The 57,671-nt window shown below is 59.6% G+C and carries 38 protein-coding genes (1 of these 38 running past the window's edge); 15 read left to right on the forward strand and 23 right to left on the reverse strand.

What is annotated here, in order from left to right:
- Nucleotides 1–407 precede the first annotated feature (407 nt).
- The 4 genes from AEQ67_RS22830 to AEQ67_RS22845 all read right to left on the reverse strand — a co-directional run bounded on the left by AEQ67_RS22830 (nt 408) and on the right by AEQ67_RS22845 (nt 3,641).
- Entirely contained in the window at nt 408–905 is a 498-nt protein-coding gene (locus tag AEQ67_RS22830; protein WP_059406080.1) for a GNAT family N-acetyltransferase, read from the reverse strand.
- Between the two features lie 2 nt (nt 906–907).
- Nucleotides 908–1,546: a LysE family translocator gene (locus tag AEQ67_RS22835; RefSeq protein ID WP_059406081.1), complete on the reverse strand. Its 639-nt coding sequence runs from the start codon at nt 1,544–1,546 to the stop codon at nt 908–910.
- 22 nt (nt 1,547–1,568) lie between these two features.
- Entirely contained in the window at nt 1,569–2,003 is a 435-nt protein-coding gene (locus AEQ67_RS22840; RefSeq protein ID WP_059406082.1) for an NUDIX hydrolase, read from the reverse strand.
- A gap of 276 nt (nt 2,004–2,279) precedes the next feature.
- A complete protein-coding gene (locus tag AEQ67_RS22845) occupies nt 2,280–3,641 on the reverse strand; it encodes an HD domain-containing phosphohydrolase (protein WP_059406083.1) in 1,362 nt (453 codons plus the stop codon).
- Nucleotides 3,642–3,896: 255 nt separating this feature from the next.
- On the opposite strand from AEQ67_RS22845, the gene AEQ67_RS22850 reads away from it, so the two are divergent.
- The 5 genes from AEQ67_RS22850 to AEQ67_RS22870 are packed head-to-tail and all read left to right on the forward strand — an operon-like array spanning nt 3,897 to nt 12,289.
- Nucleotides 3,897–6,203, forward strand: a complete 2,307-nt coding sequence (locus tag AEQ67_RS22850; RefSeq protein ID WP_059406084.1) for an EAL domain-containing protein — start codon at nt 3,897–3,899, stop codon at nt 6,201–6,203.
- Nucleotides 6,200–8,074 carry a putative bifunctional diguanylate cyclase/phosphodiesterase gene (locus AEQ67_RS22855; RefSeq protein ID WP_059406085.1) on the forward strand — a complete coding sequence of 625 codons (1,875 nt, stop codon included), beginning with the start codon at nt 6,200–6,202 and terminating at the stop codon, nt 8,072–8,074. The genes AEQ67_RS22850 and AEQ67_RS22855 overlap by 4 nt, the downstream gene beginning before the upstream one ends.
- A gap of 44 nt (nt 8,075–8,118) precedes the next feature.
- Nucleotides 8,119–9,078: a cytochrome-c peroxidase gene (locus AEQ67_RS22860; RefSeq protein WP_059406086.1), complete on the forward strand. Its 960-nt coding sequence runs from the start codon at nt 8,119–8,121 to the stop codon at nt 9,076–9,078.
- Nucleotides 9,075–10,886: a DAHL domain-containing protein gene (locus tag AEQ67_RS22865; protein ID WP_059406087.1), complete on the forward strand. Its 1,812-nt coding sequence runs from the start codon at nt 9,075–9,077 to the stop codon at nt 10,884–10,886. The genes AEQ67_RS22860 and AEQ67_RS22865 overlap by 4 nt, the downstream gene beginning before the upstream one ends.
- Entirely contained in the window at nt 10,883–12,289 is a 1,407-nt protein-coding gene (locus tag AEQ67_RS22870) for an ATP-binding protein (protein WP_059406088.1), read from the forward strand. The genes AEQ67_RS22865 and AEQ67_RS22870 overlap by 4 nt, the downstream gene beginning before the upstream one ends.
- Before the next feature lie 123 nt (nt 12,290–12,412).
- Here AEQ67_RS22870 and AEQ67_RS22875 read toward each other — a convergent pair whose 3' ends face one another.
- Both AEQ67_RS22875 and AEQ67_RS22880 read right to left on the reverse strand, forming a co-directional pair.
- A complete protein-coding gene (locus AEQ67_RS22875) occupies nt 12,413–13,738 on the reverse strand; it encodes an APC family permease (RefSeq protein ID WP_059406089.1) in 1,326 nt (441 codons plus the stop codon).
- 194 nt (nt 13,739–13,932) lie between these two features.
- Nucleotides 13,933–14,754 (reverse strand): carbon-nitrogen hydrolase family protein, encoded by an 822-nt coding sequence (locus AEQ67_RS22880; protein ID WP_059406090.1) that lies wholly within the window; start codon nt 14,752–14,754, stop codon nt 13,933–13,935.
- A gap of 125 nt (nt 14,755–14,879) precedes the next feature.
- On the opposite strand from AEQ67_RS22880, the gene AEQ67_RS22885 reads away from it, so the two are divergent.
- Both AEQ67_RS22885 and AEQ67_RS22890 read left to right on the forward strand, forming a co-directional pair.
- On the forward strand, nt 14,880–15,680 hold the full coding sequence (locus AEQ67_RS22885) for a helix-turn-helix transcriptional regulator (protein WP_059406091.1): 801 nt from the start codon (nt 14,880–14,882) through the stop codon (nt 15,678–15,680).
- A 182-nt stretch (nt 15,681–15,862) separates the two neighbouring features.
- Nucleotides 15,863–17,482: an FMN-binding glutamate synthase family protein gene (locus tag AEQ67_RS22890; RefSeq protein ID WP_059406092.1), complete on the forward strand. Its 1,620-nt coding sequence runs from the start codon at nt 15,863–15,865 to the stop codon at nt 17,480–17,482.
- A 188-nt stretch (nt 17,483–17,670) separates the two neighbouring features.
- On the opposite strand, the gene AEQ67_RS22895 is transcribed toward AEQ67_RS22890, so the two are convergent.
- From AEQ67_RS22895 to AEQ67_RS22905, 3 genes are read right to left on the reverse strand one after another with little or no spacing between them, the layout of a single operon-like run.
- Nucleotides 17,671–19,179, reverse strand: a complete 1,509-nt coding sequence (locus tag AEQ67_RS22895) for a glucosyltransferase domain-containing protein (protein ID WP_059406093.1) — start codon at nt 19,177–19,179, stop codon at nt 17,671–17,673.
- Between the two features lies 1 nt (nt 19,180).
- Nucleotides 19,181–20,122 (reverse strand): glycosyltransferase family 2 protein, encoded by a 942-nt coding sequence (locus AEQ67_RS22900; RefSeq protein ID WP_059406094.1) that lies wholly within the window; start codon nt 20,120–20,122, stop codon nt 19,181–19,183.
- Nucleotides 20,119–20,493, reverse strand: coding sequence for a GtrA family protein (locus AEQ67_RS22905; RefSeq protein WP_059406095.1), 375 nt, complete (start codon nt 20,491–20,493; stop codon nt 20,119–20,121). Before AEQ67_RS22905 ends, AEQ67_RS22900 begins: the two co-directional genes overlap by 4 nt.
- A 255-nt stretch (nt 20,494–20,748) precedes the next feature.
- On the opposite strand from AEQ67_RS22905, the gene AEQ67_RS22910 reads away from it, so the two are divergent.
- A complete protein-coding gene (locus tag AEQ67_RS22910) occupies nt 20,749–21,924 on the forward strand; it encodes an OpgC family protein (protein WP_059406096.1) in 1,176 nt (391 codons plus the stop codon).
- A 90-nt stretch (nt 21,925–22,014) separates the two neighbouring features.
- Here the strand turns inward: AEQ67_RS22910 and AEQ67_RS22915 are convergent, their stop codons facing one another.
- Nucleotides 22,015–23,436: an amino acid permease gene (locus AEQ67_RS22915; RefSeq protein ID WP_059406097.1), complete on the reverse strand. Its 1,422-nt coding sequence runs from the start codon at nt 23,434–23,436 to the stop codon at nt 22,015–22,017.
- 1,303 nt (nt 23,437–24,739) lie between these two features.
- On the opposite strand from AEQ67_RS22915, the gene AEQ67_RS22920 reads away from it, so the two are divergent.
- The 3 genes from AEQ67_RS22920 to AEQ67_RS22930 all read left to right on the forward strand — a co-directional run bounded on the left by AEQ67_RS22920 (nt 24,740) and on the right by AEQ67_RS22930 (nt 37,645).
- Complete coding sequence (locus tag AEQ67_RS22920) at nt 24,740–27,871, forward strand: transglycosylase domain-containing protein (RefSeq protein WP_059406098.1); 3,132 nt, start codon at nt 24,740–24,742, stop codon at nt 27,869–27,871.
- Nucleotides 27,872–28,198: 327 nt separating this feature from the next.
- Nucleotides 28,199–32,866 (forward strand): dermonecrotic toxin domain-containing protein, encoded by a 4,668-nt coding sequence (locus AEQ67_RS22925; RefSeq protein WP_059406099.1) that lies wholly within the window; start codon nt 28,199–28,201, stop codon nt 32,864–32,866.
- Between the two features lie 144 nt (nt 32,867–33,010).
- Nucleotides 33,011–37,645 (forward strand): dermonecrotic toxin domain-containing protein, encoded by a 4,635-nt coding sequence (locus AEQ67_RS22930; RefSeq protein ID WP_059406100.1) that lies wholly within the window; start codon nt 33,011–33,013, stop codon nt 37,643–37,645.
- Nucleotides 37,646–37,698: 53 nt separating this feature from the next.
- Here AEQ67_RS22930 and AEQ67_RS22935 read toward each other — a convergent pair whose 3' ends face one another.
- The 11 genes from AEQ67_RS22935 to AEQ67_RS22985 all read right to left on the reverse strand — a co-directional run bounded on the left by AEQ67_RS22935 (nt 37,699) and on the right by AEQ67_RS22985 (nt 50,811).
- Complete coding sequence (locus tag AEQ67_RS22935) at nt 37,699–38,892, reverse strand: hypothetical protein (RefSeq protein WP_236710398.1); 1,194 nt, start codon at nt 38,890–38,892, stop codon at nt 37,699–37,701.
- Nucleotides 38,893–38,980: 88 nt separating this feature from the next.
- Entirely contained in the window at nt 38,981–39,475 is a 495-nt protein-coding gene (locus tag AEQ67_RS22940) for a CS1 type fimbrial major subunit (protein ID WP_059406101.1), read from the reverse strand.
- 63 nt (nt 39,476–39,538) lie between these two features.
- Complete coding sequence (locus AEQ67_RS22945) at nt 39,539–40,282, reverse strand: pilus assembly protein (protein WP_059406102.1); 744 nt, start codon at nt 40,280–40,282, stop codon at nt 39,539–39,541.
- A gap of 60 nt (nt 40,283–40,342) precedes the next feature.
- On the reverse strand, nt 40,343–41,596 hold the full coding sequence (locus AEQ67_RS22950) for a hypothetical protein (RefSeq protein WP_059406103.1): 1,254 nt from the start codon (nt 41,594–41,596) through the stop codon (nt 40,343–40,345).
- A complete protein-coding gene (locus AEQ67_RS22955; RefSeq protein ID WP_059406104.1) occupies nt 41,597–44,119 on the reverse strand; it encodes a CS1-pili formation C-terminal domain-containing protein in 2,523 nt (840 codons plus the stop codon).
- Between the two features lie 110 nt (nt 44,120–44,229).
- Nucleotides 44,230–44,706, reverse strand: coding sequence for a CS1 type fimbrial major subunit (locus AEQ67_RS22960; protein ID WP_059406105.1), 477 nt, complete (start codon nt 44,704–44,706; stop codon nt 44,230–44,232).
- Nucleotides 44,707–45,133: 427 nt separating this feature from the next.
- A complete protein-coding gene (locus AEQ67_RS22965; protein ID WP_059406106.1) occupies nt 45,134–45,622 on the reverse strand; it encodes a CS1 type fimbrial major subunit in 489 nt (162 codons plus the stop codon).
- A 7-nt stretch (nt 45,623–45,629) separates the two neighbouring features.
- Complete coding sequence (locus AEQ67_RS22970) at nt 45,630–46,370, reverse strand: pilus assembly protein (RefSeq protein ID WP_059406107.1); 741 nt, start codon at nt 46,368–46,370, stop codon at nt 45,630–45,632.
- Between the two features lie 54 nt (nt 46,371–46,424).
- Complete coding sequence (locus tag AEQ67_RS22975) at nt 46,425–47,675, reverse strand: hypothetical protein (RefSeq protein ID WP_059406108.1); 1,251 nt, start codon at nt 47,673–47,675, stop codon at nt 46,425–46,427.
- Between the two features lie 9 nt (nt 47,676–47,684).
- The gene (locus AEQ67_RS22980; RefSeq protein ID WP_059406109.1) at nt 47,685–50,207 is read right to left on the reverse strand and encodes a CS1-pili formation C-terminal domain-containing protein; all 2,523 of its coding nucleotides are present in this window, start codon (nt 50,205–50,207) and stop codon (nt 47,685–47,687) included.
- Nucleotides 50,208–50,319: 112 nt separating this feature from the next.
- Nucleotides 50,320–50,811: a hypothetical protein gene (locus tag AEQ67_RS22985; RefSeq protein WP_059406110.1), complete on the reverse strand. Its 492-nt coding sequence runs from the start codon at nt 50,809–50,811 to the stop codon at nt 50,320–50,322.
- Between the two features lie 495 nt (nt 50,812–51,306).
- Between AEQ67_RS22985 and AEQ67_RS22990 the strand changes: the two genes are divergently transcribed.
- Nucleotides 51,307–51,882 (forward strand): PadR family transcriptional regulator, encoded by a 576-nt coding sequence (locus tag AEQ67_RS22990; protein WP_059406111.1) that lies wholly within the window; start codon nt 51,307–51,309, stop codon nt 51,880–51,882.
- Nucleotides 51,879–52,649, forward strand: coding sequence for a siderophore-interacting protein (locus tag AEQ67_RS22995; protein WP_059406112.1), 771 nt, complete (start codon nt 51,879–51,881; stop codon nt 52,647–52,649). The genes AEQ67_RS22990 and AEQ67_RS22995 overlap by 4 nt, the downstream gene beginning before the upstream one ends.
- A gap of 83 nt (nt 52,650–52,732) precedes the next feature.
- Here AEQ67_RS22995 and AEQ67_RS23000 read toward each other — a convergent pair whose 3' ends face one another.
- Nucleotides 52,733–53,386 (reverse strand): Pr6Pr family membrane protein, encoded by a 654-nt coding sequence (locus tag AEQ67_RS23000; RefSeq protein WP_059406113.1) that lies wholly within the window; start codon nt 53,384–53,386, stop codon nt 52,733–52,735.
- Between the two features lie 2 nt (nt 53,387–53,388).
- Nucleotides 53,389–53,619 carry a VF530 family DNA-binding protein gene (locus tag AEQ67_RS23005; RefSeq protein WP_059406114.1) on the reverse strand — a complete coding sequence of 77 codons (231 nt, stop codon included), beginning with the start codon at nt 53,617–53,619 and terminating at the stop codon, nt 53,389–53,391.
- Nucleotides 53,620–53,987: 368 nt separating this feature from the next.
- Between AEQ67_RS23005 and AEQ67_RS23010 the strand changes: the two genes are divergently transcribed.
- Both AEQ67_RS23010 and AEQ67_RS23015 read left to right on the forward strand, forming a co-directional pair.
- Entirely contained in the window at nt 53,988–55,370 is a 1,383-nt protein-coding gene (locus tag AEQ67_RS23010; protein ID WP_059406115.1) for a carbohydrate porin, read from the forward strand.
- A 213-nt stretch (nt 55,371–55,583) separates the two neighbouring features.
- Nucleotides 55,584–57,671, forward strand: partial view of a glucose/quinate/shikimate family membrane-bound PQQ-dependent dehydrogenase gene (locus tag AEQ67_RS23015; protein ID WP_059406116.1) — the 5' portion only. The gene runs 321 nt beyond the window's last position; the window shows 2,088 of its 2,409 coding nt (coding positions 1–2,088); it begins with the start codon at nt 55,584–55,586; its stop codon lies off the right edge, out of view.

Consider the following 57,671-nt stretch of genomic DNA (forward strand, 5'->3'; position numbering starts at 1 on the left):
GTGGTTTCAGAGTTCGCTAGCACATCACAGACCTGTAGGAGCGAGGCTTGCCCGCGAAGGCGGCTGCACAGTCAACATCAACGTCGCCTGATACAGCGCTTTCGCCGGCCAGCCGGCTCCTACAGGGGGTTATGTGGTTTCAGAGTTCGCTAGCACATCACAGACCTGTAGGAGCGAGGCTTGCCCGCGAAGGCGGCTGCACAGTCAACATCAATGTCGCCTGATACAGCGCTTTCGCCGGCAAGCCGGCTCCTACAGGGGGTTATGGTGGTTTCAGAGTTCGCGAGCACACCACATACCTGTAGGAGCGAGGCTTGCCCGCGAAGGCGGCTGCACAGTCAACATCAATGTCGCCTGATACAGCGCTTTCGCCGGCGAGCCGGCTCCTACAGGGGTTTCGGTGATGCTTAGAGTTCGCGCCACATGTGGATTTTGTCGAAGTAGTCCTCGCCGACCCGCACCGCCAGCGGTTCGAGGCCGAACTGGATGAAGCCGCAGCGCTGGTAGAGGTTGAACGCCGCTTCGTTGCCGGCGGTGCCGGTCAGCTGGATCAGCCCCAAGCCTTGAGGGTTTTGCGCCTCAGCCAAAGCGGCCTGCCCCAGTTGATAACCAAGCCCGCGCTGGCGGACCTTGCCGGACACATACATGCCGAACAGTGTCGCCTTGTGCCGGGCTTTTTCCCGAGGCTCGAAGGCCAGGCCGACGATGCCCGCCAGTTCACCCTCCTCGAACGCCCCGAATACCACGTCCAGCTTGCTGGTCAGGCGCGACTCCCACCAACCCAGCGGCATCGCCGCGCGTTCGCGCACGCTGGAGGTAAACGCCTGGGGGTGCAGGTCGTAGGCTTCGAGCATCAGCGCCCGATAATCCAGGGCATGACTGGCATCCAGCCGTTCAATCCACATGGTCAAGCCGTCCGCCGTTGCTCAAGCATCAGCCGCACCGCCAACGCGGACAGTACGAACCCCATGAAATAGCGCTGCACCGCGAGCCAGCTCGGGTTGTTGACGAACCACGAGGCGATGCCTGCGGCGAACAGCGCGATCAGTAGATTGACGCAGAAACTGACGCTGATCTGAGTCAGCCCCAGCACGATACTTTGGGTAAACACCGAACCGTGCTCAGGCGTGATGAACTGCGGAAACACCGACAGATAAAACACCGCGATCTTCGGGTTCAGCGCACTGGTCAGAAAGCCCATGGTGATCAGTTTGCGCGAGGAATCCGGTGGCAACTGCTGGGCTTCGAACGGCGAACGCGCCCCCGGTTTGACCGCCTGCCAGGCCAGCCACACCAGGTACAGCGCGCCGGCCCACTTCAACACTTCATAGGCCATCGGCACCGCCAGAAACACCGCGGTCAACCCGGCCGCCGCCGCGAACAGGTGCACGAAAAAACCTGCGACCACACCGAGCAACGAGGTCACCCCGGCCTTGCGTCCCTGGCAGATCGAGCGGGAGATCAGGTAGATCATGTTCGGCCCTGGTGTCAGCACCATCAGCAGTGCGGCAGCGGCGAAGATCAGCAAGTCTTGAAGCGGGATCATGGCGGTTCCTTTGCGTAAATGATCAGGCAGTCGCGATTAACGACGCTCGATAAAACGGCAGGATCAGGTCCCGTGTCAATGGCGCCAGAGTGACATCGCCGTCGGTGGCCGGGTCGATCCAGCGCACCTCTTCGATCTCGGCGGCCGGGGTGACGTCTGAATCGATGGTCAGCTGAAAGAGTTCGGCCTGTACGACAAAACCCGGTTCATTGGCCGCCGGTGCCGAGAACTGCCCGAGGTAGATGGCATGCGCCGGATCGACGACCAGGCCCAACTCTTCTTCCAGTTCGCGGGCCAGGGCGTGGGCCGGTTGCTCATGGGCTTCGATCTTGCCGCCGGGTTGCATGAAGGCCTCGGTGCCGCGCTTGCGCACCAGCAGTGTGCGACCGTCCGGGCCGATCAACAGGGCGGCGGCGATGCGGATGAGTGGGAGTGACGTTGCGGATGAAAGGGTCATGGACACGAATTAGCCTTTGGAACAAAGGCGCAAGGATCACACGAAGGGAAATGACCGACAACTAATCCCTCTGTAGGAGCTGGCTTGCCAGCGAAGGGGTCCTTGAGTCTTGCATCGCCCGTGTGGCCGCCTTCGCTGGCAAGCCAGCTCCTACAATTGGGCGGTGGCCTTGAGCCTGCGCTGGCAAGCCCGATTCCTGTAGGAGCTGGCTTGCCAGCGAAGGGGTCTTTGAGTCTTGCGTCGCCCATGTGGCCGCCTTCGCTGGCAAGCCAGCTCCTACAGGACGGCGTTAGCCAGGAGTGCTGTTTCCTCGTCCGGGATTTTTACGAAGATGCTGTATTTCGCGCCCTCCATGGCTTCGAAGGCGATCAACTTTTCCACCAGCGGCCCGCTCAACACCTTGCCGGCATTGAGCAGCAGCATGCCGTTGTCGGCATTCAGATTGCGCGCCAGGATCATGCCCGCCGCCACTTCCCGCGTGGTCAGCACCTTGACCGACGGATCGGCCAGCGAAACATCACTCTGATACGCGGCGCAGACCTGAATGAAGTCCTCGACCATCTCAGGGTCGTAAAGCTTGCCGGCATAGTTGCGGATGTAGACCAGCGCTTCATCGCTGTTCATCTGCCGTTCAAGGATCAGCCCACGCTGTAATTCGATGAAATCCACGGCCAGTTTCAGCAACCGCGAACCGAACGGAATCGCCTCGCCCTTGAGCCGGTCGGGGAAGCCGCTGCCGTCCCAGCGCTCCTGATGGTGAAGGATCAGACGGGCGGCGTCCTTCATCGGGTCGAGGGTCATCAACAGCGATTCACTCTGCTTTGGATAACTGCGATAGCGCTCACGGTCATTGTGGTGCAGCAAGTCCGAAGGCGCGGTCATCATGCTGTCGGTCCAGCTCAACTTGCCGATGTTGTAGAGCGCGGCGGCCATGGCCAGGTCGCGGCTGGTGCCTTCGTCCAGCCTATGAAGTTTGCAGTACACCCGCACCAGTTCGATGATCTGGCGATTAGTCTGCTTGGCTGGCGGCAAGCGCAGGTTGGTCAGCAACGAGAACACCTCGGTGCCGGTGACATAGCTGTGCTTGAGCTCTTCGGAGGCGAGGTCGAGCATGTCGGCGGTCTGCTGGAGTTCGGCAGTGCGCGAGGCGACGTGTTTGTCCAGGGTGGTATTGAGCGATTTCAACTGGTCGTTCTGCTGCCGGATCAGCAATTCCAGGCGCTGGCGCTCGCGCTCGGAATGCTGATGAGCCAAGGCCTGGCGCAAGGTCAGGAGCATTTCCTCGTCGTTCCAGGGTTTGCTGATGTAGCGGTGAATCTGCCCTTCGTTGATGGCTTTGATGATCGTCGGCAGGTCGGCGTAACCGGTCAGCAGGATGCGGGTGGTGGTCGGGTAGAGCTTATGGATATGGCCCAGCAGCGTGGCGCCGTCCATGTTGGGCATGCGCGCGTCACTCATCACCAGGTCGATGGGCTGTTGCGCCATCATCTCCAGGGCCTGGGCACCGCTGGTGGCCAGCAGCACCTCGAAGGGCTGGCCGCGTAACAGGCGACGCAGGCTGTTGAGGATTGACTCCTCGTCATCGACCAGCAGCACCTTGGGTTTATCGGTCAAAGTCGTGGGGAGTTGCTCTTCCATGGCGTCACCTCAAGTGAAACAGCTACAGCTTCGTGTCAGGCGCCGGGCAAACATCCCCTATTGCTGGAGCCTGAACTACAGGCTAGATGATTTTCAGCCGGTCCCGGGAATTCATTCGCCTCATTCGGATGAGCGAAGTGCCAGTCAGAGGACTATGCTCTGATCACTCGGATCCATAATCTGTACGTTCGGCCAGGTGATCAGGGAAAGGATGCCCCCTATGCGCACACCGCACCAAACCGTTGGTCGCCGCGTATGTCGATAAATACGCTGCTGACGCGGACCAATCGTCGGATTCTCATCGTCGACGACACCGCCTCTATTCATGAGGATTTCTTCAAGATCCTCAGTCCGCCATCGATCGATGACGACCGCCTGACCAGTGCCGAAAATGCCCTGTTCGGCACCCCGGCGGCGATATCGCTGCAAAGTTTCGTACTCGATTCGGCGTTCCAGGGCCTCGAAGCCCTGGATAAGGTCGAGACCGCGTTGGCCAACGACCTGCCCTACGCAATGGCCTTCATCGACATGCGCATGCCACCGGGCTGGGACGGCCTGGAAACCATCGCGCGGCTATGGCAGGTCGATCCCAAGCTGCAAGTGGCGCTGTGCACCGCCTATTCCGACTATTCCTGGGAAGACATCGACGAGCGCCTCGAGCTGGGTGATCGCCTGCTGATTCTGAAAAAACCCTTCGATGCCATCGAAATTCGCCAAATGGCCAGTTCACTGACCGCCAAATGGCAGATGACCGAAGACGCGGCGCTGAAGATGTCGCTGCTCGAACAAGCGGTCGAGGAACGCACCCGGGAGCTGTCTGATGCCAACATCATTGTGCAAAACAGCCCGACCATTCTGTATCGACTGCGCGGCGAACCGTCGTTCCCGCTGATGTACATTTCCCACAACATCACCAAGTACGGGCACATCGCCGCCAACCTGGTGGCCTCGGCCAACTGGGCCCAGGAGCTGATCCATCCCGACGATCAATTGAAAGTCGACACCGCCATGGCCCGGGTGCTGGACCGCCATGCGGCCGGGGCGTCCATCGAGTTTCGCATGCGCACCGGCGCAGGTGCCTGGCGCTGGGTGGAAAACCGCTACATTCCGGTGCGCGACGATGAAGGCCGTTTGCTCGAAGTCGAAGGCATCATCATCGACATCACCGAGCGTAAGGTGGCCGAAGAGAAAATCGCCCTGCTGGCGCGCACCGACGGGCTCACCGGGCTGGCCAACCGCGCAACGCTGATCGAACGACTGCACCAGGCCTTCGCCGCCGCACGTCGGGGTGCAACACCGTTCGCGATCTTTTATCTGGACCTGGATCACTTCAAACGCATCAACGATACCCTTGGGCACCCGGTGGGCGATCTGTTGCTGCAAGAAGTCTCCCGACGGATGAAAGGCTGCGTGCGCGAGAACGATGTCGTGGCCCGACTCGGCGGTGACGAGTTCGCGATCCTGCAACTGGACGTCAGTGACCCTACCCACTCCGCCGCCTTGGCCACCAAGGTCCGCGATGCGCTGGTGCTGCCCTACTCCCTGGCCGGCAACGACGTGCGGGTGTCGGTCAGCATCGGCATCAGCAGTTACAGTGCGGCCTGCACCAGCGCCGACGGGCTGCTGACCCAGGCTGACATGGCGCTTTACCGTTCCAAGGAAAAGGGCCGCAATCAGTACCACTTCCACTCCGAGGAGATCAATCAGGAGGTGGTCGAGCGCATGGCCATCGCCAGCGATTTGCGCGAGGCGATCGAACACGACGAACTCGAACTGCACTACTGGCCGGAAGTCGACCTGAGCAGCGGCAAGATCCTCGGTATGGAAGCGCAGGTCACGTGGAACCACCCCGAGCGCGGTCTGCTGGAGGCCGCTGCGTTCCTGCCCGCCGCCGAAAAGACCGGCACCATCGTCGCCCTCGGTCACTGGGTGCTGGATCGCGCCTGCCAACAGATGCGCCAGTGGCGTGACGCAGGCATGGCGCCGCCGGTGATTGCGATCAAGCTGTCGCTGGCCCAACTCAAAAGTGGTCCCGAACTGATCTATGACGTGCTGCGTACCACCGCACGCTGGGAGCTCTGCCCGTGGGACCTGCGTTTCGACGTCACCGAGGCGACGCTGGCCCAGACCAAATGGACCCACAACGACGTGCTGCCGCGCCTGCGTGAGCTGGGCGTGAAGATCGCCATCGACGACTTCGGCACCGAATATTCCTCGTTCGACTACCTCAAAACCTACCAGGTCAATCACCTGAAGCTTGCCCAGGCCTTCATCGACACCGCCGCCCGCGACCCGGCCAGCGCCAACACGTTGCGCGCCATTATCAATTTTGCACGGGAGGTAGGGATCGGAATCATCGCCGAAGGTGTCGAAACCCAGGAACAGCGCAGTTCGCTGATGGCCACCGGCTCGCCGATGAACGCCCAGGGTTACTTCTTCAGCAAAGCCGTCAGCAGCCAGCAGGCCGCCGAGCTGTTGAAAGCCGGGAGCATCGTGCCCGCCCACCGCGACATCGGGCCGATTCTGGACAACCCGCCACGCTCCACGGAGGACAAGGAATGAAAACGCCTTTCGTGCGGACCAATCGGCGCATTCTGATCGTGGACGACACGCCCTCGATCCATCAGGACTTTCGCAAGATCCTCGGCCCCGAAACCGAGGGTGAGCAAAGCCTGGCCGGCGCTGAAGAAGCCTTGTTCGGCACCCTGCAGCTTGACCGGCTGACGTTCCAGCTCGACTCGGCCTATCAGGGCCAGGAAGCCCTCGAACTGGTCACGAAGGCGCTGGCCGAAGGTCGCCCCTACGCCCTGGTGTTCACCGACATGCGCATGCCACCGGGCTGGGACGGCCTGGAAACCATCGAACAACTGTGGAAGGCCGACCCGCACCTGCAAATCGCGCTGTGCACGGCCTATTCCGATTACACCTGGGAAGCCATGGCCGAACGGCTGGAATTCGGCGATCAGTTGCTGGTGCTGAAAAAGCCCTTCGACAGCCTGGAAATCCGCCAGATGGCCAGTGCCCTGACCTGGAAATGGCAGATGGCCCAGGACGCGGCGATGAAGGTGCTCAGCCTGGAGCAAACCATCGAGGCGCGGGTCCACGAACTGCTCAAGGTCTCGCATCTGTTGCAGTACGACGTGTTGACCGAACTGCCCAACAGCACGTTGCTGGGTGACCGGTTGAACCAGTCCCTGGCCTTGTCTCGACGCCATGACAAGCAACTGGCGGTGATGTTTCTCGGGCTCGATCGCTTCAAGCGCATCAACAATGCCCTGGGGCATCCGGCCGGTGACGAGATGCTCAAACAGGTCGGGCGCAATCTGGTGGCGACGGTGCGTGAGTCCGATTCGGTTTTTCGCTACGGCTCCGACGAATTCGTGGTGATTCTCGGCGATGTCCGCCACCCGCAGCAGACCAAGGGCATCGCCGAAAAACTCTTGAACGCCATCCGCGCGCCCCAGCACATCGCCGGCCATGACCTGAGCGTAACCGCCAGCCTGGGCATCAGCATTTACCCCGACGACGGCTTCGATGCCATCGCGCTGATCAAGAAAGCCGAAACCGCGATGCGCAACGTCAAGGAGAGTGGCCCGAACGATTACAGTTTTTTCATCGACGAGATGAACCAGCGCGCCCGGGATCAGCAAAGCATCGAGACCGGCATCCGCCTGGGGCTTGAGCGCAACGAGTTTGTCCTGCATTACCAGCCCAAACTGGACTTGGGCAGCGGCCAGGTGGTCGGTGCCGAGGCGTTGATTCGCTGGCAAAAACCGGGGCAAGGTCTGGTCTACCCGTCGGACTTCATCAGTGTCGCCGAAGACAGCGGCCTGATCGTGCCGCTGAGCAAATGGGTGCTGGCCGAAGCCTGCCGACAAGCCTGCGCCTGGCAAGCCGCCGGGCTGCCGAAGATTTGCATGTCGGTGAACATGTCGGCGATCGATTTCCGTCAGCGGGACTTTGTCGATGGCATCGAACAGACACTGGCAAAAACCGGCCTGGAACCGGCGTTGCTGGAACTGGAAATTACCGAAGGCGTGCTGATGCAGAACATCGACACCACCGTCAATGCCCTGACCCGCCTCAAGGAAATGGGGGTGCGCCTGGCCATCGATGACTTCGGCACCGGCTATTCCAGCCTGAGCTATCTGCGGCGTTTTCCCATCGATGTGCTGAAAATCGACCAGTCGTTCATTCGCGGCTTGAGCAGCGACAGCAATGACGCCGCGCTGGTCAGCGCCATCATCAGTCTGGGGCGCAGCCTCAACCTGACCATCATCGCCGAAGGGGTGGAAACCCTCGAACAACTGGATTTCCTCAAATCCCATCAATGTGAAGAGGGCCAAGGCTATTACTTCAGCAAAGCCGTGGAGCCAGACGCCTTCGTGCAGTACCTGAGGTCGGTAAAACCTCCTCCATCCGCAGTCATGTGAACGATGCGAAACGACACACCGGCCATCAGCCAAGGAATCATCAGATGTCGTCCTCCTTCCACCGCCTGCTCATGGCGCCGCTGCTCGGACTCTGTCTGAGCGCCAGCGGCGCACCACTGGATGAACCGCTCAAACCGCTACCGGCGGTGCCACAGCAAAACCCGCAGCGCGTCGAACTCGGCCGCCAGTTGTTCAACGAACCTCGCTTGTCGGTCAACGGCAGCCTGTCCTGCGCCAGTTGCCATCGCCTGGAAAACGGCGGCGCCGACGACAAGGACTTTTCCATTGGTTTCGCCGGCCTTCCGGTGGCGATCAATACCCCGAGCGTGTTCAACGCCAGCCTGAACTTCCGGCAATTCTGGAACGGCCGGGCCGACACCCTGGAAACCCAGATCCATGAAGTGGTGCAAAGCCCCAGCGAAATGGGCAGCAACTGGGAGCACGTAGTGCAGACGCTGACTGCCGATCCGGGCTACCAGACTTCGTTCGCCAACGCTTACCCGGACGGCGTAACCATGAAGAATGTGCAAAACGCCCTGGCCAGCTACGAGCGCACATTGATCAGCGCCAATTCGCGTTTCGACCAATACCTGCAAGGCAACACCGAGATTCTCAGCACCGACGAGAAATACGGCTACCAACGCTTCAAGGAATACGGCTGCATTGCCTGCCATCAAGGCGTGAATATCGGTGGCAACATGTTCCAGAAGTTCGGGGTCATGGGCGACTACTTCCAGGCCCGCGGCTCTCCCACCCAAACCGACCTGGGACGCTACCTGGTAACCCAGGATGAAGAGGATCGCAACGTGTTCAAGGTGCCAAGCCTGCGCAACGTCGCGGTGACCGCGCCGTATTTTCACGACGCCTCGGCGAAAACCCTGGAAGACGCGGTGGACGTAATGTTCAAGTTCCAGCTCGGGCGCATCCCTTCCGCCGAGGACAAGACTCTGATCATCGAATTCCTCAAGACCCTGACCGGTGAATGGGGAGGCAAACCCTTATGAAAATGTCCCGCCGCCGCAGCCTGGCATTGCTCGGTGTCGTCGCCCTGATGCTGGCCTCGACGCTGCTGTTCCTGTACCTCAAATCCAGCTCGAACCAGACGCCGGTCTATGCCGAATCCCGAGACCTGATCGGGCGGATCAAACAGCTGAACGCGCAATGGGAAACCGAGATCCTCAAGGCCAGGATCGCCATCAGTCACAACTACGATCCGCTGGTCACGCCGCTGACCGAGATGACGCAACTCTGGGAGCGATTCGACACAATGGAGTCGAACCACGGCCGCAACGACACGCCCATCTGGCGTGCCGGCCATGATGCGTACCTGAGCGCCATCCAGGAGAAGACCCGCCTGGTGGAACAGTTCAAGTCCCACAACGCGGTGCTGCGCAACTCGCTGGCGTTTCTGCCGACCGCCGAAGACGACATTCAGCAACCACTCTCCCAACTGATGGACGGCGACAAACTGCAACTGCAAAACATCGCCACCGACACCTATGACCTGGTACTCAGCACCATGGAATTTTCCATGGTCACCTCGGATGACAAGGCCGCTGAAATTCTGGTGGGTTTGAACAAACTGGGCGTGAACAAACTGCGCCTGCCAGAGCAGTTCCACAGCCCGCTCGATATTATGAGCAACCACATCGCACTGATTCTGCGTGAGCAACCGGTGGTCAACGGTTTGCTGGAAAACATCGAAGCCATTCCCGTGGCCGAGCGCCTGGACGATATCACCAGCCTGCTGAACACCGACCAGCAGCAAGCCGACGCCGTCGACCAGCGCTATCACTTCTACATGCTGGTGTTTTCGGTACTGCTGGTGCTGCTGCTGGTGTACCTGGCGATTCACCTGATGCGCAGCTTCACGGAAATCAGTCGCGTCAACAAAGCCCTGAAAACCGCCAATGACGACCTGGAACTGCGGGTTGAAGAGCGCACTCGCGAACTCCGGGATACCCAGAGCGAACTGCTCGATACCGCGCGCCAGGCGGGCATGGCGGAGATCGCCACCAATGTGCTGCACAACGTCGGCAACGTGCTCAACAGCGTGAACATCTCGGCCGACCTGGTCTCGCGTAAAGTGCGCGCCAGCAAGGCGCAGGGCCTGGGCAAGGCGATGCAACTGATCAACCAGCATCAGGGCGACCTCGGGACCTTCCTGACCCAGGATGAGAAAGGCAAGTTGCTGCCCGGCTACTTGAATCAGCTAGTGGAGGCCATAGCCCTTGAACAACAAGGCATGACCGACGAACTCGCGCAGTTGAGCAAAAGCGTCGACCACATCAAGGACATCGTCGCCACCCAGCAGTCCTACGCGGGCGCCAACAGCCTGATGGAACCGCTGCACATCAGCGAATTGCTGGAAGACGCCCTGCGCATGAACTCCGGCGCCCTGACCCGGCATCACGTCACGGTGGTCAAGGACTACAGCGACGTGCCGCAGGTGATGGGCGACAAGCACCGGTTGCTGCTGATCCTGATCAACCTGATCAGCAACGCCAAATACGCGATGTCCGAGCTCAGCGATCGCCCGCGGCAAATGACCCTCGGGGTAAAAATCATCGAGGACACGACCCTGCAAGTCAGCGTCAAGGATGACGGCGAAGGCATCGCCGAGGAAAACATGACGCGGATCTTTGCCCACGGCTTTACCACGCGCAAGGAGGGTCACGGCTTCGGCCTGCACAGCTGCGCCCTGGCCGCCATCGAGATGAACGGCCACCTCACCGCCCATAGCGACGGGCCGGGCAAAGGCGCGTTGTTCACCTTGCAGATCCCGCTGAAAACCGTCACGGAGGACGCATGAGCGCACCGTCCAACCGACGTATTCTGCTGATCGACGACACGCCGTCCATCCATGTGGATTTCCGTAAGATCCTCACGCCCACCCCCGTGCAGACTGTCGAACTGGACGAGATGGAGGCCGCACTGTTCGGCAGTGAGGTGAAATCCGCCAGCGTTCTGTTCGAACTGGATTCGGCTTACGGCGGGCAGGAAGGGTTGGGCAAACTGAAATGGGCCTTGCAGGAACATCGGCCCTACGCCCTGGCCTTCGTCGACATGCGCATGCCCGAGGGCTGGGACGGCGCGCAGACCATCGAACACTTGTGGCAGGCAGACCCACGCCTGCAAGTGGTGGTGTGCACCGCCTATTCCGACTATTCCTGGGATGAACTGCTGGACCGTTTGCAGGCCCACGACCGCCTGCTGATTCTGAAAAAGCCGTTCGACAACATTGAAGTCCAGCAGATGGCCAACACCCTGCTGACCAAATGGGACATGACCGAACGGGCCAGTGTGCAGATGGACGATTTGGGGCAGATGGTCGAGCGCCGAACCCGGCAGCTCACCGAAACCAGCGTTGAGTTGCAGCGGGAAATCGACGAGCGCAAACAGCTTGAATCGCAACTGGTGCAATCGGAAAAACTCGCCTCACTGGGGCAACTGGCAGCCGGCGTCGCCCATGAAATCAACAACCCCATCGGCTTTATTTCCTCCAACCTCGGCTCCCTCGATGGCTACTTCAAGCAGATTCAGGAAATGCTCGACGCGTATCGTGACGCGGAAGAAGCGATCGGTTCCCCTCAGCTGGTCGAGCGCTTGCAACAACTGCGCGAACGGATCGAACTGGAGTTCCTGCGCGAGGACATTCCGCTGCTGATCAAGGAGTCAAAGGAAGGCATCAGCCGCGTTGGGCAGATCGTCAAAGACCTGAAGGATTTCTCCCGCGTCGACTCCAGCCAGGAGTGGCAGTGGGCGAATGTGCAGCAAGGCATCGAGTCGACCCTGAACATCGTCGCCAACGAACTGAAGTACAAGGCCGATGTGGTGAGGGACTATCAGGCCCTGCCCGAGATTGAATGCCTGCCGTCGCAAATCAATCAGGTGATCATGAACCTGATCGTCAACGCGTCCCAGGCCATCGGCCCGGAGCGCGGCATTATCACCCTGCGCACCGGGCTTGAGGGTGAAACGGTGTGGATCGAAGTCGCCGACACCGGCGCCGGCATTACGCCGGAGCACCTGAAGAAAATTTTCGACCCGTTCTTCACCACCAAACCGGTGGGCCAGGGGACAGGGCTCGGGTTGTCCCTGTCCTATGGCATCGTGAAGAAACATCGGGGGGATATTTCGGTGCGCAGTGAACTGGGTGTGGGCACCACCTTTCGGGTGCAGTTGCCAATCCACCAAACGAAGCAGGCAGGCTGAACACCGATCCACTGTGGGAGCGGGCTTGCCCGCGATGACTGAGTCACATCCAACAGAGATGTTGGCTGACCCACCGCTATCGCGGGCAAGCCCGCTCCCACAGGTTTCTTACCAATCAGCTGATCAGGTGGCTTCCTGGAAATCCATTTCCGGTGGCTGGCGACGGAAGCCGCCGGTCAGCACCGCCAAGTACACCACGCCAATCGCCAGCCAGCTGAGACCCAGATAAATCGCCAGGTGATCGAGGCTGACCATCAGCCACAAGTCCGCCGCCAGGCCAATGAACGGGAACAGCAGAAACAATACGAACTCACGCAGACCTTTCTTCTCGCCGCCAATCCAGTAATGAAAGATCACCGACAAATTCACCAGGCTAAACGCGAGGAACGCGCCGAAGTTGATGAACGAGGTCGAGGTGGTCACGTCCAGTTTCAGTGCCAGCAAGGCCACCACGGCGCACAGCAGGATGCTGTTGACCGGCGTGCCAAAGCGTTCGTGCAAGGTGCCAAAGAAGGATTTTGGCAGTACACCGTCGCGCCCCATGGCGAACAGCAACCGCGAACCACTGGCCTGCGCCGACAGGCCCGAGGCGAACTGGCCGACGATCAGGCCGATCAGGAAGATCGTCACGAACAGATCACCACCGATGTTGCGGGCGATTTCATAAGCCGCCGAATCGACGCTGTCGAACTGAAACGACGGGTGCGCGATTTGCACGAAGTAGGACACGCTGACGAAGATCAGCCCGCCGATCAGGGTAATCAGCATGATCGCCCGCGGGATGGTGCGGCGTGGGTCGCGGGTTTCTTCAGTCAGGGTGCTGACCGCGTCGAAACCAAGGAACGAGTAACAGGCGATGGCCGCGCCGCTCATGATCAGCGGCATCTGCATGTCGCCGTTGAAGAACGGTTTGATCGACCACAGCGGCGTGCTCGCATCACCGCCGACGTAATGCACGCACAGCGCGACAAACGCGATCAGCACCAGGAACTGCACCAGCATCAGCAGGGCATTGATGCCGTTGGCCAGTTTCAAACCGATGATGTTGATCGCGCTGGTGATGCCGATGAACGCCAGCACCCAGATCCACTGCGGCACGGCCGGGAACGCGGAGTTGAGGTAGGCGGCGCCGATCAGCCAGATCGCCATGGGCAGGAACAGGTAATCGAGCAACACCGCCCAACCGGCGATGAAACCGAGTTTCGGGCTGATCGCCTTGCGCACATAGCTGTAGGCCGAGCCGGCCACTGGAAACGCCGAGGCCATTCGGCCATAGCTCATGGCGGTGAAGAACATCGCCACCAGTGCCGCGAGGTAAGCGGCCGGGACCATGCCGGCGGTGGATTGAGCGAGGATGCCAAAGGTGCCGAGCACAATGATCGGCGTCATGTAGGCGATGCCGAACAGCACCACCGAACCCAATGACAGGGTGCGTTGCAAACGAGCCATGAGCGACTACTCCGAATTTATTAGATTTATGGCAGAGCCGAGTTCGGCGCAAATTACCGGTGTTGCGTTGTTGTTCTTGGGTGAATGGGTAAAGAGGTGTGGTGGTTGGTCGGGCCTCTTCGCTGGCAAGCCAGCTCCTACAAGGGTCGCGCGTAACCTGTAGGAGCTGGCTTGCCAGCGAAGGCGTCAGCAGCTCAGCGCGAAGGAATCAGCAGCTCCCGAAGCCCATTGGCATGCTCAACCAATTCCCCCGGCAACTTCAGCCGCTGATCATCCAGGTAGCGATAATCCTGCCGCGCCGCCGTCAGCTGATTCAGGTCCAGTTCTACCGCGAACTGCCCTTCATCCCGCCCGGCCTCGAACAACAGCGTGCCCAGAGGATCTACCAGCGCACTGCCGCCGGCGAACAGCAACCCGCCATCGCCCTCTTCCACCCGGTTGACCATCAGCGCAAACGCCTGGTTTTCCTGGGCGCGGGCCATGATCGCGGTGCGGTGAGTCGGGCCGTAAGGGTCCATGTTGCCGTTGGTGACGATCAGCAGCTCCGCGCCGAGTTGCGCCAGGGCGCGGGCGGTTTCAGGGAATTCGATGTCGTAGCAAATCAGCAGGCCGACGCGCACCCCGTTCCACAGACAGGTGGCGTAGCGATCACCCGGCTCGTACACACCGCGATCGGACGCCCAGAGGTGGGTCTTGCGATAGCGCAGGGCAATGCCTTCGGGCGTGATCAGCAGCGTGGTGTTGAAGAAACGGCCGTTATCGTTCTCGGCTGTACCAACGACCACGGCAATCTTGCGTTCACGGGCGGCGGCGACAATCGCGCTGACGGTCGGGCCATCAAGCGGTTCCGCGATCGCCGCCACCGTTTCGGCCGAGGGGAAGCCCATCAAATGACTTTCCGGAAACATGATCAGCTGCGTATCGGCGGCGCAGGCAGCAATCGCGGCCAAGGCGCGTTCGAGGTTGTAAGCCGTGTCGTTGTCACGGCCCGCCAATTGGGCGAGTTCGACTTTCATCGGTGATCCTTGTTATAGGCGCCGGGCGGGGAAAGATTGCCCGGTCGTTGTCTGTGCGCCAGTATGCGCAGCAAGCAACCGGCCGGGGAATCACGCCGCTGGGGTAACCCGATAGGGGTAGATGCATGACACTCTCGTTAGACGACATCGCCTGGCACCGCTCGGTCGGGCAACTGATCGACGCCCTCGACAAGCCGAACTTCTGGACGCAGCTGGTCCGGCTGCTGGACCAGTACGTGACCTTCGACAGCTGGGTGGCGCTGCTTTTCAGCGCCGATCAGCACCCGCAGGTGTTCGCCGAATGTCCCGGTGAGGACGGCAGCCCCGATCAATTGTTCCAGGATTACCTGCGAGGCCTGTACCTGCTGGACCCGTTCTACATCGCCTGCCGCGAGCAATCGCGTACCGGGCTGTATCGCCTGTCGGAAGTCGCGCCGGAGCATTTCGAGCTGACCGAGTATTACCAACGCTACTTTCGTCTGAATGTGGTGGCCGACGAAATCCAGTTCAATTGCCAACTCGAAGGCGATCGCACGCTGTGCCTGTCACTGGGCAGCAAGCAACGCTTCAGCGGCCAACAGATTGCCTTGCTGTCGCTGATCCAGCCGTGGGTGCTCGGCTTGTTGCGCCAGCGCCTGCCTTACGAAATCAACGAGGTCGTGGCCCTCGCGCCGGCGCCGATCCAGGGTGACTGGCGAGTGCAGCTCGAAGCCTCGGTGCAACAACTCAAAGGCGCGCAACTGACCGCCCGGGAGCTGGACGTCGGAAGGTTGATGCTCAGCGGTTGCTCCAGCAAGGAAATCGCTCGTAAGCTTGAGATCTCAGTTGAAACCGTGAAAGTCCATAAGAAACACATGTACAGCAAGCTGGGGATCAAGTCCCAGTCCGAGCTGTTTTCGATATTTCTCCAGGCCCAAAACGCCTGACCGTTCCAGTGGATTGCTTTTCATTTTCACTGTGGGAGCGGGCTTGCCCGCGATAGCGTCCTTTCAGAAAAACATATGTTGTTTGACATGACGCAATCGCGGGCAAGCCCGCTCCCACAGTGATGTGAGTCCAGCCATTCCACGGTGTTGAACACAACCGAGTCCGAACCCAAGGAACCCGTATGAGCCTGTCACTCCTGAGCCGCTACGCCTTCTTTGCCGTCTGTGTGATATTCACCCTCGCCAGCCTGCCCTTCCTCGAACACGACTGGCTCTGGCCAATCACCGCCGTCACCGGCGTTCTCAGCCTGGTGGGCCTGTTCGATCTGCTGCAAAGCCCTCACGCCGTGCGGCGTAACTACCCGATCCTCGGCAACATCCGCTACCTGGTCGAAGGCATTCGCCCGGAAATCCGCCAGTACCTGCTCGAATCCGACAGCGACGCCCTGCCCTTCTCCCGCGCCCAACGTTCACTGGTCTATTCCCGTGCGAAGAACGAAAGCGCCGACAAACCTTTCGGCACGTTGATCGACGTGTATCAGTCAGGTTTCGAGTTCATCGGCCACTCCATGCGCCCGGCGCCCTTGAGCGACCCGAGCAGTTTCCGCGTGACGGTCGGCGGCCCGCAGTGCACGCAGCCGTACTCGGCGTCGGTGTTCAACATCTCGGCCATGAGTTTTGGCTCCCTCAGCGCCAACGCCATTCGCGCGTTGAACCAGGGCGCCAAACTCGGCAATTTCGCCCACGACACGGGTGAAGGCAGCATCAGCGCGTATCACCGGGAAAACGGCGGCGACCTGACCTGGGAACTCGGCAGCGGCTACTTCGGTTGCCGCACCGCTGACGGCCGTTTCGACCCGGAACGCTTCGCCGCACAAGCACAGACGCCGCAAGTGCGGATGATCGAAATCAAGATGAGCCAGGGCGCCAAGCCCGGCCACGGCGGCATCCTGCCCAAGCACAAGGTCACCAAGGAAATCGCCGAAACCCGCGGCATTTTGATGGGCGAAGACTGTATCTCGCCGTCGCGACACAGTGCGTTTTCCACGCCGATCGAACTGATGCATTTCATCCAGCAACTGCGTGAACTGTCCGGCGGCAAGCCGGTGGGCTTCAAGTTTTGCCTCGGTCACCCGTGGGAATTCATGGGCATCGCCAAGGCCATGCTGGAAACCGGGATTCTCCCGGACTTTATCGTAGTCGACGGCAAGGAAGGCGGCACCGGCGCTGCACCCGTGGAGTTCACCGACCACATTGGCGTGCCGATGCGCGAAGGGTTGCTGTTCGTGCACAACACCCTGGTCGGCCTGAACCTGCGGGACAAGATCAAGCTCGGTGCCAGCGGCAAGATCGTCAGCGCCTTCGACATCGCCAGCGTCCTGGCCATCGGCGCCGATTGGGCCAACTCGGCGCGCGGCTTCATGTTCGCCATCGGCTGCATCCAGTCGCAAAGCTGCCACACCAACAAATGCCCGACCGGCGTCGCCACCCAGGACACCCTGCGCCAACGCGCGTTGGTGGTCCCGGACAAGGCGCAGCGCGTGTTCAACTTCCACCGCAACACGCTCAAGGCCCTGGCCGAAATGCTCGCCGCTGCGGGCCTCGATCATCCGTCGCAGTTGTCGGCCAAGCACCTGGTGCGGCGCATGTCGGCCACCGAGATCAAACTGTTCTCGCAGCTGCACGTGTTTTTGAAACCGGGGGAATTGCTCACCGGTGAAGTGAACGGCGAGTTTTATTCGCGGATGTGGCAGATGGCGCGTTCGGATAGTTTTGAGCCCAACGAATTAGCCGCAGCCTGATTCCATCTGTAGGAGCCGGCTTGCTGGCGAACCAGACGATGCAGTGGGGCAGGTGAATCGCCTTCGCTGGCAAGCCAGCTCCTACAGGGCTGTGCATGGGGTTCCATCCGTAGGAGCCGGCTTGCTGGCGAACCGGGCGATGCGGTGGGTCAGGTGAATCGCCTTCGCTGGCAAGCCAGCGCCTACAATCACCAGCGCAGCGCCTTGATTGGGGCCGGTTCTTTCATGACGATAAAACCGTAATCGCCCAACAGGAAAATCCGGTAGTACGGATTTTCCAGCAGCGGCGGATAACCTAGATACCCGACCCGGGTCGCGTTACGTCGCTCCTTCTCCGCGACTACGTTGGTGATGCCCACTTTCGGCAGGTTTTCGGCCAGCATGAAAAAGTCGATATTCAGCAAGAAGTGCAACACCGGCATTTGCTTGAACGACCCCGCCGCCCCCACCAGCCAGTGATCGGAATAGGTCACCGACATGTAAATACGCTTGGCCTCGCGCAGCTCTCGGTGGGACGCAATGTCGTACTCAAGGCTCAGTAGCGCACTCGACGCGAAAGTTTTTTGCAGCGTCAGCACCCGACCATAGGCGTACGACAATGACAGCATCGCCAGCAATGGAATCACCAAGAGCAGCGGCAACCGTTCATGGATTCGCGCCAGCGCCAAATGACTCAAATAAAACATCAGCACCAGCAGGACCGCGAAACCCATCAGCGTCCTGGCGCCTTCATTGAAATCCCGGAAAAACAGCGCGACACCCGACACCAGCAATGTCACCACCGGCAAGGTCAGCAAACACAGCAGACCGATCAGGCATTTCTTCAGCCCGGTGTCCTGACGCTCCAGCACATTCATACCCAGCCGCACGGCGCCGGCAATGGCGCACAGCAACAGCGCGGCGAAGACCCAGGCAAATCCTCCGTGAAACAGCAGCACGACTTTTTCCAGGACCCTGGCGATGTTGACTTGGATTTGCAGCAACGGTGCCGCCGTCCAGTTCAACAACAACGTGCGATTGTGCTTCATGAACGGATACGCACTGGCGGCGTAGATCAGCCAGGCCAGTACAGTCTGGGCGATTTTCCAGCCGATCAAGTCGCGCCATTGCGGCCAGGCCAACCGTTCATTGGCCCCCCTTAGCAGCTCAAGGCAACACAAGCCCAGAAACACATTGAGGCTCACCTGATAGAGCCCCAGCGCCAGCGCAATCAGGAAGGAAGGCACCAGCCATTGAAGGATGCGTGAAGGATGGCGAAACGTGATCGCGTAGATCACCGCCACCACGCTGAAGGCCATCGGCGCGCCGTCGTACTGATAAGACAGGTTTTGCAGGAAGAACGGGTTGTACCAAAGCGGCAACAGCACCAGGCAACGGGAAATCGTCGGTTGCGGGTAGTAATGAAACGTCAGGCTGGTCAATGCCGAGGCCATGGCCAGCGTGGCGATCAACAGCGGTAGTGGAAAGATGTTTGGAGCGGCATTGCTGAAGGTGAACAGGTTGTAGAACAGCTCGGTGAACAACCGCCCCTGCTCCGCCCAGGCTGTACCCGCCGACAAGGAACGCCAGTTGTCATCGATGTAGGGATAATCCGCGAGGATCAGCGGGACGATGTACACCAGGGTCGCGATCAGAAAAAACAGCCAGACCTGCCGACGCCCGAGTTCTTTGCTGAGATAGTCGATCAACCTGCCCATGCTAAAGCCCGAGCCGGTCTTTGCCGCCGATGACGTCTTTCACCACATAGCGCGGTCGATGCTTGGCCTCGATGTAAATGCGGCCGACGTATTCGCCGAGGATGCCGATGCCGATCAACTGCACGCCACCGAGAAACAGAATCGCGGTCATCAACGAGGGGTAACCGGGCACGCTGTTGCCGAAGAAAATCTTGTCCAGCACCATGTACACCGCGTAGAGCACCGCGAAGATCGAAATCCCGCCACCGATGTACGTCCACAAACGCAACGGCACCGTGCTGAACGAGGTCACGCCTTCCAGCGCCAGGTTCCACAGCTTCCAACCGTTGAACTTGCTGGCTCCGGCCACCCGCCTGGCGCGTTCGTATTCCACCACTACAGTGTTGAACCCGGCCCACGACAGCACACCCTTCATGAACAACTGATGCTCGGGCAGTGCGCGAATCACGTCGACTACCTTGCGGTCCATCAGCCGGAAGTCGCCTACGTTTTCTTCGATGCGGGTGTATGAAATGCGATTCAACAGGTGGTAAAACAGCGCCGCACTGTGGCGTTTCAGATAACTGTCGGCGGTCCGGTCCCGGCGCTTGGCGAGCACCACATCGGCGCCTTTTTGCCATTCTTCGATCAACCGCGGGATGACGCTGATCGGATCCTGCAAGTCCACGTCCATGGGGATCACCGCATCGCCGGTGGCGTATTCCAGGCCGGCGAACAGCGCCGGTTCCTTGCCGAAGTTGCGCGAGAAGTTAATCAGCATGACCTGTTCATCGGCTTGCGCCAGAGCCTTGACCTGTTCAGCCGTGCGATCGGAACTGCCATCGTTGATGAACACGATCTCGACCTCAGCGTTTTCAAGCTTCAACTCACGCCGCACCGCCAGATAAAACAGGCTGATCGCCTGTTCTTCATTGAATACTGGAACGATCAACGAGACCTTCATGCGTCACGCTCGCGAAACACCACATACTTTGAAAACAGGAAGCCCAACACCAGGCTCAACGCCGAAAATATAGCCACTGTCAGCAGACCGTGTAGTCGCCATACGTCTCCTGCATGACCGACGCCGAGGCTCAACGCGCCCATGGCCCCGAGAAACAGCAGATAGCCGCCGACCGAGGCCTTGGCATCGAAGGTATACAGCGCGTTCATGTAGAAGGAAAACGAGGCGGCAACGCAGAAGGCCGCCAGATTGCTCAGCGCCTGACTGCAGCCAGCCGCCACGCTGAGCAGGAAAAAGATTTGCCAGTGAATCAGCGTGTTGGCGACCCCGATCACCGTGTAGCTGGAAAACCCTTTCCACAAGAGTCGCATGGTGACTCTCCTCTTGAGGCCGTGGCACAACCCGTCATAAAGCTTTGAACCTGTCTACTGTCAGAAATCACAGGTCTGATGGCCTTTCAGACCAGCGGTTAGGGTTTCAGCGCACTGTCAGGAGACATTCCGTAATACCCAGGCTTTGCAATTGCCGGCGAATCACGCCACCCTGCGCGCCGCCCGATGTACGGCGCGCACTCTTCGGCGCCTTCGGCGACCCCTTACTTCACACCCGTTCACGAGCCCGCCGTCATGACGTTTGAGCGCGATCACCGGATCGACTTTTTCCGGGGCCTGGCACTGATCTTCATCTTCTGGGATCACGTGCCTCACAACCCGTTGGGTCAAATCACCTTGCGTAACTTCGGCTTCAGCGACGCTGCCGAAATCTTCGTGTTCCTGGCCGGTTATGCGGCCGTCCTGGCCTACGGCAAAATCCTTGCGCGCGACGGTTTTCTGATCGCCTGCATCAAGATCCTGCGGCGCGCGTGGGTGCTCTACGTGGTGCATATTTTCCTGCTGGCGATGCTGATGGGCATTGTGTTCTTCGCCAACAGCCATGTGGAAACCCGCGACCTGGTGGAAGAAATGGGCATGCACCACTTCATCAGCGATCCGCAGCAGGCCTTGATCGATGAGCTGCTGTTGCGCTTCAAGCCGAACCTGATGGACCCATTGCCGCTGTACATTTTGCTACTGGCGGGACTGCCGCTGGTGTTGCCGCTGCTGGTGCGCAAGGCCTGGGTGGTGGTCGCGATGTCGCTGGCGGTGTACCTGATGGTGCCGCTGTTTGGCTGGAACCTGGCCGCCATCAAGGACGGTGTGTGGTACTTCAACCCCGTCGCCTGGCAACTGCTGTTTGTCCTCGGCGGCGCGGCGGCGATTCACGGGACCCGGCCACGCTTGCCCGACACCCGTTCGCTGGCGCGCCAGCCGTTGTTTGTGAGTGCGGCACTGTACGTGGTGGTCGCCGGGGTGATTACCGTGGCATGGCGCTGGCCGCCGATTCATGACGCCTTGATGCCCGCCAGCCTGAGCAACCTGTTATACCCGATCAGCAAGACCGACCTGTCGCCGGTGCGCCTGGTGCATTTCCTGGCACTGGCTTACGTCACCGCGAAACTGCTTCCAGACACCGGATGGACGCAGAACTGGCTGGCGCAGCAAAGCTGCCGCATGGGTCGTTTTTCCCTGGAGATCTTCTGCCTGGGCGTGTTGCTGGCGCCGCTGGCGGACATGCTCAACGCGCTGACCGACGATGCTTTTGCCATGCAGATTTTCACGGCGTTGGTGGGGGCCGGGTTGATGGCGTTGCTGGCAGCGTGGCTGGAGTTCAATAAGCGGTTGAACCAGACAATCAAAAGATCGCAGCCTGCGGCAGCGCCTACAGGAGATTGCGATCGACCGATTGAACGCATTCCCCTGTAGGCGCTGCCGCAGGCTGCGATCTTTTGATCTTCCACAACGAAAAAGCCCCGATCATCACGACCGGGGCTTTTTCATTTCAAATGTTACAACTTACGAAGCCGAACGCACTGCAGCTTGCGACACATTGGTCGGTTGCAGCTTGAACACGTAGAACAATACCGTCAGCAGCACCAGGAACGCCGGGCCGACATACAGCGCCACACGGGTGTCCGGGAAGTACGCCATCAGACCCACCCCCAACACCAGGAACGCCAGCGCCAGGTACGAACTGACCGGGTACAGCCACATTTTGTATTTCAGGCCGGCACGTTCACTGGCGCTCAGGCCTTGGCGGAACTTGAGTTGGGCCAGCAGGATCATCACCCAGGTCCAGATCGCGCCGAAGGTGGCAATCGCCGTCACCCAGACGAAGACTTTCTCAGGCACCAGGTAGTTGAGCAGCACGCCCAGCAGCAAGGCGCCGATCGACAACAGCAGTGCGCGACGCGGCACGCCGTTGCTGGAGGTCTTGGCGAAACCGGCCGGGGCCTGGCCGTTCTGCGCCAGGCTGTACAACATGCGCCCGGTGCTGAAGATGCCGCCGTTGCAGGACGACAGCGCGGCGGTAATCACCACGAAGTTGATGATGCCGGCGGCAGTCTTGATGCCCAGACGTTCGAACGTCATGACGAACGGACTGCCCTGGGTGCCGATTTCGTTCCACGGGTAGATCGACAGGATCACGAACAGCGCGCCGACGTAGAACAGCAGAATCCGCCAGAACACCGAACCGATGGCGTTAGGGATGGTTTTCTGCGGGTTCTTCGCTTCACCGGCGGTCAGGCCGATCATCTCGACGCCGAGGTAGGCGAACATGACCATTTGCAGCGACATCAACACGCCTTGTACGCCGTTGGGCATGAAGCCGCCGTGAGCCCACAGGTTGGAAATCCCCAGGGCCACACCGTCGTTGCCGAAACCGAAGGCGATCACACCGATACCGCCGATCACCATGGCGATGATGGTGACGATCTTGATCAGGGCAAACCAGAATTCGAATTCACCGAAGGCCTTCACGGCGATCAGGTTGATGGTGCCCATGCTGATCAAGGCCGACAAGGCCCAGATCCAGCGCGGTACGTCGGGGAACCAGACGCCCATGTACACCGCCACGGCGGTGATTTCCGCGACGCAGGTCACCAGCCACAGGAACCAGTAGTTCCAGCCGGTCAGGAAGCCGGCCAAGGGGCCGAGGTAGTCTTGGGCGTAACGGCTGAAGGAGCCGGCGACGGGGTTGTGCACGGCCATTTCGCCGAGGGCGCGCATGATCACCAGGATCGCCAGACCGCCGATGATGTAGGACAGCATGATGGCCGGGCCGGCCATTTCGATGGCTTTGGCTGAACCGAGGAACAGGCCGACGCCGATACAGGCACCGAGTGCCATCAAGCGAATATGCCGTTCGCCGAGTTCGCGTTTGAGCGGGCCGCCTTGAGCGGTTTCGCCTTGGGGCAGGTGGTTGCCAACTGGCATAGGGGTACAACCTCGTCTTGTTATTGGATATGACCACCGAGTCAATGAATCGCAGGCGGGGAAGCCGGCGCTTCCTGATACCGGGCGTGCCTTGTGGGCAAACCCGTCTTGTAGGACAAAACCTGCAAGATCAGCGGGGCATGCAGTATAAAAAGCTGGCGACAGAGATTTTCACTCTATAAACCACAAAATTCAGTCGTTAATCTCGGTAAAGCGGGGGTTTGCAGAGATAGATTGTCTGGGATTTGTAGGATTTTTCGCTGTTTGAAGCGGCGGGGAGTATTGCACGGCTTTGGTGCATCGTCATGATTCTGTGTGGGATCTGATTTTCTTGTGTAGGGCTCTGGTTCGGTTGTTTCAGGCTTTTTTTGGGGGGTACATATCCGTTTCTTCGGTGATGGCTGATATTGGTTCCGCCCTTACGGCGGGTCACTTTCGAAAAGCGCGAAAGTAACCAAAGCGCTTCTGCCCCTTTCGTTCGGTGCCTCGCTAAGGCTCGGCATGCCCTCGCTCCGGTCCTGCTCCGTGGGCCCGCCGCCATCGGCCATCCATGGCCGGGGGCGGCTAACCCGGCATCCATGCCGGGTTGCCCACTGCGCAGAACCTCCACTCGGCCTCTCGATGGGACGGTGCATCAAAATCAAAAGCACGGCGGCCTGCAGGCCGGCCTGATTGGGGAATACGCATTCCCCTGTAGGAGCGAGCTTGCTCGCGAAGAACGTTAACGATGACGCGTTTCAACAGGAGCACCCGGTGCCTGTGGGTCCATCGCGAGCAAGCTCGCTCCTACAGGGGATCGGTGCGATACAAATAGATGGGTACACACGGTCAATGTAGGAGCTGCCGAAGGCTGCGATCTTTTGATCTTGCCGTTGCTTTGCTTCGGCTTTTTAATCTTGATCTGCCGCCCCTTTCCCAGAGGCCGAACGCAGGCGTTGCGCAGGGGGCAACCCGGCATGGATGCCGGGTTAGCCGCCCCCGGCCATGGATGGCCGATGGCGGCGGGCCCCCGGAGCAATGCCGGAGTGAGGGCATGCCGAGCCACAGCGAGGCACCGAATGGAGGGGCAAGACCTTTTGGTTACTTTTGGGGCGTTTGCCAAAAGTGACCCGCTGTAAGAGCGGAACCGCCAGTCGCCGTTACCGAAGAAACGGATATGTACACGATCAAAAAACAACCATTACCGAAAAACGGATATGCATCCGAATCCCAACTTTGGATCCTCACAATTTTTTCACCATTGCCATCCACCGTCTAAGCTTCAGACAAGTCCGATCAATCTGCGTGAATGGATCAGTCGACTATGGGCGCGTTATGGCAAACCGATTCGAGTAAAACCGTGGTTCCGACTGAACGTGTGGATGAAGCGCCTATTCCTGAAAAAACCCCTGGCAGTCGTACCAAGCACGGGTGGAAGGCCTTTTGGTTGTTGCTGCTGATTATCCTGATTGTCCTGGGTCTGGCCGCCGCCAAAGAAATGCGCACCTCGAAATTTCAAGCCCGGGAAGTCAGCAAATATGCCGCGTCCCTGAGCTATGACGTACAACCCGGCCCCAGCGACGCGATTCGCTACCCCGGCGCCGGGCCGTTCGATTTGCGCCTGGGCTACAGCTCTCTGGATGAATTCCTGCCTCGGCTGCTCAAGCGTGACTACGTCATTTCGTCGCAAACCCGCTTTTCCCCGGCGCTGATGAACTACAGCGACAAGGGTTTGTTCGTGCCCTATGCCGAGAAAATCCAGGCCGGGTTGCTGATCACCGATTGCCGCGCAGCACCGCTGTACCAGTACAAATACCCACAACAACTCTATTCCAGCTTTGCGGCGATCCCGCCGGTGGTGGTCAATAGCTTGCTGTTCATCGAAAACCGCTTCCTGCTCGATCCTCGTCAGCCGCTGGCCAATCCGGCGGTGGATTGGCCTCGGTTCGGCATGGCCGCCTGGTCCCAGGTCGCCAAGCTGATGCACCTGCCGGGGCAGTCGGCGGGCGGCAGTACCCTGGCCACGCAACTTGAGAAATACCGGCATTCACCCGATGGCTTGACGGTGTCGGGCGGGGAAAAAATCCGCCAGATGATTTCCGCCAGCGTGCGGGCTTATCAGGCCGGGCCGGATACCCTTGAAGCTCGGCAGAACGTGGTTCGCGACTACCTCAACAGCGTGCCGCTGTCGGCCGTACCGGGCCACGGTGAAGTGCATGGCATGGCCGAAGGCTTGCGCGTCTGGTACGGCGCAGATTTCAACAAGGCCAACGAACGGCTGGCCAGCACCGCGACGGATCCAAAAAGCATGGCGGAAAAAGGCCTGGCCCTGCGCGAAATGCTCTCATTGATGATTGCCCAGCGCCGCCCTTCCCATTACCTGACCAAGGGTCACGACGAGTTGGCCGACCTCACCGACAGCCACATTCGCCTGCTGGCGCAGAACGGCGTGATCGATGCGCCCCTGGCGGCAGCGGCACTGGCCAGCCAGGTGACCTATCGCGACTGGCAAACCCAGCCGACCATCCAGCCGATCGAAACCAACAAGGGCATCAGCGTGGCACGCAGCCGTTTGGGCGGCCTGCTCAATCGTCCGTTGTACGACCTCGACCGCCTCGATCTCTCGGCCACCAGCACCCTGCAAGGCGAGTTGCAAACCCAGGCCACCGAATACCTCAAGCACCTGGCCGACCCGGCCTATGCAGCGCAAATCGGCCTGATCGGCGAACGCCTGCTCACCCCCACCAGTACCACGCAAGTGCGCTACAGCTTCACGCTGTTCGAGCTGACGCCGGACGGCTCGCGGGTACGGGTGCAAACCGACAGCACCGATCAGCCCTTCGATATCAACGAAGGCAGCAAACTGGAATTGGGCTCCACCGCCAAAATGCGCGTGCTGACCACCTATTTGCAGATCATCTCCGAGCTGCATGACAAATACGCCGGGATGACCATCCCGGAACTGAAGAAAGTCGACGTGCCGGACCAGGACCGGCTGAGTCGCTGGGCCGTCGATTACCTGATCCAGAACAAGGATCGCGACCTGCGCACGATGCTGGGGGCCGCCCTGGACCGCAAATACTCCGCCAGTCCCGGCGAAGCCTTTTTCACCGGTGGCGGGCTGCACGTATTCCACAACTTTCGCAACGAAGACAACGGCCGCCTGCCGACCCTGCGCGATGCCATTCGTGAGTCGATCAACCTGCCGTTCATTCGGCTGATGCGTGACCTGGTGCGCTACACCACCTATTCCGGTCCCAACAGCAGCGCCGAATTGCTCAAGGACGACCGCGACCCACGGCGTCAGGAATACCTGGCTTCGTTCGCCGATCGCGAAGGCACTTCGTTCCTGCTGAAGTTCTGGAAAAAATACAAAAACAAAGACACCCAGGCGCGGCTTGAGACCTTCCTCGACAGCATGCGCCCGACGCCGATTCGCATGGCCGCGGTGCACCGCTATCTGCTGCCACAGGCCAGCCAGGAAAGCTTCAACACCTTCGTACGCTCGCACCTCAAAGGCGCCAAGCTCACCGAAAAACTCACCGATGAGCGCCTGCAACGCCTCTATGAAAATTACAGCCCCGGTGCTTATGACCTGCCGGATCAGGGCTTCATCGCCAAGGTTCACCCGCTGGACCTGTGGCTGATGGGTTACTTGCTGAACAACCCGGATGCCAAGTGGAGCCAGATCGTCAAAGCCAGTCAGTTCGAACGCCAGGAAGTGTACAGCTGGTTGTTCAAGAGCAAACACAAGGGCGCCCGTGACAGCCGCATTCGCACCATGCTGGAGATCGAGGCATTCCTCGACATTCATCAGCGCTGGCAGAAAGTCGGCTACCCGTTCGATCATCTGGTGCCCTCGCTGGCCACCGCCATCGGCAGCTCCGGCGACCGTCCTGCGGCGCTGGCGGAATTGATCGGCACGATTCTCAACGACGGTGTGCGGATGCCGACGCTGCGCATCGACAGCCTGCACTTTGCGGCTAACACGCCGTATGAAACCCAACTGATCAATGACCCGGATGTCGGTAAACGGGTCATGCCATCCGAAGTGGCCTCGGCGATGCGCGAAGCCCTCTCCCAGGTGGTGGATGCCGGTACGGCCAAACGCGTGTCCGGCAGTTTCAAAACAGCCGACGGCACCCCGCTGGCCATGGGCGGCAAGACCGGAACCGGCGACAACCGTATCGAAGCCATCGGTTCCGGCGGGCGGATTCTCAGCTCCAAGTCGATCAACCGCACGGCCACCTTTGTGTTCTATATCGGCGATACCCACTTCGGCACCCTGACCGCGTTCGTGCCGGGGCGCTCGGCGGAGAACTTCAAGTTCACCTCGGCACTGCCGGTGCAAGTGCTCAAAGGCATGGCGCCGATATTGTCGCCGTATCTGCAACCGGGAACGCACACGATGTGCGAGCAGCCCGTCGTCGCAACCGTCACCACACATCCCCTGTAGCAGCTGGCGCAGCCTGCGTTCGGCTCTGTAGCAGCTGTCGAGCTTGCGAGGCTGCGTTCGGCTGCGCAGCAGTCGTAAAATCAGGCGATGCGGTGTTTCAGGAAGATCGCAAATTCAGGTATTACGACTGCTTCGCAGCCGAACGCAGGCTTCGCCAGCTGCTACATATCGCGTTCGCTTTGGCGGTAACTATGTATTTTTTACTCTTTGATTTTGCGCGGTTCCCACCGAAAACAGGCACCGTTACCAACAGGTTTTTGAGCTTTTTTTGCGGAGGTCGCTTACCTAGTCTGGTCGCTCCACTCTTGATCAATGGACGATCAAACGATGCACACAATACCCCAGACACTGGGTCGGTCAGATCAGGCGCCTGCCGCCGATCCCGAGAACAGTGTCCACTATGAATTGGTCAAAAAGGCCATCCCTGCCTGGTTGCTGAACACCTCGACTGCACGTGTCAAAGCCCTGAAAACCGTCAGACTGACGTTGCCCGACTGGTACAGGAATGCCTCGGCCGAAGCCCACCAGGATCTGAAAAGTGCAATGCAGCAAGCCTGGACTGCGCAGGACGACGTCGATAAGACGCTGAGCCATCTGCAAGACGTCTACGCCTTTGCCAAACCCTTGTTGCAACAGGCGTTGAAAGACCGCTTCGGTGTTGAAGATGACGTCGAGGACACCTGGCTGCGACTGTATGCCCCGGTAAACGCGTCATGGTGGGTGCATGACTTTGGCTCAGGCACTCGCAGCCGTACCCTCTCCTTGCTCGACGCCGCGCTGCATAACTTTTCCAGCGCCGAGACCTTCACCGACGATTCTGAATTCATTACCCGCCCCAATGTCGCGGGTCATTTCACAACCAAACACCTGAAGCACAAAATCAGCATCGGGCAGTTCAAGACCCTGTGTCGTGAATTGGACATCGGTGCCCGATACGAACAGCACCTGAACGAGTTTTTTCTGTCCGCAAACCCTGTGGCCAGCAGTTTCCTGCGCCACAAAGTCACCCTCAGCCAGAAGCACGCGCTCACCGTCGCGGCCCACATGGCCCTGATGATGAACGACATCGACCAGGATGCCTTTGACCTGGTGCGCGGGATGCTCGACGACCATGAAATTCAGCGATGGAACGGCCAGCGCATCGGCTACTACAACCTGGCGATGATGGACGCCGCCCTCACCGGCATTGTCGTGATCACCACCGAATCAACGGCCAGCGGCGAACCCGCGCCCCTGCTCGCGTATGTCCCTCACGACCCGGAACACCCGCTCAAGCAATACGCGTCGTCGCTGGACTTCATGGCTGAACTGACGCGGCAACTGCGCGATACCGCCGCCCCCGGAAACTATCAGCAGTTCTTCAGCCAATTCGTCGACCATCAGCAACGCGGACATTTTTTTGCCGGGTTGAATGACCGTCTCAGCAATGTGAAATGGCAGCCGGCCGCACCAGGATCGAACCTGCCCAGCTGGCGCGAAACAGCTGTGGATAACCCCAATCTGCAATTCAGCCTGACAACGATTCAGGATGATCGCGCGACCCGCTTTACCGGCGATCTGTGGGAATACTTCTACCAACAGAAGCTCAACAAGATTCTCAACGACGCGCGGGAAATCGCGATTTCCACCGAGTACGCCGACCGCATGGCCCGCTGGGCCTGGTGGGACAACCTGGAAAAAATGCTCTCGGACATTCTCAACGCTGCGTTGCTGGTGGCGACTCCGTTGGTGCCCGGCCTTGGCGAGCTGATGCTGGCCTACACCGCGTATCAACTGACCGATGAAGTGGTCGAGGGCATCGTCGACCTTGCCGAAGGCCGCGTAGCAGAGGCTGGCGAGCAGGCCATCGGCGTGCTCGAAAGTGTGGTCCAGCTGGGTGCGTTCGCTGCGGGCGGCGCGATTGGCAACGTCGCGCGGGCGAAACTCTCGCCGTTTTTCGAAGGCCTGAAACCGGTGCAATTGCCCGATGGCCAGTCGCGCTTATGGAACGCCGACCTCGGCCCTTATCAACAACCGGACCTGGCCCTGCCGACGCAAGTCCGGCCCGATGATTTGGGCATCCATCAACATCAAGGCCAGCGCATCGTGCGGCTGGACGAGCAACTCTTCGAAGTGGCAGAAGATCCCGACACCGGGCACTACCGCATCCAGCATCCAACGCGAGAGGATGCCTACGCACCGACCCTGCGACACAACGGCCAAGGTGCCTGGATCAGCGAAACCGAAAATCCACGCGAATGGCAAGGCTCGACATTGATGCGGCGCCTGGGTCACGCCACCGATGGCTTCAGTGACGGACAACTGGAACAGATTCGCCAGATCAGCGGCATCCCGGAAGCCGCGCTGCGTCGAGGGCACATGGACAACGCCCCGCCCCCGCCGTTGCTGATCGATAGCCTGCAACGGCTCGGATCGGCCGCACCTGCGGTTGCCCCACTACCCGCCGAGACGTCCTTGCTGTTCAGCGAGTTCCCGGAGCTGCCCGACACCGTAGCGCAAAGAATCCTGGCCAGCGCCAGCACCGAGGAGCGCTTGCAGATCGAGCAAAACGATCGCCTGCCGCTGCGCCTGCAAGCCCAGGCGCGAGAACTGCAATTCGAGACGCAATCGGTCCGCGCCACCCACGGCCTGTACGATGACGCCTTGATCAACATCGACACCGAACGCCTGGTGCTGGGCACCTTGCGCATGAATAGCGACACCTTCGGTGAACTGCGCATCGACATCCGTGAAGGATCATTCGACGGTGAGCTTCGGTGCAGCGCCGGGCCCGAAGACGCTGCGCGAGTCCGGGTACTGATTCGCGACGATGCGGGGAAGTATCAGGTGCGCGACGGCACGGATCAGCCAATTCGTGCGGCGGATGATTTCTTTGAATCCCTGCTTCATGCCACCGAACGTGATGGACAGTTTGCGCTGGGCTATAGGCCGGGCGACGCCGCCGATTTCAAGCAATGGGTCATGGCTAAAACGGCTGCGCCCAACGAACGACGGACGATTCTGGCCGCACCGCCGATTCGCGCCCTGCCCAGGCATGAGACTGTTTTACTGGTGCGCGGCGCGGGCAGCAGCAGAGCCGGTGAAACCCTGCACGAGCGCATTCTGGACCTGCACGAGGACTTCAGCGAGAACGAGGTCGATGCGTTCGCCAAAGCCTTGATTGCAGAAGGCCAGCCGTTACGCGCCATCGAGCAGCGAGAAAAAGAATACAAGGAAGTGCTCGACATCCTGATGCGCTGGAAGAAGCACCATGAAAAAAGCGCGACTCACGAATTTCGGGATACGGGTGGCGTACTGATCACAGTGGGTCTGATCGATGCCTTCGCGCGAAAAAGCAACGGCCTCGGTGGTCGAACCGACCCGAGCAGCTACTCGCTGAATCTCTCCAGAAAAGGAACGCCGTTGAATCTGGAAAGCTGGTGGTCGAAACGGCCACCGGGACTGGAAAAGTTCCTCGACAAAATCACCCACCTGAAACTCGACAACAGTCTGTTTTCCGCTGAGTCCAATGGCTTGCTCAAAGCCTTCCCGAACCTTCGCGAACTCAGTGTCAGAGGCTGCGAGCTCACGAGCCTGCCGAAAAGCATCAGTGCCTTGCCACGCCTGGAACGCCTGCAACTGAGTGGCAACAAAATCGTTCTGGATGCCCCTGCCGTTGAGCAACTTGGCCGCCTGACCCATCTGGAAATACTCAGGCTCGACGGCAACCCCTTGACGCTGCCGCCGAACATCGGCCGCATGCCGAGGCTGAAAGTCGTGTCGCTGAAAAATACCGGGCTGACCACTTGGCCCGACGGCACGCTGGCCAAACCCAGGCCCCGTGGCTTCCTGCTGGATATGCGGGGTAACCCGATCAGCGCGATGCCCGAGGTCGTTGCCGAATCACCGCAAGCCTGGGTCGTGGCGCGCACCCGCCTGGATGTCGGTCAGTTGTCGGAGTCGAACCAGCTGCACTACCAGGCAATGCGTCGCTCGCTGGCACTGCCCCCGGAACCCATCGAGACATCTGACAGACCGCCCTCCGAAGACATCCTCGTGACCCGCCCGGAGTTCTGGACCGACGTGCCTGGTTGGGGAGCCAAGCGTGCAATCTACTGGCCGGGACTGAGCGACGACCCTCTGTCGCAGCGGTTCCTGGAGGTGCTGAGCGAAACAAAAAAATCGGCTGATTACCGCGCCGGTGGCCCGGCCCGCGATCTGTTGATGCAACGCACCGTGCGCATGCTCGATGCCGTCTACCTCGATACCGAGTTGCGGGAAAAGCTGTTCACCATGGCGATTTCCCCGGTCAATTGCGCAGACGCCGGTGCGCAACTGTTCAACAACATGGGCATTCAGGTGCTCGCGTCTGAAGCGTATTCGTACTCCACCGATGCCGTGCAGCTGGAACAGCGCTTGGTCAGCCTGGCCAAAGGCGCGGCACGGCTGGAGCACGTCAACGAGATTGCCCACGCCGATGTCGCCAGCCACCGGGGCACCACTGACGATGTCGAAGTCTATCTGGCCTACCAGACCGGCCTGGCCCATCGCTTGAACTTGCCTTGGCAATCGGAAGGCATGTTGTACCGGCTGACCTCCGGCGTCAGCGACACCATGATCGATCAAGCCTACGACACGGTAATGGCCTTGGGCGAAGGCGACGGCCTGGTCGACAAAATGCTCGAACAGCAGTTTTGGCAGGACTATCTGGAAGCAACCTATTCGATCCAGACCCAGACCAACAAACAACTGTACGAGCGCAAATCCGACGCGCTGGACACCCAGCGCTCCACCCAGCGCGAATGGCTCCAATCCTCGTCGGAGCTACAACGCTCCGAACTGCGCAACCAACTCACCGAACTCATGGCCGATCTGCCCGTGACAGAGGCCGTGGTTTTTGCCGATCAACCGATCAGCGACGAGACGTACTACGGGATTTTCGTCGATCTGGCTAACGGCGAAAAAGACCTGTTCAGACACTTGACCCGCCAAGCGCTGAGAAAAGCCAAGCAGTAAAGGCTTCTGTAGGAGCGAGCTCGCTCGCGATGGACGTTAACGATAACGCGTGGCTACTGGATACACGCGCTGCCCTCAGGTCCATCGCGAGCAAGCTCGCTCCTACAACACCAGGAATCACACCTATCAACGGACGATCACGCAATGCCAAGCTCCCCTCCCGAAAGCGTTCATTACCAATTGATCAAAAAGGCGATCCCGCCATGGCTGGAAAATGCCTCCCTGCGCAGAATCAGCGCATTGAAAACAGCCAGGTTACAGATTCCCGTTTGGTACAAAACGTCTTCGCCTGCGACCCACCGCCGCCTGAAGAATGACCTCAAGCTCAGCTGGGCCGCGCAGAACAATGTCGATCAGGCACTGAGCAACCTGCAGGATGTTTACGCGTTCGCCAAACCTCTGCTGCAACACGCGCTGAACGAGCGCTTCGGTGTCGAAGATGACGTCGAGCACACCTGGCTGCGACTGTATGCGCCGGTTAACTCATCGTGGTGGGTGCATGACTTTGCGTCAGGCACTCGCAGCCGCACCATCTCCTTGCTTGATGCGGCGCTGCATAATTTTTCCAGCGGCGAGACCTTCACCCGCGACAGCGAATTCATCACCCGCCCCGATGCCCGTGGGCATTTCGCAGTCAAGCACCTGAAGCAAAAAATCAGCATCGAGCAATTCACATCCCTGTGTCGCGAACTGGACATCGGCGCCCGATACGAACAGCACCTTAATGAATGTCTACTGCAAGCGAACACCGTGGCGAACAACGTCTTGCGCCATAAAGTCATCCTCAGTCAGAAAAGTGCGCTGAATGTCGCGGCGCGCATGGCGCTGATGAAAAATGACATCGACCAGGACGCGTACGACGTCGTGCAGGGCATGCTCGATGACCGCCGGAACCTGCAATGGCGCGGGCAAACCGTCAGCTATTACAACCTGTCGATGATGGATGCGTCCCTGACTGGCGTGGTCCTGATCGCGCCCGACGTGTTCACCGCCAAGGCCACCGTCCCGGTGATTGCGTACATTCCTCACGACCCTGAGCACCCGCTCAAGCAGTACCCATCGTCGCTCGAATTCATGGCCGAACTGACACGGCAACTGCGTGACACGACCTCCCCCGAGAACTATCAGAAATTCTTCAGCCAGTTCGTCGATCAGCAACAGCGCGGGCATTTTTTTGCCGGGCTGAATGAGCGCCTGAGCAAAGTCAAATGGCAACCGCTCGCACCGGGATCGAACCTGCCGAGTTGGCGCGACACGCCTGTGGATAACCCCAATCTGCACTTCAGTCTGTCGAAGATCCAGGACGATCGCCAGACCCGCTTCAACGGCGATCTGTGGGGCTATTTCTACCGGCAGAAGTTGAACAAGATCCTCAACGACGCCCGGGAAATCGCGGTTTCCACCGAATACGCCGACCGCATGGCCCGTTGGGCCTGGTGGGACAACCTGGAAAAAATCCTCTCGGACATGCTCAATGTCGCGTTGCTGGTGGCGACGCCCTTGGTGCCAGGATTGGGTCAACTGATGCTGGCCTACACCGCGTATCAACTCACCGACGAAGTGGTCGAGGGCCTCGTCGATCTGGCTGAAGGCCGCGCCGCCGAGGCTGGCGAGCAAGCCATTGGCGTGCTGGAAAGTGTTGTGCAACTCGGTGCGTTCGCCGCCGGAGCCGCGATTGGCAACGTTGCGCGGGCGCAACTCTCGCCGTTTTTCGAAAGCTTGAAACCGGTGCAGTTGGCGAACGGCCAGACGCGTTTGTGGAACCCTGATCTGTCGTCCTATGAGATGACTGAACTGAGCTTGCCCACCGATGCAAGACCGAACGAGCAAGGTATTTACCTGCATCAGGACCAGCGTATTGTGCGGTTAGGCGATCAGCACTATGAAGTGCAACAAGACTCGACCACCGGGCAGCACCGCATCCAGCATCCACAACGCGCTGACGCGTATTCACCAACGCTGCGGCACAACGGCCAAGGCGCGTGGGTCAGCGAAACGGAAAACCCGCGTGAGTGGCAAGGCTCGACATTGATGCGGCGAATCGGTCATACCACCGAGTCCTTCAGCGATGAACAACTGGAACAGATTCGGCAGATCAGCGGCACCCATGAAGCGGCGCTGCGGCAGATGCACATGGACAACGCCGCACCGCCGCCGTTGCTGACCGACACCCTGCAACGCCTGGGGTCAACCGGGCCTGCTGCCACCCCGCTGCCCGCCGACGCCGTTGCGCTGTTCAGCGAGTTCCCCGACCTGCCTGACACGGTGGCGCAAGGCATTCTCGCCAACGCCAGCGCCGCCGAGCGCCAACAGATCGAACAGAAAAAGCGCCTGCCGCTGCGCCTGAAAAGTCAGGCGCGGGAACTGCAATTCGAGACGCAATCGGTGCGCGCCGCCCACGGTCTGTACGGTGACACGTTGATCAACATCGACACGGAACGCCTGGTGCTCGGCACCTTGCGCATCAACAGCGACACCTTCGGTGAGCTGCGCGTCGAGATCAGGGAAGGCACATTCGACGGTGAACTGCGCAGTAACGCCGGGCCCGAGAACGCAGCGCGGGTCCGGGTGTTGATTCATGATGGCGCAGGAAAATATGAGGTGCGTGACGGGTCGAATCAGCCGATCCATGCAGCGGATGGTTTTTTCGAAGCCTTGCTGCAGGCGACCGAGCGCAATGGGCAAAACGCGCTGGGCTTCAAACCGGGGGACGCCGAACGCTTCAGGCAGTGGATCATGGTCAAGATCGAGCCTCCCGGCGAACGTCGAACGCTACTCGCCACGCCACCCATCCGCGCCGTGCCCGAGCATCAGACACTGCTGCTGGTGCGAGGCCCATTCACCAGCCGGGCCGGCGAAACCCTGCACGAGCGCATCCTGGACCTGCACAAGGATTTCAGTGACAGCGAAGTCGACGCCTTCGCCAATGCCTTGATCGCCAAAGGTGAGCCGATGCAAGCCATCGAGCAACGGGAAAACGATCTGGATGAACTGCGCGTGATCCTCAATCGTTGGGAATACCTGCAAGAAAGCGGCTGGGGGCCGGGCAGCACTGCTTTTCGTGATGGTGGCGGCCAACATATCGCCGAGAGCCTGCTCAACAGCTTCAAGCGAAAGTACAGCGATATCGGGCGCCGTGCCGATCCGGACAGCTACTCGCTGGACCTCTCCACCGAGATGCTGCCCCTGAACCTGGAAACCTGGTGGTCAAAACGCCCCCCGGAGCTGAAAAAATTCCTCGACAAAATCACTGTTCTGAAACTCGGCAATACGCGGTTTTCCAGCGAAGCGAACGGCGTGCTCAAAGCCTTCCCGAGTCTTCGCGAACTCAGCGCCAGACGTTGCGACCTGACGAGCCTGCCCGAAAGCATCGCCTCCCTGCACCGACTGGAACGGCTGCAATTGAGCGATAACGCGATCGTGCTGGACGCGCGCGCCGTCGAGCAACTCAAGCACCTGACCTACCTGGAAATCCTCCGGCTTGACGGTAATCCGCTGGCGTTACCGCCAGACATCAGCCGCATGCCTAGGCTGAAAGTCGTGGCGCTGAAAAAAACAGGGCTGACCACATGGCCCGAGGGCACGCTGGCGAAAACCAGACCGCGTGGCTTCTTGCTGGACCTGCGGGAAAACCCCGTCGACCTGATTCCCGAAGTCGTCCCAGGCTCGGCACAAGCCTGGGTGATCGCGCGTACCCGGCTAGACGTCGGCAATCTGTCGGAGCTGAACCAACTGCGATACCAGGAAATCCGTCGCTCACTGAATTTACCCCCGGAGCCGCTCGCGGCTTCCACCACGCCGATAAACGTGGTCATCAACGCCACCAACCCGGACAACTGGACCGATGTGCCCGGCTGGGGAATAGACCGGACGACACACTGGCTTGAACTGACCGACGACCCGCAATCCCATCGGTTCCTGACCGTGGTGCACGAAACGAAAAACTCCGCCGACTATCGTCTCGGTGGCGAACCCCGCAGGCAACTGCTGCAGCGCGTGGTGCGCATGCTCGATGCCGTCTACATCGATACCGCTCTGCGAGAAAAGCTCTACACCATGGCCATCGCCCCAGTCGATTGCGCCGATGCCGGGACGCAGCTGTTCAACAACATGGGTATCCAGGTGCTTGCTTCCGAGGCTTACTCCTACTCCACGGACCCCGCGGAGCTGGAGCGCAAACTGGTGACCCTGGCCCAAGGCGCCGCGCGACTGGAGCACGTCAACGAGATTGCCCGCGCCGATGTCGCCAGTCGTGGTGGCGACCCGGACGATGTCGAGGTCTATCTGGCCTATCAGACCGGTCTGGCTGATCGCTTGCAGTTGCCGTGGCAATCCGAAGGCATGTTATTCAGGCCGGTGTCCGGTGTCACCGACGCCATGATCGATCAGGCCTACGACACAGTTCTGGCGCTGGGCGAAGGTGATGGGCTGCTTAACAAAATGCTCGAACAGGAATTTTGGCAGGGCTATCTGCAAGAAAAATACCCGGTTCAGATCGAGGCGAACAAACGCGAGTATCAGCACAAATACGAGCTGCTTGAGACCCTGCGCTCCACTCAACGGGAATGGGCCGAAGCCACGTCGGACCTTCGTCGAGCCGAATTGCGCAACAGTCTCAATGACCTCATGAACGATCTACCGGTGCCCGCGACGGTCGTCTTCGCCGATGAACCGATCAGCGAGGCGATCTTCGACAGGTTGCTCGTCGATTTGGGTGACGAGGAGAAAGAGTTGTCGAGACGACTGACCCGTGAGGCGTTGAGGCGAGCCGGTCAATAAACCCGGCTAATGCAGCTTGACGGCACAAATGCGGTCAAGCTGCATCAGCCCGCTCACACTTCAGAATCCCAGACCACATAGACGCTGCCGGAATAGGTGCCTCCAACACCCGGTCGCATCATGACTTCCATCTGATGGGGCGCGACCTCGAAATGCAAAATTCCCGGTGCGCGGTCCACATAGAAACCGGGCTGAAATTGTTGCGCGTTTTCTGGGCCCGGCATTAATCGACGGTGCCTGACCGGCTGTCCGGAGAGGTCGGTCAAGCCGTTCGGCAGGCTGACGCTGACGTACAACTGGACTCGACGGTTCGCGTCACGATTCTCAAGCGCGCAATCGGGAATGAGGCCGATTCCGCAAATCAACTGCATCTTGAAACGCGTTGAGGCCGAGATATTAAAGATCTGGTCACGGAACAATCGCACCGGCCGGCGCCCCGCCTGCAACCAACTCTGCCAGCCGCCTGCGGGAACCAGTTGAACCTTGTTGCCACCCGGCGGAATATCGACCTTGAGCGTGTGTTGGACGTCGAGGTTGAAGTTCAGGGTCAGGCTTGAACTGCTCGGCAACATGACGTCGCCAAAATCGAAGTCGCCGTTCGGGCCGACGGTGTAAGTCAGCGCGCCGCGGTAATGCCCTGAAGACATGCCCAAGGGATTCGGGGTTTCCAGTTCATAAGCAAAATCGAGGTAGTCCAGGCGCAGCCAGGGGATATCGAACTTGGCCTGTTTTGCGCACACCTCTTGTGCCGGGGTCTTCCAGAAAAAACTGTAGGCGGTCGGGATAAACCAGCCGACCCCGCTGTAAACGCAGGGAGCAGGGCTATACACCCAACTCAATCCCCACAACAAATTGTGTGCGACCCGGTGATCTTCGGCACCACCGACCAATTGCATGACGTCCTCAGTCACATACTGGGAACCGATGCCGACGATCCTCACCCGCACCGTTTCCGGCTCGCCGGTACTTTCGTGATAGACCGTCAGTTCTCGCCATTGCGCCGGGACTTTCAGCATCGCCCCTTGACGAGGTGAATCATGGTTAGCCCGAATCGGCGCACGCGAATCGAATTGAATCGGCACCTGCAAACTGAATGTCTGATTCTCTTCGCACTGCCCAGGGTAATTGGCGCAGTAACCACTGGGCGGCGTCGTGTTCAGGAACTTGTTCATTTGCGGGCGCGCCGAGTCCGGTTTGAACAAGGCGGTGATATCTACCTGCTCGGCCTGCACCGGCGCCGCGATCATCCCCAGCACCCATGTGCTCAACAACCAATGAGTAATCTTCAACTTTCCCTGACTCCAGTCATCCTGTTCGTTTTTGACCTGCCCGACTTCAAGGCGCTGCCGCACTGAAGACCAGATTCACGCTGCCGTAGTAGCGACCCGGCTTGTACCCGCCTGCGGGCACTTTCGGCTGGATATGCAGGGCAAAGCGCCCGCCCGCGACAGCCTGGGCACGCGACAGCACTTCCCGGGGTTGCGCGTCGTGGCTCAAAGCCTTGCCGTTGAAACTGACGAGCAAGTAGATGTTCTGATCGTCGCGGCCGTTGGACAGGTAGGGCTCGCTCTCCAGCCGCGCGTGGATGGCGCTGCTGTCATGCTTGACGTCGAAGTTCTTGCGCAGCCCTTCCAGCGTTGAGGTGTGGATGTTCCACGGCAAGGTCTGCTCGAGATGAATCCAGTTCGATTCGGCCGGTATCACGTAGAAACCCAACGTCGGAATATCCACCGACACGTCGAATCTGTGCTCTTCGCGGGCGGCGAATGCCAGGGAACTCATCAATGCCGTGACGCCTGTCCACAGAGCGATGGCCGATAACTTGATCATTTCAGATACCTGTTACGTCAAAAAAAGCGGCGGGCAACGACGGTCGCTCGCGTGTGCCGGTGGTTACTGGCTGGCAATGTGCAGGGCCTTCTTCGAAGCGCCCTCGACCAGGTTGAAGCGGTATTCACGACCGGGCTGTTTGTCGAACGCGAACTCTTTTCCAGCACGGATGTGGTGCTTGGTGGTGGGCTCGCATTGGTTTTCCTGCTTGATCGAACAGTTGCGAAACTCATCGACGACCACCGACGTATTGCCGTTGTTGCGAATGCGGTAGGTGCTCGCACCATTCTCGATCTGGCTGTCGTAACGGCTGTTGTTCGGCCTGACGAAGAACACCGTGCCGAAGCCGGTCATGACGTTGACGCCGGCCGACAGGTTCTTTTTGTAGTCCTCGCGCTCATCGCTGGACACCGCGAATTCGTCTTCCTTTTCCGGCACGACCGGGATGAAGCGCACGCGGAAATAGCGCTCGATGTCGCGCCCGCCCATGAACAACAGGCGCGTGCCCTGCATGCCGTTGGCCGGAATGATCAGACGCGCCGGACTGGCCATCAGCCCGTCGCGCGATGTCGCACCAGGGTCGCTGGTGACCGGCACTTCAGTGGCGTTGCCGTCGGCGTCGTAGACGATTTCCAGAATGTTGACCTTGACGAAGGCCGTGCTGTCGCCGCTGTTGAACACGCGCTTGAGGTAGGTGCTTTTGTCGCCATCCAGATAGTCGTACACCGTTCCGACGTTGATTTGCGGCCCGGCCTGAAGCCCCAGGGAAAAGCCGCTCAAACCCATCATTAGCAACAGACGTTTCATAACCTTAAAACCCCACGACATTGAACACAGTGCTGGCTCGAGTTTTCGATGCGCAGCCCGTCAGATTTCTGAATCCCAGATCACATAAACCGAGCCGGCATAGGTGCCGGCCACGCCGGGTCGCACCATGAATTCCACCTGATGTGCCGCGACCTCGAAGTGCAAGGTTCCCGGTGCCCGGTCGACATAGAAACCGGGTTGAAACTGTTGCGCATTCACTGCACCAGGCCTCAATCGCAGGCGTCTGACCGGCTGCCCACTGACGTCGGTCAAGCCGTTCGGCAGGCTGACGCTGACCAGCAGCTCGACCCGACGGTTCTCCTCACGATTTTCCAGCGCGCATTCGTTATTCAGGCCGATGCCGCAAGTCAGCTGCATCTTGAAACGTGATGAGGCGGAGATATTGAAAGTCTGGTCGCGGGACAACTTCACCGGGCGACGCCCTGCCGCCAGCCAGCTTTGCCAGCCACCTGCCGGCAGCAATTGGACTTTCTCACCGCCGGGAGGAATGTCGACCCTGAGCGTGTGCTGAACATCCAGGACGAAACTCAGCGTCAGATCGGAATCGTCGGGCACCATCACATCGCCCATATCGAAATCACCATTGGGACCCATGCGGTAACTCAGGCTCCCCGTATAAAGCCCCGACGACATGCCAAGCGGGTTCGGCGTCCTTAGCTCGTAGGCAAAATCCAGATACTCGTAGGACATTGCCGGAATCTCGAATTCGGCCAACTTGACGCAGGCCGCTTCGACCGGGGTTTTCCAGAAAAATCGATATTGGGTGTCCGAATAAGCGCCCACGCCGCTGTACTGACACGGAGGTGGTGCATTTACCCAACTGCCAAGCGACCCTCCGGACCACAGACGCCGGTGGCCTTCCAGTGCCGTCGGTGCGCCCGTGAGATTGGCGGCGGTATCACTCAGCAAATATTGAGATCCGAAGCCGGCGATACGCACCTCGACTTTCTCGCTTTCTCCCGTATCGGCGTTGGTCACCGTCAATACACGCCACTGCGCGGGCGTCCTGAACATCGCGTTTCGGCGTGGCGCGGCATTGGGCAGCAACGCACTGGTCGACTGGAAACGCATGGGCAGGCGGATGCTGAAGGTCTCGTTATCCCGACACTCACTGGGATAATCCGCGCAGTAACCACTGACCGGGGTCTTGTTGATGAAGGTGTTTCGTTGCGGATTCGCCGAATCCGGGGTGAACAACGCTCTGATTTCCTGCTGCGCGGCATCGGCCGAAGGCGCCACCAACAACGCCAGCAAGCACAGCCACTGCGGCAGGTTCGTCTTGAGGTTCACCATTCAACTGGCCTCCTGGCGAGTGAATGACGCATCCGCCAGGGTATCCGGCGAGCAGCGCAGATCGCCGATCATCAACACGTTGTTTTCACTGCGGTGCTTGTCGGTATCGAGTCGGAACTGGCACAACAGCTGATCGGCATACCGCACTTCCAGCGTCGGTGAACCGGCATGCATTTCCATCGAGAAGAAGCCGTCGACTTCACTGACCCCACGGCTGGCGTGGTTGATCACGTGATGGCCCTTCAGCGGCCGACCTTGCGGGTCGACCAGACGGCCGAGCACGGTCAGGGTTTTCATCACGTAGACCTTGCGATACTCCACGCCGCCCTTGTTCAGGTGATAGCGGGTGCGGGCCGGTTCGATGCTGGCCGCCGGGGCGTGATTGCCTTCGAAGTCGAAGCTCACCGAACTGTTTTTGTAGGCCGTCAGCGGAATGAAATTGCGCCCTGGCCGTAACGCCGCGCTGCCACCGCTGAGGTCGTCTGCGCGCAACGCGACGCCCTCGATGTCGGATTCGACATCGATGATCATCCCGGCCCCGCGTCCTTGATGCTGACTGGTCAGGGCCAGGCGTTGGCCACCGACGACCACGGTGCTGTCCAGGTTCAAGCCGCCGGTGAAGTTGTCGTTGAACGACGAGCGCTGAATGAACCCGTCGCCGTTGACCGCATCGGTGCGAAAGTTCGCCAGGCTCGACAGGCCGATGCCGTAAGTGTCGGTCAGCGCGGTCACCGAGACGCTCTGCAACACATGGTCTTGCAGGTCTTTGCGATAGCCGAGCGAGGCGTTGGTGTCGCGGCTGCCATCGCGGGCAGTACGGCTGCCGATGCTCCCGGAAACCTGCTGCCCCGGACCGCCCAGCGCCATGTTGATGCTCAGATCAACGCCACGATTGCGCGCATCGCCGCTGCTGAAACTGCCCGGACGATCGAACAGCGACAGCCGCCAGTTGGCATCGCTGCCGAGCACCATCGTGCGTTGCGTCCAGCCCAGGTCGACGCCGACGCCTTCAACGTTGCCGTCACTGTGAGAGACCCGTGCGTTGAACGAGCTTTTGCGACTGATCCGGTGGTTGAGCGCCAGCGATGAATTGCTGGTCTCGCCGGTGAACACATTTCGTTGGCGCACACGGGTGCCATCGGGCAGTGTGTCGTAAGTGTTACTGGTGTCGAGCCAGCTGCGGTTGTGACTCACCACCAGGCTGCCCGCGCCATAGTTGTACAGCGCTTGCAGATCGGCGCCGGTGCCATGGTCTTCGGTCTGATACAGGTTGGCGTACAGGTTGACGCTGTTGGCCAGGCTCCAGTCGATGGAACTGCCGTACTGCAGTGTGTCGCGAACCTGACGTGCCGAGAGCCCGAGAATCACCCTTGGATGCAACAAATAGTTGATCGCGGCGCCCGCCGTCGCATCGCCACTTTCCTGTTGGTCCCAGTTGCTGAGCAGTTTGCTTTCCTGCCCGGCGAACAGGTTGTAGCGCCAGCGCTCGTCGTGGTTGCGCCAGTTGTTCGGCTTGTAGATCAGTTCCTGGGTGGTCGAAGTGGTCTGGCCGTCTTCGATCAGGCGCACTTCCACTTCGTAAATACCACCGGGCAATGGCCGGGTATCAAGGGTTTGCAAACCTGCCGGCACCGACTGGGTGTTGATCAGCAAACCATCGCGATAGATCTCCACCGAGGCCTGGCGATTGGCGGTGACGTAAACCGGATAGACGCTGGGTTTCGGACTGTCGATCGCCAGGCTGTCGGAGCTGCCATACATCACGCCCACGGCGGTGTCGGGGCTGGTGCCGAACGAGCGCGGCTGACGGGGCAGGCCCTCGGGATTGGGGGTGAAATAACCCAGGCGAAAAAAACTGCCTTGCAGTTCGCGCTGGGTGAAGAGCTCATGTACCGCGTGATAGGTCTTGGTGTCCGGCCCGCCAAGACGCGCCAGTTGCATGTTGAACGTCTGGCTCCAGTTGCCCAGGCTGCCGCTGGCCTCCAGGCCAAAACGCCCGCCCAGGTCCTGATCCTGGCCGCCATTGAGATTGAGCTGGTTGCGCACCATCAGGCCGCTGCTGCCGCCTTCGGGCTGATCGTAGAATCGCTTGGCTTCAGTGTCGCGCTCGGCATTTTCGCTGACGATCGACAGCAACGAGTTTTCCAGGTTGTAGTGCACCGCCAGCATCTGTTCCGGGCATTGGCCGGTGCAAGTGCCCAGCGCCACGCCGGGTTTTAGAATGTCGGACCAGGTGTCGCGTTCGCTGGCGCTGAAGCGACTGTCACTGGTGTCGGTGAATTCAAGCAACGTGACCCGGTCATCGCGGGACAACACAATCATCGCCTCGCCGAGGGGTTGTTGATCGAGCTCGACCCGCACCGCCAATGGCACATCGAAGAAATGCTCTTCGAACTCCGCCGGCAGCCCCTTGGCCTGGGCCAGCAAACTTCTAGGCGTATTATCAACAGAAGTAGGCGCCGCAAATGCACTGCTACATAACAGCAACGCAAGCGCTGCCGCGATGGGCGTCATCGGGAACATGAACAAATACTCTGATTACAAGGAAGTCAAAGCCCGGCCGACAAACCGAACAGTTTGCCGACCGGTTACGTTACTTGAACAAGTAAACGTTTTACCGTCGCGGGTGTTGCTTAGACGGAAGGTTCAACCACCAACATGACGACGCCGGTATAGTCGCCAGCATCAAACTTGGCGCCTTTGGCGCTGATCTTGAACGGCGCGCGGTAACGAACGTTGGACTCTGTGTCACCGACCACTTCCTGGGACGCGGTAGTGAGTTCCTTGCCGTTGAGCTCGACTTTCAAATCGATGGTCTTGTTGCCGGCGATCAGCTTCGGTACGCCTTCCAGACGGGCGTGAACCTTGCCGGCGGTGTGCAGCACGTCAAAGTGCCCGTCGACAGTACGCATGGCACCGGTAGACGGGTTGTAGCTCATGTCCTGGTCTTTATTGACCAGGTCCGAATCGACCGGCACCGCGTAGAAGTCATCAGTCGGAACATGGGCAACAATGCTGATGGAGTGCTTGGCTTCGGTGGCGGCAAACGCCATCGAGGAGCTCAGTGCCAGAACAGCCAGAGGAGCAGCAAACGCGATTTTCTTGAACATTAGTCAGTACCTGTCGTTTTAAAATAATTGAATCGTTGAAAGTTCTTAATGAGCAAGAACTGTCACGAGCAGCCATTTATCCAGCTGAACTTTCAACGCCGACAGATGATCGATCAATCGATCTGGAAAGTAAGCAGGCAAGTTCCGACAAACGCGTAGCCGGAACGCCATTACTGTGGAGGGAAAAAAGTTGAGAATACAGTAAAGTTGATGCCTGACTGTAAGACTTGTACTACAAACAGCGCGTATTCAAACTATTAACAGCGAGCGGCATACAATAACGTCCGTCAGACAGATACTACATAAGCCGTAAATAAAGGGCGAAATCGGAACATTAGAGAGTTAACACTAATTTCACCTTTCTACCTGCACTAAAAACCACTGTTTTTTCGATATTGAGGGGTTCGAAATGGCCATGCTCCCCCCGTCAAGGCGCAATGGCCTCGAAAATCATGTGCACGTTGCCGTGGTAATCACCGGGCTTGTAGCCGCTGTCCGGTTTGACGGCGGCGATTTCCAGCTCGACCCGCTTGCCGGTTTTGCCATCCAGTTTCGATATGACTTCGGTGTTATCCACCGTGAGCCGAGTCCGGTTGAATCGCACCGCCAAGGCGATGTTGTCGCCGTCCCTGCCATTGCTCAGGTAAGGCTCCATGCTCAAACGCGCAGCGATCGCGCCGTTACTGTTGCGGACATCGAAATGTTTGCGCAGAGGACTTAATTCCTCAGCAGTCAGATTCCAGTGCAACGTCTGTTCACGACCGATCCAGCCGGGGTCCACGGGTAGCACATAAAACTCCGCAGTCGGCACGGTGACCGACACAGCAAAGGTCTGGCGCTCGACAATGGCTGGCGCGCTGACACTGGTCAGCGCCCCAAGCGCCATGCCAGTGAGGGTTAACAATCGTTTGATCATGTTGACCTTAGCCTTTGACGGTCAGGCTTTGAGTTTTCGCGCCTTCAGTCATCGTGAAACGATAGTGACGACCCGCCTGCTTTTCGAACTGGAACGTCCGACCGCCGAGGATGTGATGCTTGGTGGTTGGCTGGCATTCCTGCTCGTTGCTCACCGAGCAGTCCTTGAACTCGTCGATCACCACCACGCTGTTGCCGTTGTTTTTAATCCGGTAATGGCTGGTTTCGTTGTCGATCACGCTGTCGAAGCGCGTCTCTTTCGGACGGACGAAAAACACCGTGCCGTAACCGGCGAGCACGTTGACTCCGGCGGACAGACTTTTTTTATAGGTTTCCCGCTCCTCGACGGACACCGCGAACTCGTCCTCTTTTTCCGGCACCACCGGCACATAACGCACACGGAAATAACGTTCGCTTTCGCGCGCGCCCATGAACAGCAAACGCGAGCCCTGCATGCCGTTGGCCGGTACGATCAACCGCGCGGGGCTGGCGATCAGACCGTCGCGGGATGTGCCATCGGACGAGGTCGCCAGTGGCACTTCACGAGCCTTGCCATCGGCGTCGTAGAGGATTTCGAGAATGTTGATCTTGACGAACGCGGTGCTCTCGCCGCCGTTGAATACCCGTTTCAAATAAGAACTTTTGTCGCCATCCAGATAGTCATAAACCACCCCGACATTGATTTGCGGTCCGGCCAGGACGGCGTGAGAAAACAGCGAAAAAGCAAAAACTGTCGACAGACGTTTCATGAAGCACTACCTCGATAATCAAACTCAGACGAATTGGAACAACGAGAACCGGACCTAGACCTCCGAATCCCAGATCACCGTGACATCGCCCGACCAGGTGTTGGAGACGCCGTCGCGCAGCATCGTTTCGACGTGTTCCCGGGCAATTTCAAAGTGCAGGGCTGCCGGTTTTCGATCGAGATAAAATCCGGGCTGAAACAGCTCGGTGCCGCTGCCATCGAGGTGCAAGGGTCGACGATGGACCGCTTGGCCCGCCGCATCGGTCAGGCCATTAGGCAGCGTTACGCTGGTGTTCAACGGGACAAGATCAGGCGAATCGGCGGCGCGCAATGCACAGGTATTGCCAACGGCGTACTGGCATTCGAGCTGCATCTTGAAGCGGCTTGAGGAGGAGACATGAAAGGTCTGATCGCGGAACAGGCGCACCGGTTTACGTCCCTGATTCAGCCAGGCTTGCCAGCCACCCTGGGGGATCAGTTCGATGCGATTCCCGCCCGGCGGGACCTCGACCTTGAGCGAATGCATGACATCCAGAGTGAAATTGAGGGTGATTGCGCTGTCGTTCGGGAGCAGGACGTCGCCCATGTCGAAATCGCCACCCGGACCTGCGGTGTAAGTCAGCGAGCCTTTGTATTCCCCTGATGACATGCCTAGAGGATTGGGCGTCCTGAGTTCATAGACGTATTCGACCGAGGTGTTGAACCAGGGGATATCGACAGAGGGAATCCTGCCACACGCCCCAGCGCCTTCGGGAACCAGCCAGAAGAAGGGCGAAAAATTGACCCCGGCAACCCCGACGTTTACACCTGTACAAGGGGCTGGCGCAGCACGCCATTGACTAAACCAACCAACCCCGGGCCGCGCCCATGCACTGACCCCCGGCGGCCTCGCGATATTCCACGTACCACCAATTCCCGCGACACGCATGTGAACAGTCTCCCGTTCACCCGTTCGAGTATGCACGACCTCCAGCTCGCGCCAACTTGACGGCACACTGAAGGTCGCGCCCGATCTTGGATCGGAGTGGTTGGCAGGAATAGGCTGTGACGAACTGAATCGCAGACCGGGTACTCGCAGACTGAAGATGCCCAGACGCTTGCATTGAGCGGGCATCCAATTGGGGCACACGCCGCTTTGCGGAGTCGTGTTGACAAACTTGTTATCCAACGGATTCGCCGGATCAGGCACGAATTTGGCGCGTATTTCCTGCACCACTGCTTCGGCCGAAGGTGCATGGAGCCCGGCCAGCAAGCCGCCCATCAGGCTGAAGATCGCCACTGTTCTTAACGATAAAGAAAAATTCATAGTCTGCTGTCATCCCGCCTTGTCGGCTTTAGAAGTCGCATCCGCCAACGTCTCCGGCGAACAGCGCAAATCCCCGATCATCAGCACATCGTTTTCACGACGTGCGCTGTCCGGATCGAGACGGAACTGACAAAGCACCTGATTGCCGGAACGCACTAGCAGCGTCGGCGAGCCGGCGTTCATTTCCATCGAGAAAAACCCGTCGACTTCGCTCACGCCACGACTGGCGTGGTTGATGATGTGATGGCCCTTGAGCGGCTTGCCTTGGGGGTCGACGAGGCGCCCAAGCACGGTCACGGTTTTGCTGATGGTGACTTTGCGGTACTCCACGCCGCCCTTGTTCAGGTGATAGCTGGAGCGGGCCGGCTGGATACTGGCGGCGGGCACATGATTGCCCTCGAAATCGAAACTCACCGAACTGCTTTTATAAGCCGTGAGCGGCACGAAATTGCGCCCTGGTCGCAGGACAGCACTGCCGCCGCTCAAATCGTCGGCGCGCAGGGCAAGGCCGTCGATGTCCGATTCCACGTCGATGATCATCCCCGCACCGTCGCGGTGGAATTGGCTGGTCATGATCATTTTTTGCGCGCCGACGGCCACGGTGCTGTCGAGGTTGAGCCCACCGGTCAGATCATTGTTGTAGGAGGAGCGCTGGATAAAGCCGTCACCACTGACCCGATCCGATTGCATTGTCGCCATGGCCGACAAACCGACGCCGTAGGTATCGGTGGTGGCTGTCGCCGAGACACTTTGCAGCAGGTGATCCTGAAGATCCTTGCGATAACTCAGCGAGGCATTGTGGTCGCGGCCGCCCTCGCGGGCGGTGCGCGAACCGAGACTGCCGGACCACTGTTCCCCCGCCCCGCCCAATGCGATGTTGATGCTCAGGTCGACCCCGCGATTGCGCTTGTCACCCGAGCTGAAACTGCCCGGCCGATCGAACAGCGACAACCGCCAGTTGGCATCGCTGCCCAATAGTTGCGTGCGCTGATTCCAGCCCAGGTCCATACCGACGCCTCGGGTATTGCCGTCACTGTGGGACAGCCGGGCGCTGGCCGAGCTTTTGCTGTTGAGTCGATGATTCAACGACAGCGACGAGTGGCTGGTCTGCCCGACGAACACAGCGCGCTGACGCACCCGCGTGCCATCGGGCAGGGTGTCGTAGAGTCGGGTCGTGTCGAGCCAGCTACGGTTGTGGCTGGCGACAATGCTGCCCCCGGCGTAGGAATACAGCCCCTGCAGATCAAGGCCCGTGCCGTGGTCTTCGGTCTGATAGACGTTGGCATAAACGCTGGTGTTGTTGACCACTGCCCAATCGATGGACGCGCCGTATTGCAGGCTGTCGCGCACCTGTCGACCGGTCATGCCGAGGATCACGCGCGGGTGCAGCAAGAAGTTGAACGCCGCGCCGGCAGTCATATCGCCTTCGGCCTGCTCATCCCAATTGCTCAGCAAGCGGGTCTCACGGCCGGCGAACAGGTTGTAGCGCCACGGCTGGTCGTGGTTACGCCAGTTGTTCGGCTTGTACACCAGTTCATGGGTGCTGGAGGTGATCCGGCCGTCCTCGATCAAGCGCACTTCCACTTCATAGATGCCGCCGGGCAGCGGTCGGGTATCGAGGGTCTGCAACCCGGCAGGCACGGCTTGCGTGTTGATCAGCAGACCGTCACGGTAAAACTCCACCGAGCCCTGGCGATTGGCGGTGACGTAGATCGGATAAACCGCCGGTTTCGGATTATTGATCGCCAGGCTGTCAGAGTTGCCATACATGACACCCAACGCCGTATCGGGACTGGCGCCAAATGTTCGCGGCTGCCGGGTCAACCCTTCGGAAGTCGGAGTGAAGTAGCCGAGGCGCAGGAATTGGCCCTGCAATTCACGCTGGGTATGAAGCTCGTGCAACGCGTGGTAGAGCTGGTCGTCCATGCCGCCGTATCGGGACAGTTGCAGGTGGGCGGTTTGGCTCCAGTTGCCCAGGCTGCTGCTGGCTTCCAGGCCATATCGCCCACCGGGCTGCTGATTCCGGCCGCCATTGAGGTTGAGCTGGTTGCGGATGATCAGTCCGCTGCTGCCTGCTTCGGGCAGGTGGTAGTAACGCTGCTCCTGATCGCTGCGCTCGGCACCTTGGGTAAGAATGGAACCCAGGGAGTTTTCAAGGCTGTAATGCACCGCCAGCATTTGGCCGGGGCATTGGCCCTCGCAGCCACCGAGCCTTACACCCTGATTCAAATATTTTGCCCACACTTCGCGTTCGCCGGGCTTGATCCTGCTATCGCTGACATCGGTGAAATCAACGAGGGTGAGGCTATCGTCGCGAGCCAATACAACCATGGCCTCGCCGAGAAATTGTTGGTCAAGTTCCACGCGCACAGCCAACGGCACATCAAAGAAATGTTCTTCGAATTCAGTCGGCAAGCCTTTGGCCTGCGCAAGCAAACTTCGAGGTGTGTGACCGCCGCCCGTTGGCGCGGCCCAGGCATTCACACACAAAAAAAGTGCAAGCGCCGCCGCGATGGGAGTCATCGGGAACATGAACTGATTACTCTGAATATAAATAAAATGAAGCGCCGATCGACGGGCATAAAAGTTACCCGCCGACCGATAACAGTTATCAACCAGGCATAAGCCTTAGTTCGCTAACCTGTTAGGGAGTGACACTGGCCATAGCGTCGAAGATAACGATCGGAGTCGCATTGAACTCACCGTACTGAGTATCGGTTGGCTTGGCGGCAGCAATCACCAGTTCAACCTGTGTGCCGGGCTTGGCCAAGGCTTCAGTGACAACTTCCTGGGACTTTTCGGTCAGTGTCACGCCGTTGAAGGTGTAAGTCAGAGCGATGGTGCTCAAGCCATTGGACAGCGGCTGTGGACCGCCCTCGACGTAGGCCCCCACGCCACCGCTGGTGTGTCGCACATCGTAGGTCGCACGCAGCGGCGACAGTGTCCCTTTCGCCAGGTCGTAGGCCATTTTTTCGTCAACACCGAAGTTCGGGTCCCGTGGCTGAGCATGGAATACCTTGCTTGGAATGGTCGCACTGATGTTGATGGAAGTGCGCGCGTCGTCAGCAGCAAACGCAACGGCAGAACTCAGGGAAAGGACAGCCATTGGAACCGCGAAGGCAATTTTCTTGAACATGCTTACGTACCTGTTATTAGAAATATTAGTGTTGTTAAAAGTTGAAGCAGCAGAAACAATCGAAAACAATCTTAACTTCATGATTGCAAGACAAGAACCATCACCACACTTTCAACGGGGCAGATGATCATTCAAATAAAAATGAAAGTAAGTAGGAAAATTCGACAACGCACGTAGCCCCGAAGAACTGAGCAAAGAAGAAAAACCCAACAAATAAAAAGCAACAATTACACAAAGCGACAAACATATTAAAACATGACAGCAGAAACAATTTAGAGCTAAAGACCCCTTAAACTTTAAACAAACACGAATGATTCAAATAACAGATCAGCCTGATCGAAGATTCAGCATTATCCAACGGACGTCGTGAACGCCGCCCGATGCCGTTCCCGGCAAAACTCTGAATCCCGGACTGCACGCCACTGGTCGGCGGGTCTTGCGCGAGCCATAAGATATATCTTAAGTTGTATCTAAACACGACGAGAGAAAGCAAAAATGAGAGACCATCATTCCCCCCACCGCGAACACGGCGATGGCCGCGACGGCTTCGAAAAACGCCCCGGCCGCGAGCGCGGCGGTCGCGGACCCCGGGTGTTCGCCCCCGGAGACCTGAAATTGCTGCTGCTGGCGCTGATCGCCGAACAGCCGTGCCACGGCTACGACCTGATCCGCCAGATCGAAGGCATGTTCGACGGCGCCTACAGCCCCAGCCCCGGTGTGATCTACCCGACGCTGACCTTCCTGGAAGAAAGCGAAATGATTCAGGGCGACGCTGAAGGCGGGAAAAAACGCTACGCCGTCACCGATGCCGGGCGTCAGTCATTGAGCGAGCAGGCGATTGCCCTTGAAGGTGTGCGGATGCGTATCGACGTCAGCAAGCGCTCGCTGCGCGGTCATGATCGCCCGCCCGAAATCCACGAAGCCGTGCACAACCTGCGGCACGCGCTGCAATTGCACCATGGCCGCTGGAGCGTGGAAGAAATCCAGCGTGTCGCCGCCCTGCTTAACAACACTGCCAAAGCCATCGTTGACGGCCCCGCCGTTCAAACTGCCCAGGAGAACGCCGAATGACTGAAGTGATCCAAACCATTCACCGTGTCATGCACGAGATCAAACGCCGTCGTCTGGAAGTGCTGCGGGTGGTCGACCTGACCCCACGCATGCGTCGGATTACCCTGGGTGGCCCGGAACTGGCCGGTTTTATCAGCCTCGGCACCGACGATCACGTAAAGCTGCTGTTCCCACAGAACGCGGCGGAACACGCGGCGCTGGAAACCCTGGTGCTCGGTGCCGGTAAAGACAACGGCCCGATGCCGGCCATGCGCGATTACACGCCGCGTCGTTACGACCTCGACAGTCTGGAACTGGACATCGACTTCGTGTTGCACGGCGACGGCCCTGCTGCGACCTGGGCCGAGCAGGCTAAACCGGGGCAGTTCCTGCACATTGGCGGGCCACGGGGTTCGATGATCGTGCCGGACATGTTCGACAGCTACCTGCTGATCGGCGACGAAACCGCCCTGCCCGCCATCGCCCGGCGCCTGGAAGGTCTGGCGGCCAACCGGCGCGCGTTGGTGATCGTCGAAGTAGAGAACGGCAAGGAGCAGCAGGTGCTGGAGAGCGCCGCCGAGGTCAATGTGATCTGGGTGCTGCGCGAAGGTGGCAAGGACCATTTGCTGACCACCGTGAAGCAGGTCCAGGTGCCCACGGGCAGTGTGTATGCCTGGGTGGCGACCGAGAGCAAAGTGTCGCGGCAGATCCGTCGGGTGCTGCTGGATGAGCATGGGCTGGACGAGCAATTCGTCAAAGCAGTCGGCTATTGGCGGTTGGATGACTGACCTGTGTAGGAGCCGGCTTGCTGGCGAAGGCGTCCTCATGGGCGATGCAACGCTCACGGACGCTTTCGCTGGCAAGCCAGCTCCTACAATTGATGACGGCGTCGATCCAGCGCAATCACCAACAATGCAATCAGCACAAACCCCACCAACAATCCCCCGGCATTTATAAACACCTGTGGATAACCCAGCTTCTCGACATCAATGAACGGATACGGATACGTCGCCAGCAAATGCCCGCGCAGCAGCGAATAAGCAAAATACACAACCGGGTAAATCACCCACAACGCGATGTGCTTCAGCCGTAACGTGCCCTTGGGCACACAGCACCACCAATAGATCAAAAACAGCAGCGGCATGACGTCATGCATCAGCTCATCGGCCAGCCATTGCCAGCCTTCGGGGTGCCATAAATGGCGCAACAACACGCTGTACGCCAGGCCGACCACGGCGATGCTCACGGCAATTCCACTGCTGACCCACGGCTGCAAAAACCAGCGTCGCGCCGCCGATTCGCGGGACGTCAATTCACAGGTCAGCACGGTCGCCACCAGGGTATTGCTGAGCACGGTGAAGTAGCTGAAGAAGCTCATCAGCCCACCCATCAGACTGGCGGCCAGCGTCCAGCGTGAGTAGAAAATCAGGTACAGCTGAATGCTCAATCCCGCCCAGCCAAGCATCGCCGCCACAGCGACAAAACGACGCCTCGCGGCAGCACCTGGCGTCGTTTGGGTGACCATGTTCAGAGCGGACGCTTGGTGCGCATCAACTTCACGTACAAGCGCTCGACCTTCTCCCGCGCCCACGGGGTTTTGCGCAGGAACGTCAGGCTCGACTTGATGCTCGGGTCACTCTTGAAACAACGGATGTCGATGCGCTCGGCCAGCCCGGACCATTCATAGTGTTCAACCAGGACGTTGAGGATTTGCTCCAGCGTCACGCCGTGCAGCGGGTTGTTGTTCTGTTCGGTCATGCCGTGCCTTTGAGCGAAGTAGGGATTGGAAGCCGCGCACCTTAGCCGAGGGGCTGTTCGGGTGGAAGGGCTCTGTGCGCTATCTTCTAAATGTAGGTGATTCCGTAAAACCTGTAGGAGCGAGCTCGCTCGCGATGGACGCCAATGAAAACGCGTGCCGTCTGGATGAACGCGGTGTTGTGACGTTCTTCGCGAGCGAGCTCGCTCCTACAGGATGACTGTTACGTAATCCGAAACGATGCATGTCAGGAAAAGCCCTTTCTCTATTTGTAACAGGACATTATCCTTACGCCCGCCAAGCTGAAACGCTTCCGCTACCTGCTTCACTCCAGTTCATCCCCCAGAAAAAGATCAAGAATTTCCTCTCTATGCCTTATTTTCAAACTTCGCGAGATAGCGCTGTCTTGCCTGCTATTGCCAGCAGAAAAGCCCTGAACCTGATCGGTGGATTAACCACGTTGGGTTTCGTCACCTGTGCTCAGGCGGCGCCGGCCTTCGATAGCGAGTCGCCGTGGATGCTCGGCGACTGGAACGGCAAGCGCACTGAACTTTCGGAAAAAGGCTACGACTTCAAAGTCGATTACACCGGGGAAATGGGCAGCAATCTGCACGGCGGCTACGACCACGACCGCACTGCCCGCTACAGCGACCAGTTCGGCCTCGGCACGCACCTGGACTTGCAGAAAATCCTCGGTTGGGACGACGCCGAATTTCAGCTGACCATCACCGAACGCAGCGGCAACAACATCAGCAATGACCGGATCAACGATCCGCGCGTTGGCGGCTTCACCTCGGCCCAGGAAGTCTGGGGGCGCGGGCAGACCTGGCGCCTGACGCAGATGTGGTATCAGCAGAAATTCTTCGACCAGAAACTCGACATCAAGGTCGGCCGCTTCGGCGAAGGCGAGGACTTCAACAGCTTCCCCTGCGACTTCCAGAACCTGGCGTTCTGCGGCTCCCAGGTCGGCAACTGGGTCGGTGGCATCTGGTACAACTGGCCGGTCAGCCAGTGGGCGCTGCGGGTCAAATATCACCTGACGCCGGAGTTGTATGCGCAAGTCGGCGCGTATGAGCAGAACCCGTCGAACCTCGATCGCGGCAATGGCTTCAAGCTCAGCGGCAGCGGCACCGAGGGCGCGATCGTGCCGGTGGAACTGGTCTGGACGCCGAAACTCAACGGCCTGCCGGGCGAATACCGCGCCGGTTATTACTACAGCAGCGCCAATGCCACTGACGCTTATAAAGACAGCAACGGCCAGCCCGCGGCGCTGAGTGGCGAGGCGTACCGCAGCGCGTCGAGCAAGCACGGCCTCTGGCTGGGTATTCAGCAGCAAATCACTAGCCGGGCCAGCGACAATTCACGCGGGTTGAGTGTGTTTGCCAACGGCACGATGCACGACAAGAAAACCAACGCCATCGACAACTATGTCCAGGCCGGTGTCGTCTATAAAGGCCTGTTCGACGCCCGCGCCAGGGACGACATCGGTTTCGCCCTCGCCCGGGTTCACGTCAACCCGGCCTACCGCAAAAACGCCGAGGCGACCAATCAGGCCCGAGACGTTTTCGACTACGACGACCCGTCGTTCCTGCCACCGCAGGACACCGAATACAGCGCCGAACTCTATTACGGCGTGCACGTCACGAACTGGCTGACCGTGCGCCCGAACCTGCAATACATCCGCCACCCCGGTGGCGTGGACCAGGTCGATGACGCGCTGATTGGCGGCATCAAGATCCAGTCATCCTTCTAATTAATGGCACAAGCCCCTTGTAGGAGCTGGCTTGCCAGCGAAGGCGATCTATCAGGCGACAATTGCGCCGACTGACACACCGCTTTCGCTGGCAAGCCAGCTCCTACAGGGATTGCGGCGTCCAAATTCATTTATCTGAACCATGCCCGCTCAGGATCATCATCTACAGTGAACTTGCGCGGGACTACTTGAAACGTCACGGAGAACCACACTATGAGCACTGATGGTGCTTTGAGTCGAAGCCGTCTGCTGCCGAGCCTGCTCGGTATCCTGCTTCTGCTAATGGGCCTGGCCATGCTGGCCGGGGGGATCAAGCTGAGCATGCTCGGCGGCTCGCTGTATTACCTGCTGGCCGGTATCGGCCTGGCGCTGACCGGCGCACTGCTGATCGCGGCTCGCCGTGCGGCGCTGGGCCTGTACGCACTGGTGCTGTTTGCCAGTACCGTGTGGGCCCTGTGGGAAGTCGGCCTCGACTGGTGGCAACTGGTGCCGCGCCTGGCGCTGTTGTTTGCGCTGGGCATCGTCATGTTGCTGCCGTGGTTCCGTCGTCCGTTGTTGCTGAGCGGCGCGGCCCCGATGGGCACCGGCGCGCTGAGCGTGGCCGTGGTACTCGCTGGCGTTGCGGCATTGGCCAGCCAGTTCACCAACCCCGGTGAAATCAAAGGCCAACTGGACCGCGACAGCGTCCCGGGCATGACCAACACCGCCCCGGCCATGCCCGACGGTGACTGGAACTCCTACGGCCGCAGCGCCCATGGCGACCGCTACTCGCCACTGGCGCAGATCACGCCACAGAACGTGAACAAGCTGGTGCCGGCCTGGACCTTCCGCACTGGCGACCTGCCAGGGCCGAACGATCCGGGCGAAACCACCGCTGAAAACACCCCGCTGAAAGTCAACGGCATGCTCTACGTCTGCACGCCGCACAGCCAGGTGATTGCCCTGGACCCGGACACCGGCAAGGAAATCTGGCGTTTCGACCCGAAGCTCTCCACGCAAAACGCGGCGAACTTCAAGGGTTGGGCACACATGACCTGCCGTGGCGTGTCGTATCACGATGACGCCGCGTATGCCTCCGAGCAGAGCCCGACCGGCCGCGCCAGCGCGCCCGTCACCCGCGCCTGCCCGCGCCGGACCTCCCCGCCGCCCGCCGCCACCCGCCTGATCGCCCTGAACGCCGACACCGGCAAAATGTGCGAAGACTTCGGCAACGGCGGCCAGGTCGACCTGAGCGCCAACATCGGCGGCTTTACGGCCGGCGGTTACTACTCCACCTCGCCACCGGCAGTCACCAAAGACCTGGTGGTGATTGGCGGTCACGTCACCGATAACGTCTCCACCGACGAGCCAAGCGGCGTCATCCGCGCGTTCGACGTGCACACCGGCAAACTGGTGTGGAACTGGGACAGCGGCAACCCGGACGACACCACGCCGATTGCCGACGGCAAGGTTTACACCCGCAACTCGCCGAACATGTGGTCCATGTTCGCCGTCGACGAAAAACTCGGCATGCTCTACCTACCGATGGGCAACCAGACCCCGGACCAATTCGGTGGTGCGCGCACCCCTGAATCGGAACTGCACGCTGCCGGCCTGACCGCGCTCGACATCGGCACCGGCAAGGCGCGCTGGCACTTCCAGTTCACCCACCATGACCTGTGGGACATGGACGTCGGCGGCCAGCCAACCCTGATGGACCTGAAAACCGCTGAAGGCGTGAAGCCAGCGCTGCTCGCGTCCACCAAGCAAGGCAGCATCTACGTGCTGGACCGCAGCACCGGCAAGGCCATCGTGCCAATCAACGAAGTGCCTGTGCCACAAGGCGCAGTCGAAGGCGATCACACCTCGCCAACCCAACCGAAATCCGACCTCAACCTCATGCCGCCGCCGTTGCAGGAACGCGACATGTGGGGCGTGACCCCGTTCGACCAACTGATCTGCCGGATCGACTTCAAATCCCTGCGCTACGACGGCCCGTTCACCCCGCCATCGCTGCAAGGTTCGATCGTCTACCCAGGCAACTTCGGTGTGTTCGACTGGGGCGGCATCTCGGTCGATCCGGTGCGTCAGATCGCGTTCGTGAACCCGAGCTACATGGCGTTCAAATCAAAACTGATCCCGGCCGCCGAAATCGCCGCCCAAGGCCCGCGCAAAAGCGAAACCGAAGGCGTGCAACCCAACAAAGGCGCGCCGTACGGCGTAGTCCTCGAAGCCCTGCTGTCGCCCATGGGCCTGCCGTGCCAGGCGCCGGCCTGGGGCTACGTGGCGGCCATCGACTTGACCACCGCCAAAACCCTGTGG

The sequence above is a fragment of the Pseudomonas sp. RIT-PI-q genome (genome assembly GCF_001297125.1).
Classification (GTDB): Bacteria; Pseudomonadota; Gammaproteobacteria; order Pseudomonadales; family Pseudomonadaceae; genus Aquipseudomonas.

Excerpts from the sequence above, each read along its gene's own strand:
- AEQ67_RS22830 (WP_059406080.1), bottom strand. The coding sequence starts at position 905 with ATGTGGATTGAACGGCTGGATGCCAGTCATGCCCTGGATTATCGGGCG.
- AEQ67_RS22835 (WP_059406081.1), bottom strand. The coding sequence starts at position 1,546 with ATGATCCCGCTTCAAGACTTGCTGATCTTCGCCGCTGCCGCACTGCTG.
- AEQ67_RS22840 (WP_059406082.1), bottom strand. The coding sequence starts at position 2,003 with ATGACCCTTTCATCCGCAACGTCACTCCCACTCATCCGCATCGCCGCC.
- AEQ67_RS22845 (WP_059406083.1), bottom strand. The coding sequence starts at position 3,641 with ATGGAAGAGCAACTCCCCACGACTTTGACCGATAAACCCAAGGTGCTG.
- AEQ67_RS22850 (WP_059406084.1), top strand. The coding sequence starts at position 3,897 with ATGTCGATAAATACGCTGCTGACGCGGACCAATCGTCGGATTCTCATC.
- AEQ67_RS22855 (WP_059406085.1), top strand. The coding sequence starts at position 6,200 with ATGAAAACGCCTTTCGTGCGGACCAATCGGCGCATTCTGATCGTGGAC.
- AEQ67_RS22860 (WP_059406086.1), top strand. The coding sequence starts at position 8,119 with ATGTCGTCCTCCTTCCACCGCCTGCTCATGGCGCCGCTGCTCGGACTC.
- AEQ67_RS22865 (WP_059406087.1), top strand. The coding sequence starts at position 9,075 with ATGAAAATGTCCCGCCGCCGCAGCCTGGCATTGCTCGGTGTCGTCGCC.
- AEQ67_RS22870 (WP_059406088.1), top strand. The coding sequence starts at position 10,883 with ATGAGCGCACCGTCCAACCGACGTATTCTGCTGATCGACGACACGCCG.
- AEQ67_RS22875 (WP_059406089.1), bottom strand. The coding sequence starts at position 13,738 with ATGGCTCGTTTGCAACGCACCCTGTCATTGGGTTCGGTGGTGCTGTTC.
- AEQ67_RS22880 (WP_059406090.1), bottom strand. The coding sequence starts at position 14,754 with ATGAAAGTCGAACTCGCCCAATTGGCGGGCCGTGACAACGACACGGCT.
- AEQ67_RS22885 (WP_059406091.1), top strand. The coding sequence starts at position 14,880 with ATGACACTCTCGTTAGACGACATCGCCTGGCACCGCTCGGTCGGGCAA.
- AEQ67_RS22890 (WP_059406092.1), top strand. The coding sequence starts at position 15,863 with ATGAGCCTGTCACTCCTGAGCCGCTACGCCTTCTTTGCCGTCTGTGTG.
- AEQ67_RS22895 (WP_059406093.1), bottom strand. The coding sequence starts at position 19,179 with ATGGGCAGGTTGATCGACTATCTCAGCAAAGAACTCGGGCGTCGGCAG.
- AEQ67_RS22900 (WP_059406094.1), bottom strand. The coding sequence starts at position 20,122 with ATGAAGGTCTCGTTGATCGTTCCAGTATTCAATGAAGAACAGGCGATC.
- AEQ67_RS22905 (WP_059406095.1), bottom strand. The coding sequence starts at position 20,493 with ATGCGACTCTTGTGGAAAGGGTTTTCCAGCTACACGGTGATCGGGGTC.
- AEQ67_RS22910 (WP_059406096.1), top strand. The coding sequence starts at position 20,749 with ATGACGTTTGAGCGCGATCACCGGATCGACTTTTTCCGGGGCCTGGCA.
- AEQ67_RS22915 (WP_059406097.1), bottom strand. The coding sequence starts at position 23,436 with ATGCCAGTTGGCAACCACCTGCCCCAAGGCGAAACCGCTCAAGGCGGC.
- AEQ67_RS22920 (WP_059406098.1), top strand. The coding sequence starts at position 24,740 with ATGGGCGCGTTATGGCAAACCGATTCGAGTAAAACCGTGGTTCCGACT.
- AEQ67_RS22925 (WP_059406099.1), top strand. The coding sequence starts at position 28,199 with ATGCACACAATACCCCAGACACTGGGTCGGTCAGATCAGGCGCCTGCC.
- AEQ67_RS22930 (WP_059406100.1), top strand. The coding sequence starts at position 33,011 with ATGCCAAGCTCCCCTCCCGAAAGCGTTCATTACCAATTGATCAAAAAG.
- AEQ67_RS22935 (WP_236710398.1), bottom strand. The coding sequence starts at position 38,892 with ATGATCGCGGCGCCGGTGCAGGCCGAGCAGGTAGATATCACCGCCTTG.
- AEQ67_RS22940 (WP_059406101.1), bottom strand. The coding sequence starts at position 39,475 with ATGATCAAGTTATCGGCCATCGCTCTGTGGACAGGCGTCACGGCATTG.
- AEQ67_RS22945 (WP_059406102.1), bottom strand. The coding sequence starts at position 40,282 with ATGAAACGTCTGTTGCTAATGATGGGTTTGAGCGGCTTTTCCCTGGGG.
- AEQ67_RS22950 (WP_059406103.1), bottom strand. The coding sequence starts at position 41,596 with ATGGTGAACCTCAAGACGAACCTGCCGCAGTGGCTGTGCTTGCTGGCG.
- AEQ67_RS22955 (WP_059406104.1), bottom strand. The coding sequence starts at position 44,119 with ATGTTCCCGATGACGCCCATCGCGGCAGCGCTTGCGTTGCTGTTATGT.
- AEQ67_RS22960 (WP_059406105.1), bottom strand. The coding sequence starts at position 44,706 with ATGTTCAAGAAAATCGCGTTTGCTGCTCCTCTGGCTGTTCTGGCACTG.
- AEQ67_RS22965 (WP_059406106.1), bottom strand. The coding sequence starts at position 45,622 with ATGATCAAACGATTGTTAACCCTCACTGGCATGGCGCTTGGGGCGCTG.
- AEQ67_RS22970 (WP_059406107.1), bottom strand. The coding sequence starts at position 46,370 with ATGAAACGTCTGTCGACAGTTTTTGCTTTTTCGCTGTTTTCTCACGCC.
- AEQ67_RS22975 (WP_059406108.1), bottom strand. The coding sequence starts at position 47,675 with ATGAATTTTTCTTTATCGTTAAGAACAGTGGCGATCTTCAGCCTGATG.
- AEQ67_RS22980 (WP_059406109.1), bottom strand. The coding sequence starts at position 50,207 with ATGTTCCCGATGACTCCCATCGCGGCGGCGCTTGCACTTTTTTTGTGT.
- AEQ67_RS22985 (WP_059406110.1), bottom strand. The coding sequence starts at position 50,811 with ATGTTCAAGAAAATTGCCTTCGCGGTTCCAATGGCTGTCCTTTCCCTG.
- AEQ67_RS22990 (WP_059406111.1), top strand. The coding sequence starts at position 51,307 with ATGAGAGACCATCATTCCCCCCACCGCGAACACGGCGATGGCCGCGAC.
- AEQ67_RS22995 (WP_059406112.1), top strand. The coding sequence starts at position 51,879 with ATGACTGAAGTGATCCAAACCATTCACCGTGTCATGCACGAGATCAAA.
- AEQ67_RS23000 (WP_059406113.1), bottom strand. The coding sequence starts at position 53,386 with ATGGTCACCCAAACGACGCCAGGTGCTGCCGCGAGGCGTCGTTTTGTC.
- AEQ67_RS23005 (WP_059406114.1), bottom strand. The coding sequence starts at position 53,619 with ATGACCGAACAGAACAACAACCCGCTGCACGGCGTGACGCTGGAGCAA.
- AEQ67_RS23010 (WP_059406115.1), top strand. The coding sequence starts at position 53,988 with ATGCCTTATTTTCAAACTTCGCGAGATAGCGCTGTCTTGCCTGCTATT.